Origin of the sequence: Brevibacterium sp. VCM10 (assembly GCF_000583215.1) — a bacterium.
In the GTDB taxonomy this organism is placed as follows: Bacteria; Actinomycetota; Actinomycetes; order Actinomycetales; family Brevibacteriaceae; genus Brevibacterium; species Brevibacterium linens.
Genome location: NZ_JAJB01000001.1, coordinates 1 through 57,671, shown reverse-complemented (window position 1 = coordinate 57,671; position 57,671 = coordinate 1). Strand labels below are relative to the sequence as shown.

The following is a 57,671-nucleotide window of genomic DNA, read 5'->3' as shown; positions in this document are numbered from 1 at the left end:
GCGGTCATCGCCAAACACATTTCCCACGCGGTGCCGACGACCCTGCTCGGCATCCCCGGTGACACGACGGCGGTGCCGATGCTGCGCGAGGCCCAACTGCTGCGTGCCTTGGGAGTGCCGCACCTGGCACTGCAGAAGGCGATCTCTGGCGGTGTCATCGCTGTGATCATCGCGATCCCGCTGTCCATCCTCTTCGCTCTCGTCCTCACCCCGTTCGCCGAAAGCATCGAGTCCGCGGCTCCGTGGATCTTCGTGGCGGCAGCCGTTCTTGTCGCGTACACCTCGAAGGGAAAGCTCGCCGCCGTCGTTGCGCTCATCCCCTTCGTCCTGCTCATCAGCGGCCTGCAGGCGTTCATTCTGGACCAGAAGGACGCGACGTTCACGACGTCGTTCTTCCTCGGCATCGCCACCGGCCCGCTCATCTTCGACCTGTTCGCGGGACTGTCCCCCGCGGGCAGGAAAGCGATGCGCCAGGAGGGCAAACGCGAATTCGCCCTCGCCCCCGACGTTCCGCGCCCCGGTGGGCGGATCCCGAATCCCTTCACGGTCCTCGACCGCACCCAGCTGACGTATACGACCGGATCTGCGGCGATCACCTCGGCGACCTTCGTCTTCTCACCCGTGGCCATGGCCGTGCTCATGGGCGAGATCGCCGGCAGCCGGATCAAGAACGGCTTCCACCGGCTGACGACGGTGGCCACGGTGCGCAACGCGACCACCGAATCGACCTATATCGCCGAGACGCTCATTCCCCTCATCGCCATCGGCCTGCCGCTCTCACCCGTGGCAGCCGGTCCCGCGGCACCGCTGTTCAACGCTCCGCCGGTCTACACCCTCGATGCCGAGGCGGGGACGACGAACAACCTCCACGATCTGCTCACGACCGGGCAGTTCGCCCTCTTCGCCGTGATCGCGGCGGTCATCGCCATCGTCATCGCCTACCCGTTCGTGATGACGAACGCCCATCGGGCGGCGACCTGGGTGATGCGATCGGTCTCACACGAGGCGATCATCGCCGGGTTCGCGGCCCTCATCTGCGTCATCTGCCTCTACGAAGGCGGACTGCTGGCACTCGGCGTGACGATCACCGTCAGCCTCGTCGGCGGACTGTTCAACCGGATTATCGGCATGCACGCCGGCGTCCAGTTCATGGGCTACTACGTCGCCGTGCTCACCGTGCCTGCGATCCTCGCGCTGTGAAAGAGCGGCTCACCGCCACTGCCGGGTGACGGTGCGGATGTCGGCGACCACCTCGGCTACGGCGGAATCATGGGCGGCCACGATCGGATCGTGCCGGGCCCGCGACCCCGCCGAGGCGGCCGACCGAGACCGGGACACGAGCAGAACATCGCGCCGGCAGGCACTCAACGGCATCGGGATGACCTCGATGTCGGGGTCGGTCGACAGGGAGGACTCGGGGATCATCGCGACCGCCAGACCGGCCGAGATCATCCGGTTGATGGCCGCGTAATCGTCCATCCGCATCCCCACCCGCGGTTCGAAGCCCGCGGACAGGCAGAAGGATCTGACCACCTCGTCGATGGCATCCCCGGGATCGATGCTGAACGCCCACGTCTGGGACACGAGCACGGCGAGGTCGGGCATGCCGTGGGAGTCACGCTCGATCGGGCCGATCGAGCGCGGCACGCACAGGTGCAGCTGTTCCGAATAGAGGTGAGCGGCATTGAGGGTCGCGGGGATCCACGTTCGGTCGATGTCGGTCGAGACCAGCAGCGCGAGGTCGAGGTCGCCGGATTCGAGCCGGGACACGAGCTTCGCGTGTTCGTCCATCGTCACGTCCAAGGCCGCGGTGAACACCTCGGTCCGCTCGCCCGCGACCGCTTCGTCGCGGGTCTGCCACCGCGGCCGGACCTGCAGCTGATCGTGCAGCCGGGGGATCACGCGGGCTCCGACGGTGGGCACCGCCCCGATTCGCACCGGAACGGCCTGGGATTCCCGCCACAGCGCCACCTCGGCGCCGAGGCGATCGCACAGCCCCAGGATCTCCGTGGCCCGTGCGACGACGAGGCTGCCCACTGAAGTCGGGTGCGATCCGCGTGGTGAGCGGTCGATGAGCGTGGCCCCGAGCCTGCGCTCGAGGTTGCGCAGATGATGATTGACCGTCGGCTGGCTCCACGACAGCGCCGTCGCCGCGGCGGCCACGGATCCGGCCTCGGCGACGGCGCACAGGGCGACGAGTCCGCGAGTGTCCAGAGGTTCCATTGCTCTCCTCCATCGAGTTCAATACTGACTATAGAACAAGGGAGGAAAGTTGCTATTCTCCCATACCCGCTCACCTCTTTAACCTGGACGCATGACCGTGCACCAGGACTCCCCCATGCCCCCGGCCCCGCACTCCTCCTCGGGGCCGGCGACGCATCCTGCCCTCACGCAGTCCCGCGCACCCTATGCCGAAGCTCTGGCGTATGCGGCCGACCGCAATTCGCTGTTCCTGTCCACCCCCGGACACGGCGGCACGACCGAGGGCATCTCCGCAGGTCAGGCCGAATTCTTCGGCGAGCACACCCTCTCCCTGGACATCCCCCCGCTCTTCGACGGAATCGACCTCGGCGTCGATACCCCGAAGGACGAAGCTCTGCGCCTGGCCGCCGAGGCCTGGGGCGCCCGCCGCACCTGGTTCCTCACCAACGGCTCCTCTCAGGGCAACCGCATGGTCGCCCTGGCCGTCGGCACCCTCGGGTCCGGCGTCATCGCCCAGCGCAGCGCGCATTCGAGCTTCATCGACGGCATCGTGCTGGCTGGGCTCAACCCCGGCTTCGTCTACCCCAACGTCGACGAGGTCAACGGCATCGCCCACGGCGTCACCCCCGACGCACTGCGCCGGGCCATCCGCAATCACCCCGAGCCGGTGACCGCCGTCTACCTCGTGACCCCGAGCTACTTCGGTGCCGTCGCCGACGTCGAATCCCTCGCCGAGGTGGCCCACGAAGCAGGTGCGGCACTGATCATCGACGCCGCGTGGGGTGCCCATTTCGGTTTCCACCCGGACCTGCCGGCGTCCCCTGTCACCCAGGGCGCCGACATCGTCATCATGAGCACGCACAAGCTCGCCGGTTCGCTCACTCAGTCCGCACTGCTCCACCTCGGTGACACCGAGTTCGCCGATCGCCTCGAACCGGCGCTGGCACGCGCGTTCATGATGACCGCCTCGACGAGCGAGAACGCCCACCTCATGGCCTCGATCGACCTGGCCCGCCGCGCACTCATGACCTCGAAAGAGGCGATCACGGATTCGCTGGAGAACATCCGCCACATCCGTGCGCAGATCGAGGCCACCGACCGCTATCACCTGCTGTCCGGGGAGTTCCTCGGTCATGCCGACGTCGTCGATATCGACCCGTTCCGCCTGCCCATCGACATCACCGCCACCGGACTCGATGGCCACACGGTGCGCAAACGTCTGGCCGAGGACTTCGACATCTTCCCCGAGATGTCGACGGCGACCACCCTCGTCGCCCTCATCGGCATCGGAAAGTCCCCGGACATCGGCCGCCTCATCGACGCCCTGGAGACTCTGCGCCTCGAAACCGCAGACTCCGCCACCGCGACAACCCCGGCCTCCGGCCTCCCACCACTTCCCACAGCCGGCCGACTGGCAATGACCCCGCGCGAGGCGTACTTCGCCGATTCCGAACTCGTCACCGCCGCCGAGGCCCTCGGACGGGTGAGCGTGAGCTCGCTGGCCGCATACCCACCCGGAATCCCCAATGTCCTGCCCGGCGAGGAGATCACCGCCGACACCATCGACTTTCTCCAGGCCGTGGCCGCAAGCCCGTCCGGACACGTCCGCGGCGCCGCCGACCCCGGGCTCGAGACCTATCGGGTTGTCAGGAACTGATCGGCGCGCAGTCACCGCCCCTGTCGACCCCGGAGGCCTCGGCCGGCAACATCACTGGACAAGTGACACTGCCAATTAGACAACATCTTCATTGCGTATTTTCTGGACCACTGGACGATTTCCAACGCAGGTAACTACCCTCCGGCGCCTTCGTCATGAACTGTGTCACAATTTTTGTTGACATGCCCATACGGCCCAACAAAGATGTTCTGCATTGTCGAAATCCGACAGCAACTGCCGCGCAGAGTTCGCACCATTCCGGCGACTCGGCCCTGCAACTTGCCCAGCAGCAGCTGAAACGAGGAACCGCTGATGTCAGAAGGCCACGACAGACCCGCGCAGAAAGACAAGAAACCGACCCGCAAGGAACGGCGTGCAATAAAGAAGCAGAAGCGGTTCGAGGCCGATGACTGCATCGTCGTCGAAACCAAATCGATCCGCACCGCCATCGGCGGCACCACCGTCGGCAACTTCATGGAATGGTTCGACTTCGGTGTCTACGGCTACCTGGCCGTGACGATGACCTCCGTCTTCACCGAAGGCATGGACCGACAGATGGGTCTGCTCGTGACCCTCCTCGGCTTCGCAGTGTCCTTCCTCGTCCGCCCGCTCGGCGGCATGGTGCTCGGACCGCTGGGCGACAAGGTCGGCCGGCAGAAGATCCTCTTCTTCACGATGGCCACGATGGCCACCGCCACCGCCCTCATCGGCGTCCTGCCCACCGCCGCCCAGGTCGGCCTGTGGGTGATCGTCCCGCTCTACCTGCTCAAGATGATCCAGGGCTTCTCCACCGGCGGCGAGTACGCCGGTGCCACCACCTACGTCTCGGAGTTCGCTCCCGACAAGTCCCGCGGCTACTGGGCCTCATGGCTCGATGTCGGCTCCTACCTCGGCTTCGCCGCCGGTGCAGGAACCGTCGCCATCACGACCGTGATCACCACATCCATCCACGGCGAGAACGCCATGCTCGACGGCGGTTGGAGGATCCCGTTCCTCATCGCCATCCCGCTCGGCGCCGTCGCCATCTGGTTCCGTCTGAAGATCCCGGAGACCCCGAGCTTCGAATCGAGCGAGGAAGCCGGCCGCGACATCAAGGTCAAGGACGACAAGTACGCCCGCCACGGCCTCATCGGCGTCATCCGGCACTTCTGGAAAGAGATCCTCATCGGCATCGCCGTCGTCGCAGGCTCGCAGACGGTCGGCTACGCGCTGACGAGCTTCATGCCCACCTACCTGGAGGAGACCGTCAAGGTCTCAAACGTCCAGGCGGCCGTGGCCACGATTCCGGTCCTCGTCATCATGTCGCTGTGCCTGCCGCTCATCGGCAAGCTCTCCGACAAGCTGGGCCGCAAGTTCGTCTTCCTGGCAGCAGCCATTATGACGATCGTCCTCATCGTCCCCGCCTTCGCCGTCATGCAGATCGGTGAGATGTGGGCGGTGATGGTCGCCCTGTTCATGGTCGCCCTCCCCGCCGGATTCTACATCGCCTGCTTGGCCTCGACGCTGCCGGCTCTGTTCCCGACCGCGTCGCGCTACGGTGCGATGGGCCTGACGTTCAACCTCGGCGTCTCTCTGTTCGGCGGCACCACGCCGCTGTTCGCCCAGGCGCTCATCGATGTCACCGGCAACTCGTACATGCCCGCGTTCTACATTATGTTCTTCTCGGTCGTCGCACTCGTCGCCGTGCTGCTCATGAAGGAATCGGCGCACCGGCCGCTGCCGGGTTCGTTCCCGACGGTGAACACCCACGAAGAGGCCGAAGAGCTCGCTCGCACCCAGGCGGACAACCCGGACATGGACATCGAGTCCATGCCGATCGTCGACACCGACCCCGACAGGGCACCCGCCTGAACAAGGTCTGCACTTGAGCGGTGAGTGCATGAGCGGGTTCAAGATTCATACGTGGTGATCTTGATCAGTGCGTATGAATCTTGAACCCGCGGGTACTGACGCGCCGCCGAACGCGCCGGGGCTCAGCCGTCGGCGTCAGCCGGGACGCGCTTGAAGAAGTAGAGGTTCGACGTGACGAGGTCGGCCGCCTCGGCGGAGTTCCCTTCCTCGATGAGGTCGACGATCCGCGGCAGTTCGCGAGCGGAATCGACCGCGATGGCCCCGATCTGGTCCTGGTGCCGGTAGAGGCGCGATTGATCGCGCAGGCGCAGGCTGATCGCGGCGGCACGCCCGCCGAGTCCGTGCTCGAGCAGAGCCTCATGGAACCTGCGGTCCTGCGTATAGAACTCGGCCACGTCACCGTCCTCGGCCGCCGCGACGGTCGCCTCGGCGAGGCTGCGCAGTCGGGTGACCGCATCGGCCTTGGTCGTTGATGCGCTCGTCGCGTCCGCATCTGCCCGCCGGCCGCGACCGACGCGGTCGTCGCTGTCCGCCCCGGCCAGGCTGCGGGCGGCGGGAGCCGCGAGGAGGACGCGGATGGCGATGATCTCCTCGAGGTCTGCCTCGGTGACGGTGACCAGACGGAATCCGCGATTGGGCACGGCTTCCACGGTCCCTTCGGTCACGAGCGCCATCATCGCCTCGCGTACGGGACTGAGTGAGATGCCGAGCTGCTTGGCCAGGCCAGCAGCAGAATAGATCTTGTCTTCGGCGAGCTCACCGGCGGTGATGGCGTCGCGGATGATGCCCAGTGCCTGCTCGCGCAGCGATTCGGACTGTGTTCTCACTCGATCCATCTCACGCTCCCCTTCGATTCGTGGTCAGCAGCCCGCAAGCGCACACCTCCTCCAGCGCGATGTGTGCGGCGACGATCTTCCGGTCGCCTATTGACAGCATAACCGTGAGATCGCACCATGGAAGCAGGTAGTCGGTAATCGATTACCTGCCCGGACTCCCCCGCGGAGTCATACCCACAGTGACGTTCCTGCAATGAAGGAGGAACCCATGACCGCCGACCCCGCATCCGGCACACCAGCATCAGACGCGTCCGGCACACCCGCACCGCCGATGTCCGCGACGGACGCGTCCGCCGATCCGCTGCTCCAGCCCTTCTCACTCGGCCGGCTCACGCTGCGCAATCGCATCGTCTCGACCTCGCATGAGCCCGCGTACACCGAGCTCGGCATGCCGAAGGACCGCTACCGCCTCTATCACCGGGAGAAGGCCAGCGGCGGTGTCGGTCTGACGATGATCGGCGGTTCGGCCATCGTGTCCAAGGACTCCCCCGCCGCGTTCGGCAACATCGACCTGTCCACCGATGAGGTGGTTCCGTGGCTGTCCGCGATCGCCGGAGACTGCCACGACGAGGGCGCGGCGATCATGATCCAGGCGACCCACTTGGGCCACAGGTCCTCGAACTTCGCCGGCGACTGGCTGCCGTTGGTCTCGGCCTCTCGGACCCGGGAGGCCGCGCATCGGTCCTTCACGAAAGCGCTCGAGGACTTCGACATGGATCGCATCGTCGCAGACTTCGCATCCGCAGCCGAACGCGTGGCGGCCGCCGGATTCGACGGGCTCGAGGTCATGCACGCCGGTCACCTGCTCGATTCCTTCCTCGCCCCGTGGCTCAATGACCGCGACGACGAGTTCTCCGGCGAACTGGACAATCTCATCAAGTTCCCGATGCGCATCATCGATGCCGTGCGCGCGGTCGTCCCGGATGATTTCGTCCTCGGCATCCGCATGGCCGTCGACGAGCGCCGCGAGGACGGAATGGACGAGGCGAGAGCCACCGAGATCCTGCGAACCTACACCGATCACGGCATCGACTTCCTCAACCTCAATGTCGGGATGATCAACTCGGACCGTCAGCTCGCCGAGGCGATCCCCGGCATGGGCACACCCTCGGCACCCTGGCTCGAGACGTGCCGTCGCATCCGCGAGGCCATCGACATCCCCGTCCTCCACGCCGCGCGCATCTCCGATGCCGCGACCGCCCGGTTCGCGATCACCGACGGGTGCCTCGACCTGGTCGGGATGACCCGCGCGCAGCTGGCCGACCCGCACTTGGCGCGCAAGGTCGCCGAAGGACGTGAGGACGATATCCGCCCCTGTGTGGGCGCAAACATGTGCCTCGACTCGATCTACACCTCCGGTTCGGCCACCTGCATCCACAATCCCGCCACCGGGCGGGAGGCCGATCTGCCGCAGGAGGTTCCCCACGACATCACGACCGGACCCAAGCATGTCGTCATCATCGGCGCCGGTCCCGCCGGACTCGAAGCCGCCCGAGTCGCGGCCGTGCGCGGTCACCGGGTGACCCTGCTCGAAGCCGAGGACGCCCCCGGCGGGCAGGTCCGCATCGCCGCCCGCTCGCGGCGGCGCCGCGACCTCATCGGCATCATCGACTGGCGCGTCCAGCAGTGTAAGAAGCACGGTGTCGACCTGCGCCTGAACACCTTCGCCGAGGCGGCCGACATCCTCGGCCTCGGTCCCGACGTCGTCATCGTCGCCACCGGCGGGGTTCCCGATGCCGGGTATCCCTTCCGTGAGCAGGGTCCGAGCTTCGACGTCTGGGATGTCATGGACGACCGGCTGAAGTCGAAGCAGCGGGTGCTCGTCTTCGACGACCACGGGTTCTACCCGGCCCTCGACGCCGTCGAACGCCTGGCTCGGGCCGGTCAGCAGGTCACCTACGTCAGCCCCGAACGCACGATCGGCATCGACGTGGGGTCGATGAACTCCCCCGCGTATCTGCAGGTGTTCTCCGAATTCGGAGTCGAGGTCCGCCTCGGCGAGCGCTTGGCGGCGAAGCCGCGGAACGAGGGCAAGGAGATCGTGGCGATGCTGCGCAACGACTATTCGGATCGGGAGACGGAGGTCGTCACCGATGCCGTGGTCGTCGACTTCGGGACGACTCCCAACGATGAGGTCTATTTCGAGCTCAGGTCACAGTCGTCGAACCACGGGGCCACGGATCTCGAGGCGTGGGTCCACGGACACCCGCAGCCGGAATCCGGCCCGGATCCCGAGGCCACCGGCACCGAGGCGGGGCACCCGTTCGCGCTGTACCGGATCGGTGATGCCGTCGCCTCCCGCAATGTGCATGCGGCGGTACTGGAAGGGCTGAGAGTGGGAATGGGGCTGTGAGCACAGGGGTGACGACGGTCTGCACGAGTGTCGACTTCCACACCGGCGGCGAACCCTTCCGGATCGTCGCCGAACCCCCGGTCGAGATCCCCGGTCGCAGTGTGGCGCAGCGTCGGGAACTGGCCGTACCCGGTTCGCCGGCCGATGATCTGCGCAGGCTGCTGTGCTTCGAACCGCGCGGGCATGCGGACATGTACGGCGGTTTCATCACCGAACCCGATGACGATGAGGCTGACTTCGGGGTCCTGTTCTGGCACAAGGACGGCTTCTCCACGGCCTGCGGCCACGGGACGATGGCGCTCGGCGCGTGGGCAGTGTCAGCCGGGATCGTCGCCGTCGACCCGTCCGGGACCACGGAGGTCACGATCGACGTGCCCTCGGGTCGAGTTCGCGCGCAGGTGCACACGGACGCCGAGGGACGGGCAGCCTCGGTGGACTTCGTCAACGTGCCCAGCCGGCTCGTCAGCTCTGGGATCACAGTGGACACCAGCCTGGGCCCGGTCACTGTCGATCTCGCGTGGGGCGGGGCGGTCTACGCGCTCGTCGATACCGCTCAGTTGGGTGCCGCCGCCGGTTCCTCTCAGGCCGACGAGGTGGGCCGCCTCGGTGAGGTGAGTTGCGAAGTCGTGCCCGAGAACCTCACCGCGCTCATCGCCGTGGGCCGGGAGATCAAGGCGGGTCTCGCCGGTCATCAGGACACCGCGCACCCCGAGGATGACAGGCTCTCCGGTGTCTACGGCACGATCTTCGTCGACCGGTTCGGCACTCTGCCCGGCGGCGAACTGCATCAGCGCAATGTCACGGTCTTCGCCGACGGTCAGGTCGACCGCTCACCATGCGGATCGGGAACGGCGGCTCGAGTCGCCGCTCTCCATGCCGCCGGTGAGCTCGCGCCCGGACAGGTGCTGGTCCATGACTCGATCGTCGGCACGCGATTCCGGGCGCGAGTGCTTGAAGAGACCGCCGACGGCGTCGTCCCGGTCGTCACTGGCAGCGCCCACCGCGTGGCCACTACGACGTTCGAGCTCGACCCGCTCGATGACCTCGCGCCCGGGTTCGCGCTGCGGTGAGGTTCGGCCCACCGGCAGCCGCTCACCTCTCGACGACGAGGTCGGTCAGCGGGGTCGAGCAGCAGGGCAAGAACTTGCCCGCCGCGATCTCCTTCGGCCGGATGCCTCCGGCGTGCTTCATTTCGACCTCGCCGCTGATGAGCACGGATTTGCAGGTTCCGCACGCGCCTTCCGAGCAGGATGAAGGTACCGACAGGCCGGCATCCAGCGCAGAGTCGAGCACGGTCGTGGACTCATCGCAGTCGACCACGTGCCCGGAGACCGTGAACTCGACGGCATGCCTCGCAGCGGTGACTCCGCCGGACCCAGCCCCGGCGGCACGGGCCCTCGCCCCAGCTCGAGCCACACGGTCGGCGGGTGAGGTGGCGAAGACGAACGACTCTTCATGCATTCGCGTCGATTCCACCCCCGCCTCGGCGAGCAGGGGCCGTACCGCCTCCATATACGGACCAGGCCCGCACACGAAGGTTTCGCGGTCGGCCGCGTCGGGGACCACCTCGGCGAGGGTGGACGCATCGATCCGACCCCGCCGACCGGGCCAGGCCTCGGTCTCGGAATCCCGGGAGCACAGAATGGTGACGTTGACTCCGGCGACCTCGGCGAGCTGTTCGAGCTCGGCGCGGAAGATGATGTCTTCCGGCGTCGAGGCACTGTGGACGAAGGCGATGTCGGTGCCGAACCCTCCCTGTCGGGCCAGCAGGCTGCGGACCATCGACATGATCGGGGTGATTCCGGAGCCGGCGGACAGGAAGAGGTGACGTTCGGCCTGATGAAAGCTCGTGCTGAACAGCCCGTACGGCCCGTCCACGTGCAGCCGATCGCCGACGCGCACGTTGTCGTGCAGATGGGTCGACACCGCTCCCCCGGGCACACGCTTGACCGTGATGGTGAAGATGTTCGTGCCGAAGGGCGCCGAGGAGATCGAGTAGCAGCGCTCGAGACCCAGCTCGGGGATGCGCATCGTCACGTACTGACCCGGCGCGAAGTCGACGGCGGTCATCCATCCCGCCCGCAGCTCGAAGGTCGTCACGTCGTGGGTCACCTGGGTGATGCCGGTGACCTCGACGGGGCCGGTGAGCAGTTCGGGATCGAGTTGAAGCTCGGCGAGCACGGGGCCAGCTGATTCAGCAGGCACCCGGTCGATCGGCGCGGCGAGCGCGGGCTCGACTGCCGTATCGAAGACCGGTGGGGCGGCGGCCGCGAGTGCGGGTCGCCCGCCCCGAGAGGGCACTCGGAACGTCGCCTTGCCCACGGGCACGGACGCGGCCGGGGCGAATTTCGAATGACGGTACCTCATCGCTGCTCAACTCCTTCCGACTGCCCATTGCCCAACTGCACGGTCCGCTGCACTCGATGGGCCTTGAGACGTTCGATGTACCAGGTGACGAAGTCATCGACCTGCGATTCGGTGGGAGCATACGGGCCCGGCACATATGCCGGCGACGAGATTCCCAGGTGCCCGCGTTCGCAGAAGGTCGCGTCCTGTTCGTTCGTCTTGAGCCACACCGTCGTGAGGTTGTCGAGGTCGTAGTCGACTCCTTCTTCCGCATCGGCGTGGACGAGCCAGGTCGTGCGCACCAGCGTCTTGTCTTCGGCCAACGGCAGCAGGCTGAACGTCACCACGTGGTCGCCCATCGCGTGGAACCACATATTCGGCTGCACGTGCAGCGACGCCCGGCCCAGGACGAAGGTGTCAAGATCGCCCAACAATTTCGCCGAGGCGGCCGACCCGTCCATCGTGTACGACTCGCCCTGTCCGTCGAGAGCTGCCCGTTCGATCCGGAACCCGGTTGGCCGTCCGCTCAGCTCCTCGACGAGGGCGTAGGGCAGGCCGTTGCGGTCGCAGTTGGCGTGCAGCTGTTCCTCGGCGTCGAGGTAGCGCTGGTAGGCCGGCTGCAGCCGCTTGGGAATCTCATCGGGCTCGTAGCCGTAGGTGGGGAAGAACGTGCAAGTCAGCTCCGGGTGACCGGCTTCGCAGTGGTAGCACTCGCGGTTGTTCTCCATGACGAGCTTCCAGTTCGAGTCCTCGATGAGGTCACTCTGCGCAGCCACCTTCGTCCCGGCGATGTCATGCCCGGTCAGATAGGGCTCGAAGACGGCGGCCACCTCGTCGATGTCATCGGGCGGAGTGGCGCTGAGGCAGATGAAGATGAGCCCGCCGATGATGCGGAGGTTCACGGAACGCAGAGAGAAGCAGCTCCGGTCGAAGCCAGGAGCTTGAACGCCTGCAGAGATGAGCTCTCCGGCAGGGGTGTAGGTCCATTGGTGGTAGCCGCACACGATGTTGCCCACCGAGCCGGACAGGTCATTGAGCAGCCGAGTCCCCCGGTGACGGCACACATTGTGGTGCGCCCGGATCTCACCGTCGTCATCGCGGATGACGATGACGGAATAGGCGCCGATGTCGATCGTGAGGTAGTCGCCGGCCTCGGGCACTTCGGCAGCAGAGGCGACGAAGATCCAGGTGGAGGCGAAGATCGCCTCGATATCGCGTGCGAAGAACTCCGGGCTGATGTAGAACGGTGCCGCCAGCGAATAGCCGGGCACGCGTTCGTCGATGAGCCGATCGATATCGGTCCTGCCGTGCCCGCCCGATCCGGCGGCCGGTCCGGGGCTCGTCGTGCCGGAATCGGTTCGCTTCTGCTCTGGTGCCAGAGTCAATTCGTCCACCACCTCGTCGTCATGGTTCGGCCGCTCCTCCTACCGGCTCCTTCGCCGGCTGCGACCGTGGAGTTCGTGCTCCTGCCCCCAGTGTCCGCCAGCGGTTTGCTGAAGAAAAGCGAATCTTCTTCATCCGAAACGTGCAATACTATTGCATGATCGATCCGCGTCTCCACGTCCTTCGGGTCCTTGCCGAAGTCGGCACCCTCACCGAGGCGGCACACCGCCTCGGATACACCCCTTCGGCCGTATCGCACCAGCTCAGAGGCTTATCAAAGGATCTCGGTGTGCGTGTCGTCGAACCGCGCGGCCGCGGCCTCGTCCTCACTCGTGCCGGTCAGCTCCTCCTCGAACGCTCCCAGGAGCTCTTCACCCGGTGGGAGGAGATCCGCGGTGAGCTCGACGGTCTCGACTCCGGCGTTGATACGGGCAGCAGGCGGCTTCGTCTGTGCGGCTTCTCCACTGCCGCGGCCGCTCTGCTTCCACCGACGGCCCTGACGGTGATGGAGCGGTTCCCGGGCGCCGAGGTCACGATCATCGAAGCCGATCCCGAGGAGTGCTTCGACCTCCTGGTCTCCGACCATGCCGATGTCGCCGTGGTCGTGGCCACCGACCCGCTGCCGCCGCGCAGCGATCCTCGCTTCGAACAGTCGGCCCTGTTCAGCGATCGCCTCGATCTGCTGGTTCCCGTCGGACACCGTCTGGCCGAGAAGTCCGCGGTGGCGTTGAGCGAGGCGGCCGAGGAGTCCTGGATCCTCGACCGGTCGGGGTCGCCGTATCACCGCCTGGTGCGCACGGCGTGTGCGGCGGCCGGCTTCCAACCGGAACAGGCCCATCAGTCGCGCGAGTGGGAGACGGGAGCGTCGTTGGTATCGGCGGGACTCGGTGTCGCGCTCATTCCTCGTCTGGCCCGCCTGCCGGACGGCTTCGATGTGGTGCGCGTGCCGCTGCGCGGTGATCCGGTGCCGTCGCGGAAGATCCTCTCCGGTATCCGCCGCGGTTCGGGCGCTCAGCCGATCATCGCCTCGGCGCTGGAGGTCCTCCGGGAGTCTGCTGAAACGGCGGCCCGCCAGGGGGCCTGACCATCCAAACCTGCGGTCGCATTCGGCGCCGTTTCCTCGCGACGACGGTTGTGAGGACGATCCCGGCGATCAAAACCAGAACGGAGATGACGGCCACAGCGAATCCGGTGGTGTAGAAACCGGAGGCGAAATCATCCAAGGCGTCGACGTTGCCACCGCCGCCGAGGAGGAACAGGAACATCGGGATGACGAGGATGCACAGCCCCACACCGAGTCCGAGGACTCCGGCGATGATGAGGAGGATTCCCGGCACCACGGACGGCTTCTTCGCACGCACGCCTTGCGGCGGAACCCCACCGGGCTGGATCATCTGCGGGTGATACGTCATCCGGGCCTCCTTCGTCTCCCCCGATCCTATCGGGGACTCGAAACCACGCCATGACCTGCGCGTAGAGTTGAAGCACAGACTTCGAAAGACGGGCACCACGATGGACGATATGACCGCCGACGATCGGTCCAACCGGTCGGACAACGAAACTCAGGCTTCCTCGCCCGCGGGCACGACCGCCTCGGCGCGAGGAGGGACGCTCAAACGGACGATCGGGCTGAGCGAACTCGTCTTCTTCGGTCTCGTCTTCATCGGCCCGGCGGCCGCAGTCGGCGTATTCGGCACCCTCGATGCCCGCTCGGGCGGGGCCGTGGCACTCGTCTACATCGTCGCGACGATCGTCATGGCCTTCACCGCGGTCAGCTATATGCGCATGTCACGGGAGGTTCCCCGCGCGGGCACGGTGTTCGCCTACGCCTCGGCGGGAATCGGAAAACCGGCCGGTTTCGTCGCCGGCTGGATGATCCTCCTCGACTATCTCTTCATCCCCTCGGTCGCCTATCTGTTCACCGGGATCGCGCTGAACTCGATCTTCCCGGCCCTGCCCGTCTGGGCGTTCGTGGCCGTGGCCGTCGTGCTGACCACCGGGCTCAACCTCGCCGGGGTCAAGGTCGCCTCCCGGGTGATCACCGGGGTCGTCCTCGCCGAGGTGGCCGTCCTCGCCCTGGTCCTGGTCCTCGGCATCGCCTACCTCGTCCAGCATGGGCCGACGCGGGGATGGCTGACCCCGCTGACCGGGGTGGATGCGTTCTCCGTGACCGCGGTGCTCGCGGCCGTGTCCGTGGCTGTCCTGTCGTATCTCGGCTTCGATTCGCTTGCGACGTTCTCCGAGGAGGCCACGGGCGGGCCGCGGATCGTCGGCCGGGCGACCCTGATCTGCCTCGTATTGGCCGGCGTCTTCTTCGTCGCGCAGACCTGGGTGGGCAGTCTGCTCTCACCGCTGACCCCGGCGGAGCTGCAGGCCGATCCCGCACTCGAGGGAGCCGCTTACTACGAAGCCGTCGATTCGACGCTGGGATCGTGGCTGCATTGGCTGCTCGCCCTGGCGAAGGCCGTAGGCGCAGCGTTCTCCGCGATGATCGGTCAGGCTGCCGGCTCCCGCATCCTCATGGACATGGGGCGGTCGCGTCAGGTGCCGAAATTCCTCGCCGAGGTGGCCCCGAAGACCGGTGTGCCGTGGAAGGGGATCCTCGTGGCCGCCGGCGGCAATGTCATCGTGGCCGGGTGGGCGGCGACCCGTGCCGATGGTCTCGACCAGCTGACCTCGATCGTCAACGTCGGGGCGCTGACGGCGTTCATCTTCCTTCAAGCCTCGGTGGTCGGATACTTCCTCGTGAAGAAGCAGGGCAGCGAGACTCCCAACTGGTTCAACCACGGCGTCATTCCGGTCATCGGCGCCGCTCTGCTCATCGCCGTGCTCGTCAGCGCGAATCCTCTGGCCTTGGTCATCGGCGCGATCTGGCTCGTCATCGGCATTGCGGTGTTCGCGGTGAACAACCGGCGGCGCGTCACACAGTGAACGCAGGCGAGCCTGGACTTCAGTCGACGAAGATCGCCGAGGCGGGGCTGCCGATCCGGTCCACGAGACCTCGGCCTTCATCGACGTAGGCGGCGCGTTCATCGTCGGGGACCATCGCCCCACCGGTGAGCCACACGAGGTGGACGCCGGTCGGGGACTGAGCCGCCGTGTCGCCCATCCGCCACGGAATGGTCAGCCCGGCGGTGGCCGAGGGTTCGACATCGATGCCTTCGGTCTCATGGAGCACGCCGACCCCGGCCCGGATGACCTCGTCGGGGACCGCGGCGAACCCGGAGATCAGCGGCCCGATCGTCGGTCCGATGAAGCGTGATGGGCGGGCGACCGCCAGTCCGTCGGCGGCAGTCGCTCCGGACAGCCCGATGTCCTGGACGCAGATGTCGCTGTGCCGACCGGTGCGCACGCCGAGGAACATCGCCGGCGCCTGGGTCGGTTCGACGAAGACGCAGCGCACAGCAGTGCCGAAGACCCGTCTGAGCCCGAACGTCACTCCCCCGGGACCGCCGCCGATTCCGCACGGCAGGTAGACGGTGAGCGGATTCTGCTCGTCGATGGTCACTCCTGCGGCCGCGAACTGGCGCTCGAGCCGCAGGGCAGCCACCGAATATCCGGCGAAGAGGCTCACCGAGTCCTCGTCGTCGACGAAGTGCGTGTTCTCGGCGGCCTCGGCCGAGGCGCGGCCGGCCTCGACCGCTTCGACGAAGTCACCGGCATGTTCGATGACGTCGACCCCGTGGTCGCGCAGCATCGTCTTCTTCCATTCCCGGGCGTCGGCGGACATGTGCACCGAGGCGGCGAAGCCGAGGCGAGCGCTCAGGATCCCGATCGACAGCCCGAGGTTGCCCGTCGAACCGACGACGATGCGGTGGTTCGCGGCGATCTCACGAAACTCACGAGTCGAATAGGTGACGGGATCATGAGCGTCGAGTCCATGGTCGGCGGCGACAGCCTCGGCGAATTCGAGCACCTCGTGGAAGCCGCCGCGTGCCTTGATCGACCCGCTCACCGGCAGGCAGTCGTCGCGTTTGAGCCACAGCCGTCCGCCCAACTCGGATCCGAACAGACCGCCGAGGCGACGCTGCGCCGCGGGGGCCGGAACCAGAGCCGATTCGATCAGTCCGCCGCCGGCCTCCGGGAACGCCGATGCGAACTCGGCGGGAAGAGTCGCGGTCTCCGGGAAGGTCTCGGCGAACCAGGGGGCGAAGCGGTCGAACCGGGCCGCCGCGGAATCCATCACGTCCCCGAGGTCGGGCAGGGCCGCCTCGGTGCCGGTGGAGCGGAGCCACGTGGTCGGGGCACCCGATGCCAGGGTTCGGATGATCTCGTCGGTGCTGAGTTCGTCGGGCAGGTCGGTCATGCACCGATCGTAGCCCGGCGGGGTGCGGGCCTCAGCTCTTGACGATCTTCTTCGCGGGTTCGAGGACGTCGGCGAGTTCGTTCAGCCATTTCGCGTAGCCGTCATAAGTGTAGGCGCGTTTGTCGTCCCAGGTGCCGAGCTGGTCCTCCTTGACCGCGGGCAGGCTCTTGTAGACGGGATTGTCCTCATAGTCGGTCGAGGCGTCGTGGACGAGGACGACGTCGGCCGGGTAGTCCGACATCTTCTCCCAGGAGACTTCTGCCCAACTGCTCTCTCCCTTAGCGTCGGGGCCGACGAGGGTGAGCCCGTCCTCGTTGAGCATCTCGGCGACGCCCAGGGAGTTCGAGGTGTAGTTGATCTCCGCGGTGAAGTTCGCCAGCAGCACTGTCAGCTGGTCCTGCTTCTTCGCCACACTGCGGATGCGTGCCCGAGCGTCGTCGAAGGCCTTCCGCTTGTCCGCGATGGCGCCGGTGTCTGTGTCCTTGCCCAGCGCCTCGGCGATGGCCGCGTACTGAGCGAACATCGCGTCGGGGCCCTGCCCGCCGAGTTTGACCGGGACGAACGGCACGAGCTCGCTGACCTGGCTTTTCACCTTCTCGTCCCACCAGGTCCACCCGTCGCCGGCTTCATTGCCGTAGGCGACGAGGATGTCCGGCTCGGCAACCGCGAGAGCCTCGATATCGAGTTCCATATCGGTGCCGACGACCTCGACCCCTTCTTGGTCGAAGGACTTCCCCGGGGACTCATTCTGTCCGAACCCGAAGACCGCGACCGGCGTGATTCCGTACTGCGCGAGACCGGCTGCCGAATAGAAGTCCGCGGCGATGCGCTTCGCCGGACGGTCGAGTTCGATCGTCAGCCCGTCATAGCCTTCGGGCGAGTACGTGAAGTTCGGGTCGCTGCCGGCAGTGCCAGACGCGCCGTCACCCGCATCGCCATCGGCTTCGCCGCGGCAGCCGACGAGGGCGAGCGGGGCGAGAACGGACAGGGCAAGGAGCTGACGACGACGCATCGAGAGCCTTTCGGTGGGCGTCCCCGCAGGGACGGAACTGGTGCGCCTGTAGTGACGCCGGGACCACCGTAGCACTATTTGGAAAGGCTAGCCTTACTAAATTAGAGTAGAGTAGCGTTGCGGATGTTCCGACTTCCACGACAGCTGCACACACGAACAGAACGCGTCCCCGCGGGGACGACCTCACGACCACGTGGTCGCCGAGGATGCGAAGGAGTATCAGTGTCACGAGCCCCCATCGGCGCCTTCGAAGCAGAGGTCCTCGCCGTCGACGACCTCAGCCCGTCCTTCCGCCGGGTGACATTCGGTGGTGCGGGACTCGAAGACTTCGGCCCGAACACCCACCCTCGTGATCTGCGGATCAAACTCGTCATCCCGCCTCAACGCTCCGCCGCACCGACGTTCGATCTGCCGGCATTCCTCACCGAACAGGAAGCCGCCGGGGTGTCCTGGTACCAGGCCTGGCTGCAGGTCAGCCCCGAGGAGCGCGGTGCGATGCGCACCTACACCGTGCGCGAATGGAACGATGCCGAGCGCAGACTCGTCATCGACATGGTCCTCCACACCGATGAGCACGGCCATTCGGGCCCGGCGGCCGAGTGGGCCGAAGCCGCCGAGGTGGGCCACCGCCTCCATATCATCGGCCCCTCCCGTGCCTCGGAGACTCCGTGCGCCGGGATCGAGTTCGCCCCGGGAGATGCCCACCAGATCCTGCTCGCCGGCGACGAGACCGCTGTGCCCGCCATCGCCTCGATCCTCGATTCGCTCAAGGACAGCCGGGCGCGGGGCAAGGCCGTTCTCGAGGTCCCAAGCGCCGAGGACATCATCGACATGACCGCACCCACCGGCTTCGAGATCGAATGGCTTCCGCGCGGGGAGGCCGATTTCGGTCAGCTGCTCGAACCTGCCGTCCGCGAGGCGGTGCGTTCGGAGACCCGGATCCCCGTCGGGGCCGGAGCGTCGGGGTCGGCCGGCCGGCCGGATGGTCAGGTCCGGGAACTCGACGATGTCAACATCGACGAAGAGATCCTCTGGGATGTTCCCGCGGCACTCACCGAGGCGGCTCAGGGCAGTTCGAGTGCCACGGACAAGGACGACCGCCCCTTCTATGCTTGGATCGCCGGAGAAGCCGGACCGGTCAAGCGTCTGCGCCGCTACCTCGTCCAGGAAGTCGGGGTCGACCGCAAGCAGATCGCGTTCATGGGCTACTGGCGTCAGGGCAAGGCCGAAGGCTGAGTCCTCAGACCCGGTCGGGTCGGGTTCTGCCATTTGCCGACCGCCCGACTGCGTTCAGATCTCGGCGAGCATCTTGCCCGGGTTGAGGATGCCCAGCGGGTCAAGCGCGTTCTTCACGGCCAGCTGGATCCGTCGTGATCCTTCGTCGAGTTCGTTCGGCAGCCAAGCGCGCTTGAGGAACCCGACCCCGTGTTCGCCGGTGATCGTGCCGCCGAGTTCGAGGCCGATGCGCATGATCTCAGCGAACACCCCTTCGGCCTTCGCCGTCTCGGCGGCATCGCCGGAGTCGAAGAACACCGATGGGTGCATATTTCCGTCGCCGGCGTGCGCGACGAGGGCGATCTCGAGTCCGGATGATGACCGCAGTTCGGCCAGACGGTCACAGAATTCGGGCACGGCGGTGCGCGGCAGGCACACATCATCAAGCAGCTGACCGCCGCCGTGGGCGTTGGCGAATTTCTCGTAGGCCGGCTGGATCATCCGCCGTGCCGTGATGAGGGCCGCCGAGTCGCTCGGATCGTCCGAGTACGCGACGTCGAGGGCTCCGCAGCGTTCGGCCACCTCGGTGAAGGTCGACATCGCGGCTTGCGCATCGGTCGGGTTGTCGTCGACCTGCATGATGAGCATCGACCCGGCCTCGCCGTCGAGGCCGAAGTCGCCGTAGTCGTTGAGCATGCGCAGGCTGGCCCCGTCGAGGAATTCGAACAGGCTCGGTACCCCGCCGCCGGCCATGAAATCGGCGACGGTCTGCAGTCCGCTGCGCTCATCCGGGAAGGTCGCGATCGCAGTGAACGGCTCGGGCAGGGCGGGCACGAGACGCAGCGTCGCCTCGACGACGATGCCCAGGGTGCCTTCGGAGCCGATGAAGAGATGGCGCATATCGAGTCCGGCCACGCCCTTGGCCGTCTGCGGGCCGAGGGTGGTGATGGTCCCGTCGGCCAGAACGACCTTGAGTGAGCGGACATAATCCCTGGTCACACCGTATTTGACGCAGCAGAGTCCGCCGGCATTCGTGGCGATGTTCCCGCCGATCGATGACAGTGCCACCGATCCGGGATCCGGCGGGTAGGACAGTCCGAACGGGGCGAGGTGGTCCTTGAGGTCCTGGTTGATGATGCCCGGTTGGACGGTGACGAGGCGTTCGGCCTCGTTGACGGCCACGACGTCGTTCATCTTCGACACGTTGAGCAGGATCGCTCCCGGTGAGGCGTTCGCGCCGCCCGAGATCCCGGACCTCGCCCCCTGCGGGACGACCGGCACCCGATGTGCGCTGGCGAAGGCCATGACCTCTTGGACGTCTTCCGCCGAGGCGGCCCTGACCAGGGCGATCGCACCCTCGCGAGGGCAGAACAGGGCTTCGTCGCTGGAGTGGGCCTCGATGACATCCGGGTCGGTTGTGAGGGCACCCGGGCTCAGTCGTGCGGCAAAATCATCGAGTGCCGCCGGGTCGAGGGTGGGGAAGTCGGGTGCGGTGGACGTCGGGGTCGTCAAATCTGCTCCTCGGATCTGTGGGGCGAAGGCGGACGTTGGACCGCCTCGGCGAGGTGTAGTGACCGCGAGGGCCGTCACTTCAGCTTTACGTCCAGGTTATCGGGGGCGGGTGCGGCCCGGAGTATGAGGGTGACGATGCCGGCGGCGACCATGGCCGCGCCGACGACCCACATGCCGGCATTCTGGGTTCCGGTGAGGTCGGCCAGCCAGCCGGTGATGTAGGGGGCGAAGAAGCCCGCGGAGTTGCCGAGCGAGTTGATGAGCGCGAGTCCCGCGGCGGCACCGGCACCGGCGAGGAAGGTCTGCGGCAGCGGCCAGAACGTCGGCAGGGCCGCGCAGATCGCCATGCAGGTGATCGTCACGGCGATCATCGTGGTGAACGGCGAGGACAGGTAGAGGGCGATGGGGATCGCCACACCGCCGACGAACAGCGGGATGGCCACGTGCCACACACGCTCACCCGTGCGGTCGCCGTGCCGGGACCAGAAGTACATGGCCAGGGCGCCGAAGACATAGGGGATCGCCGTGATGAGGCCGATCTCGACGATCGAGTACTCGACGCCGAAGGACTCCTGGAAGCCGGCGATGATCGTGGGCAAGAAGAAGCTCATGGCGTAAAGGCCGTAGACCATGCCGAAGTAGACGAAGGACAGGGCCCACACGCGGGGCTGCAGCAGCGACCGGCGGACCGGGTAGTGGAAGGTCTCTTCCTTGCTCTTCTCCTCGGCGTCCATCGTCGACTGCAGCCAGTTGCGCTCTTCGGCGCTCAGCCACTTCGCGTCCCGCGGACGGTCGGTGAGGTAGAAGATGCACATGATGCCCAGGAGGACGGCGGGCACGCCTTCGATGACGAACATGAAGCGCCAGCCCGCGAAGTTCTCGAAGATCGAGTTGCCGCTGGAGATCAGCCACGACGACAGGGGCGAACCCACGACGCTGGAGAGTGGGATGGCGAGCATGAACAGAGCCGTGGCCCGCGCGCGCATCGAGGTCGGGAACCAGTACGTGAGGTAGAGGATGATTCCGGGGAAGAATCCCGCCTCGGCGACGCCGAGGAGGAACCGCAGCACGTAGAGCCAGCCGTGGTTGGGCACAAATGCCATGGCCGCGGCGACGATGCCCCAGCTGATGAGGATCCGGGCGAGCCAGATGCGGGCGCCGAATCTGTGCAGAGCAAGGTTCGAGGGCACTTCGAGGATGAGGTAGCCGAAGAAGAAGACGCCTGCGGCGAACCCGAACTGAGTCGCGTTCATCGCGAGGTCTTCGTTCATTCCGCCCGGTCCGGCGATGCCGATGTTCGTCCGATCGAGGTAGTTGATGAAGTACATCGCGATGACGAACGGGATAAGACGGATGAGGACCTTGCGCAGGGTCCTCTTCTCCAGTGCCGAATCGGCAGGGGTCTGTCCGCTGGTCGGCGGGCGCACCTCGGATGACATGGGATCTCCTTCGATCAGGTCGGGCCACGGTTGTGGCTCAGCGGTGCCGCGGACGTGCGGCAGCGGACGTGCGGCAGCGGTTCGCTGCGGGTGCATCGGCGCGGCAGCCAGTGCATTACGGCAACACATTACGACAGCGCTCCTGCTTCGCCTAGCAATCGGACATGAAGTGCCGAATAGCGGGACGCCGCGCCGAATCCGCGCCCACGTGCACACCAACTGCTTCAACGTGCAGACGCGTAACGCAAATGCTGGCCGCACACACTTTGAAGCAGTTGCTGCGCTGTCCGGTTGCGAGTGCAGCTGCGGCGACGCGGTTACGATGAGTGCAGACCACCCGATTGCGAAGGGGAGCCGCAGTGCAGTCGATGACCGAGCTCGAGGCCGAGACACTGCGCGACTACTACGGCACGTTCGCCCGCCTCGAAGCGGCCGACACCTCCCCGATCTACGCCATGTGGGCCGAGGGAGTGGCCGCGGACGACGCGGTCATCTCGCTCCTGCTCGAACTGCCCCGACCGAAGCGCCAAGCCAATCTCCTCTTCGCAGCGGCGCGCCACCTCGGTGCGGGCGAGGGTTCCTGTGCTCAGCTGCGATCGTGGCTGCTCGATCACTGGGACGACGTTCGGGAGCTCATGCTCGCTCGGTCCACGCAGACGAACGAGGCGGGCCGCTGCGCGACGCTGCTGCCGGTGCTCGCGCAGATCCCCGGTCCGCTTGCGCTCATCGAGGTCGGAGCCTCGGCGGGTCTGTGCCTCTATCCCGACCGCTACAGCTACAGATTCACCGTCACCGAGGCGGCCGGACGCACCGCAGCCGACGATCGGACCGCTCGCGGAGGAGCAGTTGCAACCGATCATTCTGCTCCCGGGACGTCCGGTGCGAAGTTCGAGCAGTCGGTGACGCTCGACCCTGCGGACGGTCCGAGCCCGGTCGTGCTCGAATGCGAACTGACGAACACTGCCGTGCCGAACCGTCTCCCCGAGGTGGCGTGGCGGGCCGGAATCGATCTCAATCCTCTCGATATCACCGATGCTGACCAGCGGGAATGGCTGACGTCGCTGATCTGGCCGGAGCATGAGGCGAGACGGGAGCGCCTCCTCGCCGCTGCCTCGGTCGCGGCCGCCGATCCCCCGAACCTCGTCCGCGGCGACCTGCTTGAGACCGTCGAATCCCTGCTTGCCGAAGTGCCCTCCGGAGCCCAGCCGGTCGTCTTCCACAGTGCGGTGCTGGCCTATGTCGATGCCGAGGCACGTGCCCGCTTCGCCGCCCTCATGCAATCACGCGACGACGTCGTATGGATCAGCAATGAGGGAGCCGGAGTCCTCCCTGACACTCGCGCGCAGCTCGAGACACTCGGGATCGAGCCCGACGGGCGATTCGTGCTCAGCGTCGACGGCCGAGCTCTCGCCCTGACCGGTCCTCACGGGCAGAGCTTCACCGGACTGTCACAGGCCCGATGATTGGTCCACCCGCATCGATAAAGCCACAACATGGTGCCGAAACCGCGCCCACGTGCACACCAGCTGGCTCAACATGCAGGCGCATAACGCAAATGCTGCGCGCACACTTTGAAGCAGTTGTTGCGCTGCAAGCCCCGCCCCGCTCACGCCCAACCGACGACGAGGCGGGCCGCCTCGGCGGGGATCATCGGGTCGACGCCGGTGAGGTCAGCGAAACGGCGCAGACGATTGGCCACAGTGTTGCGGTGGCAGAACAGCCGCTCAGCCGACGCACCGATGCTCCCCGTCGACAGATACACCTGCACCGCCTCGATGAGACGCTCTCGCTCGACCGACCCGCACTCACCCAACGACGATTCGACATCGGCGAGGATCGGGTTGCCCGCGGCATTGAGCGACCGAGCGGCCAACCGTGCCCATCCGCGCCTCCATGTCATCGCAGACGTCTCATCAGCGGCGATGACGTCGGCGAGGTCTCGGGCCGTCAGCGCCGAACGCCGCAGGGCCCCGATCCCTTCGGCACGCACATAACCCACCCTGGCCTCGGCGATCCTGCCGGCGAGCGCCCCCAGCGAACGACCGACTCCGCCACCGACGGGATCGGAAACATGGCCCACGCCTTCTGGAACCTGCGTGAACGCGATGAGCACCTCGCCGAGGTGGTGCGCGAACATGGTTCCGCCCGCGCGGACATGATCGGAGATGATCACCCGCAGGGCCCGGACATCGTCCCCGGTGGCGGCGATGACGAGCAGCGGGCAGTCGACGTCGAGACCAAGCCCGGTCGCGATCGTCGACAGTCGTTCGCCGGTCGGGTCCGGATCCTCGAACAGACTGGCGATGAGGCCGGCGTGCACCGAGTACTCCTCGGCCCGCATCCGCGCGAGCTCGGCCGTGTAGGCCCGTTGGACCTGGGAGACGTATTCGTCGACCGTGGACAGCACGATGCCCGTGTGGCGGATGACCAACTCCGCGTCGTCCTGGGTCGCCACCCGAGTGAGCACCTCCCAGAGCACGCTGAAGTCGAGGCGGATCGCCGTCATCAGCGCCTCGAGCGGGATGCCGGCCCGGGCCCGGGAGACCCCGACCTCCGTCGAGACAGTCACAGGCCCGTCGAATCCTCCTGCGCGCAGTCCTTCGATGAGGGTACGGAACGAATCACGCCCGGTCCGACGAAGTTCCGAGACCGGGATCGGCGCGGGATCATAGCCGGGAACGCGGACGACACGGGCCATGAAGCGATCGGTCAGCTCGTCGAGGTCGAGGGCATCGAGGAGCTCGAGCCATCGGGCCGCGTCTCCCGGAAGCGGACGATCGCGGAGTCGGCGGTCACGATAGGCAGTCATCACCCCACAATATGTGCAGATGCACAATCCTGCTGTCCTATTCGGCGACAAATGTGTCTGGAAAGAGACGTACGACACTCGGTAAGGTCGATATCTGCCGGTCACGCACCACCGAATGCGACCGGTCCGAACGACTCGACCGACACCGGACCCGCATGGGCCCACCGGCCCAGCCGCCGACCGGCGGAGCCGCGAACCGCGTCCCGATCCTCAACGGAGCACACTATGAGCGAGCAGAAAACCACGGCGTCCGCCGAGGCCAGCGCCACAACAGAACTGAGCATCAAGGACGCGAACAAGGTGGCCGCCGGTGCGCTGATCGGCACCGCCCTCGAGTGGTACGACTTCTTCCTCTTCTCGGCCGCGGCCGCCCTGATCTTCAATGTCCAGTACTTCACCAGCGAGAACGCCACCGCAGCCGCGCTGGCCTCCTTCGCGACCTTCGGTGTGGGTCTGGCCGCTCGCCCGATCGGCGGTCTCATCTTCGGCCGCATGGGCGACAAGGTCGGCCGTCGTCGGGTCCTCATGATCACGATCGTCGGCATCGGCATCGTCACCGGCCTCATCGGCCTGCTGCCGACCTATGCGGCCATCGGGTTCGCCGCCCCCGCCCTGCTCGTCCTCCTCCGCATCTTCCAGGGTCTCTTCGTCGGCGGCGAATGGTCGGGGGCGATGACCCTCGTCGTCGAGAACGCGCCCCTGCACCTGCGCGCTCGCTATGCGGCGATCCCGCAGATCGGCTCGCCGATCGGCACGATCCTGTCCTCGGGCGGATTCTTCGTCTTCACCCTCATACTCTCCCAGGACAGCTTCCACTCGTGGGGCTGGCGCATTCCGTTCCTCGTCGCCATCCCGCTCCTCCTCGTCGCCGTCTACATCCGCAGCCGCCTCGAGGAGTCGCCGGTCTTCCGCCAGTTGGAGGAGTCGGGCGAGGTCGAGAAGAGCCCGATCACCACGACCTTCCGCGACTCGTGGAAGCAGATCATCATCGGCATGGCCGCAGCCCTCCTCGGCGTCGGCGGTTTCTACCTCGTCACCGCATTCTGCGTCTGGTACGGCGTCAACGTCCTCGGCTATGACGATTCGCTCCTGCTGCTCGGCAGCATGGTCGCCGCCGCCGTCGAGATCTTCGTCCTGATCTGGGGCGGCATGCTCGGCACGAAGTACGGTGCCAGCCGGGTCATCCTCTGGGGCGGTGTCGCCTCGGCAGTGGTCGCCGTTCCGGCCTTCTTCATGTTCGAGTCCGGGGTCCCCGCACTCGTCGTCATCGCCATGACCCTCGCGGTCGGCACACTGTCCCTTCCCTACGCGGCCTCGGGTACCGTGATGACCGGCCTGTTCCCGGCGACCACCCGGTACACGGGCGTGAGCATGTCCCAGAATGCCGCGGGCATGATCTCCGGATTCATCCCCCTGCTCGCGACCGGCTTCGTCGCCTCGGCGGGCGACCACTGGTGGCCGGCAGCCGCGATGCTCGCCTTCCTGTCCCTGTTCACCGCTTTCGCCGGCGCCATCGCCCCGAAGCTGAGCGTCGATCTGCCCGGCTTCAAGCACTGAGAACCGCACAGCGCTGAGAACCCAGCGCAGCACCGGGCCGGGAGCCCCGGACCTCACACCGTTCGACCCTCGAAAGGACACCCAATGTCGCGTTCCGCCGGCCACCTCATCGTCGACACCCTGGAGAGCGCGGGCATCGAACGCGTCTACGCGGTCCCCGGCGAGTCCTACCTCGACGTCCTCGACGGACTGTATGACGCGAACATCGAGACCGTCGTGTGCCGGCAGGAGGGCGGTGCGGGGTTCATGGCGCTGGCCGAATCCCGGCTGACCGGCCGTCCCGGAATCGCCATGGTCACCCGCGGACCCGGGGCGGCGAATGCGATGATCTCCGTCCACACCGCCTGGCAGGACGCGACCGCGCTCGTCCTCTTCGTCGGCCTCGTCCCCCTCAACGATCGATCCCGCGATTCCTTCCAGGAGTTCAGCCTGCCCGAATGGTTCTCCTCGACGGCGAAGCGCGTGCTCACCATCGATGACGAGGCCCGTGCCGGTGAGATCACCGCCGACGCCCTGCGCATCGCCGCCTCCGGTCGCCCCGGCCCCGTCGTCGTCGGCCTGCCCGAAGACGTCCTCGTCCGTCTCACCGAGTCCCCCACCCCGACACTCGCCGAGGTGGCCCCACCGACCCCGGCCCCCGCCGTCATCGACGGGTTGGCTTCTCGGATCGCGGCGGCCGAGCGTCCCGCGTTCGTCCTCGGCGGGGATGGGTGGCACAACGGGTGCGGCGCTGAGCTGGCCGGTCTGGCCGCCTCGGCGGGGGTGCCGATCTTCTGCGATTGGCGCGCCTACGATGCGATTCCGCATTCCTCGCCGGCGTGGGCCGGCTGGCTCGGCTACGGTCGCGCCGATGCCGTGGCGGCCGGTTTCGCCGAGGCGGACCTCGTCGTCTTCGTCGGCTGCACCCGGTCCGACGTCTTGAGCGACGGGTACACGATCGGCTTCGACGCCGAAACCGTGCTCGTCTCCCTCGACATGGAGGCCACCCAGCACGCAGGGCGCATCGATGAGCACATCATCGCCTCCCCGGAATCCTTCACTCGTGCCCTGACCCGGACCGATGCCGGTGCCGCTCGTGCTTCCGGGCAGCTGCGCGGGACTCGGACGGATGAGTGGATGCAGTCACGTGCCGACGTGCAGTCCCGGTTCGCCGCGCACCGCCCCGACGCCGAGGCGGCACCGGAGAACGCGAACCGTGCCGGGGTCGATCTCGGGGTGGCGTTCGGGATTCTCGATGACCGCCTCGGCGGGGATGCGATCCTCACCTATGGAGCCGGCAATGCGACGATCTGGGGGCACCGGTTCATCCGGCATGAGCGCCCGGCCGGCCTCGTCGGAGCCCGCAACGGGGCGATGGGCCTCGCCGTTCCCGCCGCGGTGGCGGCCTCTCTGGCGTACCCGGAACGGCGTGCGGTCGCGATCTGCGGCGATGGGGACTTCCTCATGAACGGCCAGGAGATCGCCACGGCCTTCGCCCACGGCGGGACACCGCTCATCATCGTCGTCGACAACGGTGTGTACGGCACGATCGTGTCCCACCAGGAGAACCACTATCCCGGGCGGCCCTCGGGCACGCGGATGGTCAACCCGAACTTCGCGGCGTGGATGTCGGCATTCGATCTCGGCAGCTCCGGGGTCGCCTCGGCGAGGGTCTCCGGCTCTGTTCCACCGGGAGCAGACGGCACTGCGACGGGAGCGGGAATGGTCGGCCACGGCGAGCGCGTCGAGGCCACCGAGGACTTCGCAGCCGCGCTCGACCGGGCCTTGGCCCACGACGGGCCCGCCCTCATCCATGTGCTCATCGACCCGGCGACGATGCCTCCGGCCGCCGACGAAACCGCCTGATCGATCCTGGTGCCCACCGCGGTGGGCGCCTGCCACCTGACACCGGCACCGCCGGCGCCGCACCCCTCCATCCCACCGTCGCAGGTCACCCCGCCCGCGACACCGTCTCGAAAGGACCCCTCATGACCGTTTCACCCTCCCTGATCAGCGCCGATCGCGAAGCCGAGTTCCTCGCCGATTGGGCCGTGCATTCGCGTTTCGGTGCCGTCGAGGGCACGAACGGGGTCGACCGTCAGGCGGCGAGCGCCGCCGATGGCCAGCAGCGGAAATGGTTCGAAGAGCTGCTCGTCAAGCACGGTTTCAGCGTCCACCGGGATGCGATCGGCAATCAGTTCGGGCTCCTCGAGCTCGTGCCCGGGGCCCCGTATGTGCTCACGGGTTCGCATATGGACTCGCAGCCGACGGCCGGTCGTTTCGACGGTGCCTACGGGGTGATGGCTTCGGCGCATGCGTGTTTCGCGATCGCCGATGAGCTGCGGGCGGACCCGTCGAAGGCGAGGTCCAACCTCGCCGTGGTCAACTGGTTCAACGAAGAGGGCTCACGGTTCAAGCCGTCGATGATGGGATCCAATGTCTTCACCGGCAAGGCCGAGTTGGAGGCGGCCCTGACCACGCGTGATACCGCGGGAATCACCGTCGCCGAAGCTCTCGATGAGTTGGGGGAGCGCGGAGATTTCACGGCTCCGGAGATCGCCTCCTATGCGGAGATCCACGTCCAGCAGGGCCGCAGCATGGAAGAGGACGGAGTGAGCATCGGGCTCGTCAATGCCACGTGGGCGGCTCACAAGTACGAGTTCAAGGTCACCGGCGCACAGGCCCACAGCGGGTCGACGCTCATGGCCGATCGGCAGGATGCCCTGCTCGGTGCCGCTCGCCTGGTCGTGGCCGCACGGGAACTCGTCGACGACTTCGAGCCGGGTGCCCTGCACACCGCATGCGGCCAGCTCACCGTCTACCCGAACTCACCGGTCGTCGTTGCCAGCGAAGTCAGCCTGCTGCTCGATCTGCGGTCCCCCAGCGCCGAGGTGATCGCCGCCGCCCATGAGAAGCTCATGGCCACGATCGCCCAGGTCAGCGCCGAAGATCGCGTGGAGATCGAGATCGTCGCCGAACACAGCTGGGATCAGAACCCGTACTCCGAGGACGGGGTCGAGCTGGCGCGCACCGCGGCCGATGATTTGGGACTCACCTCGGCGACGGTGATGACCGTGGCCGGGCACGATTCGACGAACATGAAGGATGAAGTGCCCACCGTCATGCTCTTCATTCCCAGCGTCGACGGGGTCTCGCACAGTCTGGCCGAGTTCACGAAGGACGAGGACCTCGTCTCGGGTCTCCATCACCTCACCGAGGTGGTTCGCCGGCTCGCCTCGGGTGCGCTGGCAGAGTGACCGCGAAGGAGATCAGTCCTCCCAGGGATTGAGCAGTCTGACTCCGATATTCGCGAAGTCAGCGACGTTCCTCGTGACCAGGGTCAGAGAGTGTGCGAGTGCGGTCCCTGCGATCAGGCTGTCCATGTCGGGCATCGGGTCAGGGACGTGCAATTGCGATGCCTGCACAGCCACTTCGGCATCGACGGCAAGAATTCTTCCGTCGAAGACCTCAGAGACCTGTTCGTCGAACCACTGCCGAAGGACGGACCCAGCGCGGGCGTCCCGTCGCTCTTTCCGTCGGACTCCGACATCGAGTTCGAGGACCGTGATGGCGCTGATGGCCAGATCATCGATCTTCTGTGCAGCGATCCAGGATCCGACGGGCGTCCGGTTGCCGCGGCGAGCGTCACTGATGATGTTGGTGTCCAGCAGATACCTCACAGTTCGGGCACCCGCAGCGTTCGCTGAGAACGATGAGGCAGATCGAAGTCCGGATCATCGTCGTGGATGACGAGGGCATCTCCGACGAGGTCCGATCTGCCGCTGAGTTGATCGTACTCATCGGCAGTCAGCAGAACGTGCGCGCGACGACCATGTTCGGTGATGGTGACCGGTCCGTGCTTAGCCGCACGTTTGGCAGCCGATACGTCCCGGTTGAATTCCCGACTCGACATCGTGGTCATCGTCCACCTCCCGAAATGTCACTACTGTAGGTACATTCTATCTCGGGGTTGTGGACGAATCCATCGCCAGATGCCGATTTGACAGGACTCTCGGACCCGCGGTCATCAGTCGATGGAGTCGACGTCCTGGTTCTCGTCGACGAGCTTCTTCGCCAGCGGTTCCCACTTGTCGTAGGCGTCGGGGTAGGCCGAGCGCTGCACTTCCTGTGCGGCGTCACCGGGGTCGATGCTCTCCCAGTCGGCGATCTGGGTCAGTCCCGGGTTGGCGGTTCCGGAGTCGACTCCGTAGAAGGCTTTCGATGCGTACACGGTGTCGGTGACTTCGTCGGCCGATCCCCAGTCCATCGAGGGGCGCTGCTGGAAGGCACCGGCGGAATCGCGGTCGCCTCCGTCGAGGTCATTGAGGCTCGATTCCTGCAGTGCGGTCATCACGGCGATCGTCTGTGCCTGCTTGGACAGGTCTGCGCCCTTGCCGACGCCGATGATGGTGCGCGCATTGTCGATCTGTTCGGCGCTCAGCTCATCGGGGTCGTCGATCCCTCCGGTCGAGCCGGCGTCGGACTGGGCGGCTTCACCGTCCTGGCTGACGCCTCCGGTGATCGGGTCGGCCGAGGCCGAGGTCGCCGTTGCCAGGGATACTCCTCCGGCGAGGACGGCTGCGGACAGTGCAGTCACCGCAAGTGTGCGCGCACGTTTCATCTGTTCTCACTTTCTCTTGATCGGGTCCTCGACCCGGTCGGCGACTCCTGGTGCGCGGCACACGTGGTGGGTTCTGCGGCATCTGCCCTGTGGTCGGCACAGGAACACCCATGCAGAAGGTGCCGTGGAATCGCCCCACACAACACTGACGGACCAGACTGCCCCGTTCAATGCAGAGAGACTTCGAGGTGACTCATTCTCGCCGCAACGAATCATCACGGATCCGTGTGTAAGCGATCAGAGTTCACTGAACGCCGCGCGGTGACCAGCGGTGCTCTCACCCGCCCGTGACCGGGGTCTCGATCCACTCGTCGGGCTGTTCGCAGGCGTGGGCCAGGGAAAGTTCAGGCGCTCGAACGCGACCGTACTGCTGCCGGCGAGCGCTGCGGACGCACCGGTGGGGCGTGATCCTGGATAACCTGGCCGCATGCGCTCACAGCTGCCGCCGGACGCCGCAACCGCCATCAGGTCCTATCTGCGTATTGCCGATCGGGTCCTGCCCGGCGGCATCATCGCCTGCGCTGTGACCGGGTCCATCGCGCTCGGTGCCTACCGCCCGGGCCGCAGCGACATCGACCTCGTCGCGGTCATCGCCGATGAGTACCGGACACGGCCAGATCTCCTCCGCCGCCTGCGGCTGCTCCATCTCTCGCAGGTGCCCCGCCTGGTGGTCGGGGCGGCGCGCGGGCGAGGTGTGAGCGCCTGTTGCAATACCGTCTTCATCGCCGAATCCGAGGTCGGTCGACCCGTCACGCAGATCCGTCCGATCGCTTCTCACACCGGTGAGGTCTTCGACTCGAACGGCGCGTTCGACGTCAATCCGGTGACCTGGAAGGAGCTCGTCGACGGCGGGATCACGGTGCGAGGTCGGCCGATCGCCGAGTGGGATGTCGATGCGCAGCCGGAGGCGCTTCGCCCGTGGATCCGCACGAATCTGCGCGAGTACTGGACTCCGTTGGCCGCACAGCTGCGCGACCGACCGTCGCGCAGCCCGGGATCGCTGCTTCGTCGATTAGTGACGTCCCCGCGGGGACTTTCAGCCGGCAGCGTCGAGTGGTGTGTGCTCGGTCCCGCGCGGATGCATCATACGCTTGCGACCGGTGAGATCATCGGCAAGGAGGAAGCGGGATTCCACGCGCTGACCGCATTTCCGCAGCATGCCCCCATCACCGAGGTGGCCCTGGCCAAGGTGCGCGGCGCGCGGATTCCGTCCGCACCGTCACGACGGCCGTGGCGGGGGCTGACCGCCTCGGCGATGGATGACATCATCGCTGCCGCCCTCGACTGAGTCCGGCAGCGCGAACTCTACTTCGCGATGAAGTGGAGGCGCTTGTTCACGAACTCGCCCATCCCGATCGGCCCCATCTCACGACCGAAACCAGACCGCTTCACCCCACCGAACGGCAACTCAGCAGCCTCCGCCGCAATCGTGTTCACATGCGTCATCCCCACCTCAAGACGAGCGGCCACCCGATCGGCACGCCCCTCATCAGTGGAGAACACGGACCCACCCAAACCAAGGGCACAATCATTCGCAAGCTCGAGGGCCTCCTCATCGCTGGAGACCCTGTACACGGTGGCCACCGGCCCGAAGATCTCTTCGCCATACGACTGCGAGTCCCTGGGCACATCGACGAGCACGGTCGGGGCATAGTAGGCCGCCGGACCGTCGCCCAGCTCACCACCGATGAGCACACGGGCACCCTCAGCCACGGCCTTGGTCACCTGTGTGTCAACGGTCTCGGCGGCAGCACGGCTCGACAGAGGCACGTATTCGCTGTCGCCGAGGTTCAGCGGATCCCCGGGCTTCAACCCGGTGCCCAACTTCACGAGCTCAGCAACGAACTCGTCATAGATGTCGTCCATGACGATCAGCCGCTTATTCGAGTTGCACACCTGTCCGGCGTTATACGTCCTGAACTCCCACGCTTCACGAGCCACAGCAGCAACATCAGAGGCGTCGAGGACGACCATCGGGTCGATCCCACCGAGCTCCAACACGGCTTTCTTCAGGTTCTGCCCCGCCTGAGCGCCGATGATCGCTCCGGCCCGCTCCGACCCGGTCAGGGAGACTCCCTGAATCCTGGGGTCGGCAATCATCGACGCGATCTGATCATGGTTGGCGAAAAGGTGTGAGTACCCACCGGCGGGAACGCCGGCGGCGCGGAAGATCTCCTCGATCAGCAGCGCCGACCGCCCACAGATGTCAGCGTGTTTGAGCATGATCGTGTTGCCCAGCACAAGATTCGGGGCAGCGAACCGAGCGACCTGATAGTAGGGGAAGTTCCACGGCATCACACCCAACAGGGCACCGATCGGCAGCGCTTCGATCCGGGCAGTGCCGGGGATGGTCGACGGGATCTGATAATCCGTGGCCAGACTGGGTCCGTGGACGCCGTAGTAGTCGATGATGTCGGCGGCGAACTCGACCTCATCGACGGACTCGGCATACGACTTGCCCATCTCCACCGAGATCGTCCTGGCGAGTTCGTCCTTGCGTTCATGGAAGATCCCCGCCGCCCTGCGCACAATCGACGCCCGTTCCTGAATGTCGGTGTCCTTCCACGTCAGGTAGGTGGTGTGGGCGCCAGCGACGGTGGATTCGATCTCGGCGTCGGTCGCCTCGGGGAAGGTCTCGACGATTTCGCCGGTGGCGGGATTCTCAACACGATAGTTCGACATGTTTGCTCCTGTGATGGTTCCGAAATTGCAGAGGGGTGAGGGAAAAATGGTGTGCTGCGGCTCCATCACCGCAGTCAGTTATCACCCATACCATCGACGGAAGCGCCGGAATCGGCGCGAACGATCATTCCGACTTGATCGTAATACAGGTCACGGAATTTCGCCGAGGCGGCCGCCCACCGACCCGAGGATCGATCGGCTATCGCGGATGCCCGACCGATGGTGCCGTGATCGTCCTCAGCGCACGACTTCGCGGTGTGTGGTGTCGAGTCGGCGCGTCCAGCCCCGGCCGTCGAGGTGTTCGAGCAGGGGGATGACGACGCGTCGGGTCGTCCCCAGCGCCTGCCTCGCCTGACTTGTCGTAAAGGGCTGGTCGAGACCGGCGAGGATCCGCATCGCCTGCGCGGGGGTGCGCGGGCACACGATGATTCCGTCGCCGAGGCGCAGGATCCGTGCCGCCTTCTCGGCGACCGCGAGCTCCCGCGCTCCGAGACCGAGTTCGCGCAGGTCATCGGCTTCCGGTGCGGCGAACGGGTCGGCTGCGAGTCGGCGTTCGATCTCGGCGATCCCGGCTTCGGCGGCACCGAGTCCCGCGGTATGCCCGGGCGGACGGACCATTCCGTCGACGGCTTCGAGCTCGGCACGGGAGATGATCGCATCCAGCAGTGCCCGACTTGCGGTCCCCGTCCCTTCGGGCAGGGTCGGCTGATCGTTCGCTTTCGACAGGGCATCGCGCCTGGTTTCGCCACCGTGTCTGCGGCTCGTGTCCGGGCTCCTGCGCAGCGCCTCGGCGACGGCTTTGACGGGGACTCCCGCGGCCATCGGTGTGGCCGCGAGTTCGCGACTGACCAAGGATTTCGTCGCCTCGACCCAGGCGGTCAGCGTCGGCGAGTGGACGAGCCAGCCGCCCACACTCTCGACGTCGGCGGGCAGGCCCTCGTCATCGGGCACCTGCAGTCCGAACCGAGTAAGGACGGAGCGTTCGACGGCTCCGCGGCGGGCCACCTCGACGAGGATATCGCCATTCACAGGACGCTCGGCGAGCTCCCGAGCCCGCCTGGCGCCGTCACCTCTCCGAGACAGTTCGGGCGGGTCGACGTCGAGCACGAGGAGGCCGGCGAAGACGTTGCGGCTGCCCGGGGCGCGCAGCACGATCCGGTCGCCGACCTGCAGGGGAAGCGGCCGGTCGAGGGTGAGCCGAGCGTGATCGGCGTCGAAGTCCCGCAGCCTGGCGGGCACGGCGGCGGTGCCGATATGGGCCATGAGTTCGTGGATGCCGCAGTCGAGGGCCTCGCCCATGGTGCGGCGCACGTCGATCGTGTCGACGATCGGCCAGACCCCACTCGTGAGCAGAGCGTCGCCGCGGTGGAGGTCATCGGCGGGGACGTCGCGGAGGTTGACGGCCACGCGGGCCTGCGGGACCACCTCGATGGTGGTGGAGTTCCGGGACTGCAGACCCCGCACACCCACGGTCCGAGCGATGGTCTCTCCGCGCAGCTCGACACTGTCGCCCGTGGTCAGTGTGCCTGCCGTGAGGGTCCCGGTGACGACGGTGCCGGCTCCCTTGATGGTGAAGGCCCGGTCGACCCACAGTCGCACCCTCCCCGAGGTGGTCGGAGGCTCGGCTGAGGCCGTGACCTCGTCGAGGACGCTGATGAGTTCGGGCAGGCCCTCCCCGGTCGTCGCCGAGACCGTGACGATCGGCGCAGCTTCGAGTGGTGTTCCACGCAGCTGCGCGCTGACCTGGGCTTTTGTAGGGTCGACGGAGTCGGGGGCGAGGTCGGCCCGGGTGATGACGACGAGGCCGTGGGTGATGCCCAGCGCATTGATCGCGTCGCGGTGGTCACTCGATTGGGCTTGCCAGCCTTTGTCGGCGGCGATGACGAAGCAGGCGATAGGGGCGGGGCCGAGCCCGGCGAGCATGTTCGCAAGGAACTTCTCGTGTCCGGGGACGTCGACGAAGGCGAGTTCTCGTCCCGAGGGCAGGGTGGTCCAGGCGAAACCGAGGTCGATGGTCAGTCCGCGTTTCTTCTCCTCGGCCCAGCGGTCGGGTTCCATCCCGGTCAGGGCGCTCACCAGCGTCGACTTACCGTGGTCGACGTGCCCGGCGGTGGCGATGACGAAGGTGCCCGGGGTCGCGTGCGCGGATCCGTGCGGTGTTTCAGGCATGGCTGCCACGGACTCGGGCGATGGCCTCGGCGACGCGTCGATCATCGCTTTCGGACACGCAGCGCAGGTCGATAAGGCATCGTCCCTGGTGGACGCGGGCGACGATCGCGGGATCGCCGAGGCGCAGCGGTTCGGCACAGTCTTCGGGCAGCTCGATGGCCCATCCGGGCAAGGGCACGCCGGGGGCTCCCCCGCCGCCGACCCGTCCGTCGTGGTCGACGACCGTGGCACCGACCGCCTCGGCAAGTCGTTCGGTGCGTTTCCGCAGGTGATCTGCGTCGATGTGGAGGGCGTCGTGGATCGGGTTCGCGGTGTGGGTGATCGTCGCGTCCAGCGCGGCGAGGGTGAGTTTGTCGGTGCGCAGTGCTCTGGCCAGGGGGTGTTTTGCCAGTGTCTGGACTGCTTCGGCACGACCGAGGATGAGGCCGGCTTGCGGGCCACCGAGGAGTTTGTCGCCCGAGACGATGACGAGGTCGGCACCGGCGCGCAGGGCGGTGTCGATGTCGGGTTCGTCGGGCAGGGCCGGGTCGGGGGTGAAGAGTCCGGAGCCGAGGTCGACGATGAGCGGCAGGTCGTGCTCATCGGCGAGTCTGCGCAGGTCAGCGACCTCGACGGAGGAGGTGAATCCTTCGACGCGGAAGTTGCTCGTGTGGACCTTGAGGAGGCACGCCGTGTCGTCGCTGATGGCGTCGGCGTAGTCGGCCAGGTGGGTGCGGTTCGTCGTGCCGACTTCACGCAGCCTGGCGCCGGTGGTGGTCATGAGGTCGGTGAGGCGGAAGCCGGCGCCGATTTCGATGAGTTCGCCGCGGCTGATGATGATCTCGCCGGGATCGCCGGGGCAGGACCTCGCACGAGGCCTGCGGCCGCGCAGCGCAGTGACGGCCAGCAGCAGGGCGGCCGCTCCGTTGTTGACGACGAGGGCGTCCTCGGCCGCCGGGCAGGCCCGCAAGAGTGCGGCTTTCGCTCCGGTTCCGCGCTTGCTGCGTTTGCCGGTGCCGAGGTCCATTTCGACGTCGACGTAGCCGGCCGCCTCGGTGATGGCCTGTGTTGCCGCAGGTGAGAGCGGTGCTCGGCCGAGGTTCGTGTGGACGAGGATGCCGGTGGCGTTGAGCACCGGGGTCAGGGAGGAGGCCGAACGGGAACCGAGCTCGGCGGTGATGGTGGGGGCCACCTCGGCGACGGGGATCTCACCGGTTCGGGCAGCGGTCTGCACTTCGGAGATGATCGCTTTGATGGTCGCCTGGTTGAGGTGCTCACCTGCGGCGATGACCTCGGGAAGGGCGAGGAGGTGATCCGTGCGCGGAATGGATCGACGCGGGTCGGGATCGACCATGGGGCGGCCTCCTCGGTGCAGGGTCACGGCGGCGCCGCTGGGTCGGCGGGACCGCAGAACGGTTGGCGGAGGCGGACGGGAATCGAACCCGCCAGACCGAGATACTCGGTCTCACTGGTTTTGAAGACCAGGGCGCCCACCAGGACACGGACGCCTCCATAAGGAATCCTATCGCGGGTGTGGGCGAGTGCTCACAGCTGAGCGCGGAGCAGGTCGCTCTTCTCGAGGTGCACGCCCATCGGACCTGGTGACGGTCTCGTCATGTGAGTGTTAGTCTCCGAGTATGACTGCGATTCAGGACCGTCTGACCTCGTTCGCCCACGGTGGAGGATGCGCCTGCAAGATCCCGCCGGGCGAGCTCGAGGATGCGGTGCGCGGGCTGGTCGGTCAGTCCGGTCCAGACGTCCTCGTCGGCCTCGATGACGGCGATGATGCCTCGGCGGTGCGGGTCCGAGACGATCTCGCGGTGCTCTCGACGGCGGACTTCTTCACTCCCGTCGTCGACGATGCCTACGACTGGGGTCGGATCGCCGCGGCCAACGCGCTCTCCGACATCTATGCGATGGGCGGGACTCCGGTCACGGCGATCAACCTCGTCGGGTGGCCGCGGGAGAAGCTGCCGATGGAGCTGCTCACCGAGGTTCTGCGCGGCGGACTCGACGTTGCGGGCCAGGCGAACTGCCCTGTCGCCGGCGGACATTCGATCGACGATCCCGAACCGAAGTACGGCATGGCCGTGACCGGTGTGGCCCACCCGGATGAGCTCATGCGCAATGATGCCGCCGAGGCGGGGCTTCCCCTGACATTGACGAAGCCGATCGGGGTGGGGATCCTCAACAACCGGCACAAGGTCACGGGGGATCGATTCGACGAAGCCATCGCCACGATGACCGCGCTCAATGCCGAAGCCTCACGCGCGGCCGTGGCGGCAGGTGTGCGGGCGGCTACGGATGTCACCGGTTTCGGTCTGCTCGGGCACCTGTTCAGAATGGCCCGAGCCTCCGGAGTCGGAGCGGTCATCGATACGTCTGCCGTTCCGCGCCTCGACGGTGTCGATGAGTCGATCGCTGACGGTTATGTATCCGGTGGGACCAGGAGAAACCTCGACTGGGTGCGGCCGCATCTGACTGCGGACGACGGCGTGAGCGAGGACGACCTGCTGCTTCTGGCCGATGCGCAGACCTCGGGCGGCCTGCTCGTCGTCGGCGAGCTGCCCGGACACCCGGTCATCGGCAAGATCGTCGCCGGTTCGGGCGTGCACGTGCGGTGAGGGCTAAGGCTGGAGCCGGGCCTAAACACCACGTGATTGCATTCCTAAACACCGTTCAGCCGAACAAGCTGGACTTGGAAACGCTGTCAAGCAACGGCATTGACTTCCATAGCCTCGCCGTATTGCACGTTTATAAAAGCACTAGGATCCTCTGCATCGTCCAGTATTTACTCGGGTCCGGTGTTTTCAGGCCAGTTCTACACTCTCTGAGCCCGCAAAAGCCGTACTGGATGACGGTTTCAACTTCTAATCTCACCATTGCGAAACGTGGGCAAGTTCAGAGCTGAAGATTTGCCATCGCTTTGTGCGCCTCTTCGACGGCCCGGCGGGAGGCCTCGAGACTTTTCATCGACGTAGCCAATCGCTCCAACCCTTTCTTCTCCACGCGCGATCCGCCGATCAACTGCTGAAGCCTTAGACCTCGAAGGCGAAGTCGGTCGCGTTGTTGGTCGAGCCCAGCTTCGAGATTCTCCAATTGCTGATTGAGACCCCGCAGATCCTCACGCAATTGCTGCACCATGCTGCCACCGGCTGTCCCGCCGGCCAAGGCGCTGACACTACCCCCACTGAAATCACCAGTTTCGAGGGAAGCGTCAGGTCCTTGGCCTGGAGCGGGCCGTCTCGGTAGCTGGCCCGGGCCGGGTGTCGGCCGCGCCCGGAGTAGGCCGGGAACTCGAAGGTGGCCTCGGCCGGGCCGTGCCGTCCATCTTGGGGCTGCCCCCGCCCTGGTCGAACTCCAGCACTACATCACCCAGCCCTACGGTGACGACGTGACCGGTTCTCGGGACTACTACGAGCATGGTCCACCCTAATCGCCGGCCCCCACGACCTGCCAGAAGGGCGGCAGATTCCCCGAACTCAGGCCGCCGAAGTAGCAGAGGTGCGTGCTTCTTTACCGGTTCATGCCTCGTTCTTGGTGCCGGGCCTAAGTGCAGCCTTCGTGACTGATCCGGAAGCCACGTCAGCGAGAGCGTCGTTGATCTCCTCCAGGGGGTAGACGGAGAGGATGGAGGCCAAGTCGTGGTTCTTGACGAGCTGGGGCAGCGACTTGACGTACTTAACGTAGTGGGCCGGAGCAAACCCCCACGATCCGAACACCTTCAGTTGCTTTTTGGTGATCAGATGCGGGTTGATGGGCGTGGGCCCATGGTCCGTGTATTGGCCCAGCACCAATAGCTGCCCATTTGGACGTACCAGGTCGATGGACTCGGCTACAGCTGAGGGAACACCGGCACACTCGATGACCACGTCTGCCCCTCCGCCATGCGGGGTGAGCTGTCGGAACGCGTCCAGACGTTCCGGAGCGGTCGGGTAAGAGTCCATATCAACACCCGCGTCTGCAGCCCCTATTTGTAGCGCCATTTCAATGCGAGAGGTGGGCCCGCCAAGTATCACGACAAGTGCAGCACCCATGGCTTTGGCATACATGGCGGAGGCCAGGCCCACGGGTCCAGCGCCTTGAACGGCGACGACGGACCCCGGTTCAATCTTGAGGTTCTCGACCACCCCATGGATTGCCGTTGGGCCGGCACACCCCAAGGTGATGACCTCCTCGAAACTCACCGAGTCAGGGATCTTGATGATCGTTGTTCCGGCCTCCAGGACTATCATCTCGGCCCAACCCCCCTGCAGGTGGGGGAAATCTGATGCACGACGATTAATGCCATAGATTTTCCGATTCGAGCACAGAGTCGGTTCCTTGAGCACTAGGCACTCGTGGCAGGAACCACAAGGGATATTGTTCGCCCAGACCACCCGGTCGCCCACCGCAAGGGGTTGTCCTTCGACGTCTGTGGTGAGGCCATCGCCTAGCTTCCGAATCCAGCCGACGGCCTCGTGCCCCATCGCCAGGGGCAGCGGGATATTCAGGTGTCCAGTTCGCAGATGGACGTCCGTTCCGCAGATTCCTCCTAATGCCACCTCGACGAGGGCGCCTCCAGGAGAAGGTTGGGGATCCGGAAAGTCCTGCAAGGTGATGGGTCCATTGATTTCTTCGAGAACAGCAACTTTAGGCACAGGCTTCTCCATTTGATCGGGTACGGGTCTGATCTGTCCTAGTGGACAGGTAGGGCTCTTGTGAGGGACTTGGGATGATGCCGCGGGCCGGAGGTGCAGACGCTGCTAGCGTCCGACGCTACCGCCAACCGCCGGCTCGGTAGACATCTGAGGGGTTGGCTCCTGGTGCTTTCGGCTCAATGCGATCGCCACGAACCCCACGAGTGCCGCGATGGAGACATAAAGAGCGATGGACATCGACGAGCCTGTGTTCTGAATCAAGGACGCGGCGATCACAGGAGCCGGCGCCGAGGTCACGATGCCTCCGATCTGATAGGCCAGCGAGGAACCGGTGAAACGCACCTCCGGTTGGAAGAGTTCAGGGATGAAGCTGGCGACAACGGCATAGGCGGTGGCATGAGCAATCGGCAACGCCAGAATCATCGCCACGAGGGCGCCCAGAGGCTGACCGGTGTCCACCAACCAGAAGACGGGGAAAATGAAGAGCGCCACCATGACGGCGCCGGTCAGCATGATCTTCTTCTTACCTACCCGATCCGCAATGACGGCCACCAACGGAATCGTGAAGACCGCGAGGGACGACGCGACGATCAAGGCCACAAACACGGCATCCCGCGAGAGTCCAGCATGATCAGGCCCGTAGCTCAGCAGGTAGACCGAGGAAATATAGAAGATGATGTTCGGCGAGGCCAGCGTGAAGATGCCGAGGAGCAGAGGCCACCAAGCTGTCCGCAGAAGTTCGAACAGGGGGATACGAACTTCTCGCTTGTCGGCCTTCATCTCCAAGAACTCAGGCGATTCTGTAATGCGCAGACGGATGAACAGGCCCACCACAATCAGCGCAGCCGAGATCCAGAACGGAACGCGCCAGCCCCAAGAGTGGAACGCAGGCTCATCCATCATTTGCATGAACAGGAAAATCGTCGAGGACAGGACGAGGGCCGCAGGCACACCTGACTGTGTCCAGGAAGCGTAGAAGGCTTTCTTGTTCTGGGGGGCATGTTCGAGGGCCATGAGGACAGCCCCGCCCCATTCGCCGCCCACTGCGAGGCCCTGAAGGAAGCGCAGGGCCACGAGAAGAATAGGTGCCCAAATACCGATGGCGGCATAGTTGGGCAGGAAGCCCACCAGGAACGTCGACACCCCCATCAGCATTAGTGACCAGACCAGAATCGTCTTACGACTGACCTTGTCGCCGAAGTGGCCGAAAATGATGCCACCGAAGGGACGGGCGATGAAGGCCACGGAGAATGTGGCCAGCGAGGCGAGAGTCCCCGCTGCAGGGGACAGGTCCGGGAAGAATTGGTCGTTGATGACCAGTACCGCCGCCGTGCCGAAGATGTAATAGTCGTACCACTCAATAGTGGTGCCGATCATGGAGGAGCCGGCTACGCGCCTCACCCGAGCCCGCTCGGATTGCTTAGTCGTTGTCATTGTTCTCTCCCTATCGCTAGCGCGAGGTCACTGCTTTGTAACTTGGATTACAATTATGATGACTTGCATGTAACGTGTAAGTCAATTCTCGTGCACTAAGTTCCTAGTACCGGTTCACGTCACCGACATCCTGGAAGGATCCGTTCCTCATGAAGCCATCAAACTGGACAACCTTGTCCGCGCCCCACGGTCAGATCGATGTGCCGACCGGGCTTTTCATCGGCGGAGAATGGCGTTCTGCGTCGAACAGCAACACCTTCGATGTTCAGAACCCGGCCGATGAGACGGTCATCGTCGCAGTGGCAGACGCGTCACTGGAGGATGCGTTGGAGGCCCTTGAGGTCGCTACCAGGGACCAGAACGAGTGGGGAACGACGACAACCCGTCATCGCTCGAACATCTTGCGTCGCGCCTATGATCTGCTGCTCGAGCGTAAGGAGGATATTGCCTGGGTCATGTCCTTGGAGATGGGTAAGCCCCTTGCTGAGGCCCGCGGTGAAGTACAGGTTTCTGCCGACTACATCCAGTGGTATTCCGAACAGGTCCCCCAGCAGCGGGGTGGATACAGTGACGCCCCCAACGGTGGCTACAAGATCATCACCACTCACCAGCCGGTGGGCCCGTCTTATCTCGTCACGCCGTGGAACTTCCCGTTGTCGATGGGTGCGCGCAAAGCCGGTGCTGCCCTCGCCGCCGGTTGCACTGTGCTCATCAAGCCCGCAGCACTCACGCCGCTTTCGACCCACATGTTTGTGCAGCTTCTCCATGACGCAGGAGTTCCCCAGGGAGCACTCAACCTCATTACGACCAGTTCTGCCTCGGGCCAGTCGAAGGCCCTTATGTCAAGGCCAACGTTGCGTAAAGTCAGCTTTACTGGATCGACCGCAGTCGGAACGACACTGCTCAAGCAGGCCGCAGATCACGTGATGACCTCCTCCATGGAGCTCGGAGGAAACGGGCCGTTCGTCGTACTCTCGGATGCTGATCCAGTCGAGGCTGCAGCCGGCGCAGCGGTAGCGAAGTTCCGAAACGCAGGTCAGGTGTGCGTCGCCGCGAACCGGATCATCGTGGAGAAGTCGGTGGCACCCGCATTCCGAGAGGCTTTCTTGGCCAAGGTCGCCCAACTCAAAGTCGGCCCAGGCACCGAAGAGGGCGTTGACGTGGGACCCCTTGTCGATGGCAACCAGCGCAACAATGTCCAGAAGTTGCTCGAGGATGCCATCGATCAGGGTGCAGTAGTCATAGCAGGCGGCGAGGCCGTACCCCGGGCCGGATTCTTTTTCGCGCCGACCGTGGTCGCTAACGCCTCTTTGGATTCTGCCCTCGCCACCAAAGAAATCTTCGGGCCGATCGCGTCCATCTACGAAGCGGAAAGCGATGATCAGGCGATTGAGGTCGCGAACAACACGCCGTTCGGGCTGGTTTCCTACGTCTACACGCGCGATATCACCAAGGCAATTCAGGCAGCGGAACGCCTCGAAAGCGGAATGGTTGGCATTAATCGTCCGGTAGTCGCGGACCCAGCCGCGCCGTTCGGTGGCATTAAAGCCTCGGGGCTTGGGAAAGAAGGCGGTCACAGCGGCATCGAGGAGTACCAGATCGAAAAATATATCGCGGTGACCGTATGACCTGCGAGGCAACAAATGTGTCTACGGCGGGCGCCCATGGCGGGCGGAGTTGTACTCAGCATTGCTCCGTCAGCCAATTGATGGCTTCGTCGGCGTCGACCTCGCCGAATTCGGGACGATTCCGCGTTTCCTGGCGAATCAAGATTCGGACGGTATTGGCAATGTGTCGCGATAAGGCACGGCCGACGGCCACGGCGTCCCCTCGGCGGTATGCGGCGATGATGTCGGCGTGGTCATCAAAGCACTCCATCGCGGTGCGCGAGGTGGGGACCGTACCTACTCCGGTGCTGAGCACGAAGTCGCGCTCCTCCTGGAGCAGCTCCCGCGCCTTGTCGTTCCCGGCGCCGGCCAGCAAAGCACGATGGAAGTCACGATCCGCGCGCAGGACGGCTCCGGGGTCGCCCGACTCCGCCGCGACACGAAACAGCTCCACGGCGGCCTCGAACTCCGCCACGGAACTGTCTGTCTTCATCTGTGTTGCACGCCGAGACATCGGAACCTCGAGCATCAACCGCACTTGGAACACCTCGATCAATGATTTGACTGAGGTATTGAGCACGCGCACCCCGCGATTCTTCTCGATGATGACCATGCCGCGCCGCGAGAGGACCTGCAACGCCTCACGGATGGGCGTACGAGACACGCCCAGCTGGCGAGCCAGCTCTGAACCGGTGTACAGCCGGTCAGGGACCAAGTCGCCCTTGATGATGGCGCCCCTGATCGATTCGACAGCCTGATCGGTCAAGCTCACACCACGACTGACAGTATCCATTCCTCCAGTATCCCAAATCCAGCACCAGAGTCTATTTCAAAGGAGCAATCCAACAATGTCCACATATTCGTTCGGGGTGATCGGCGCAGGAATCATCGGCGCCGCCGTGGCCCGCGAGATCACCCATCGATTTCCGGGCGCAGAGGTCACCGTCCTTGACAAGGCAGATGCCGTGGCTGACCACCAGACTGGACACAACTCAGGTGTCGTCCATGCCGGACTGTACTATCAACCCGGTAGCCTCAAAGCGCGCCTGTGCCGCCGAGGCGTTGACCTATTGCACGACTACGCCGGCGAAAAGAACTTGCCGTTCGACAAATGCGGCAAGATCGTGGTGGCACTAACACCGGAGGAAGAAGCCCGACTGCGGGATATCAAGGAGAAGGCGCTAGCCAACGGTGTGCCCGACGTCGAACTACTCGGTCCCGAAGGCATCCGAAGCGTTGAACCTAACGCAGTCGGCCGAATGGCACTGCACTCACCCCATACCGCGATTATCGATTACGCCGCGGTCACGCGCGCGCTCATTGATGACGTCCAGCGCGCTGGGGGGCGCGTGATTCTGGGGGCCGAGGTCGTCTCCATTGCCAATAGGGAACAGGGTTGTGCAGTAACCGTGGCGCGTGACGGCGAGCAAAGCATCCACACCTTTGATCACCTCATCGCTTGCGCCGGACTGCAGTCCGACCGAGTCGCGCGTCTGGCAGGAGGGGCTGCCTATCCTAAGATCGTGCCGTTCTTTGGCCAGTACTCGCAGTTGGCCCCCGAACATCGAAACATCCTGAATGGCCTGGTGTATCCGGTGCCGGATCCGGCATACCCATTCTTAGGGGTTCACCTCACTAAGCGGGTAGACGGGGAGATGCTCGTCGGCCCCAACGCGTTCTTGTCTTTTGGTCGGGAGAACTACAACGGCTGGCGGATTGGGCTCAAGGACAGCATCGACGTGGCGGCCAGCCCGGGCTTCTGGAAGTTCGCCGGGCAAAATATGCACGCCGCGGTGCAGGAGTTCGGTGCGGTTCTTTCCCGTCAGAAGTTCCTGGCCGGTGCTGCAGCATATGTGCCCAGCCTGGAAGGAGCCGTATCCACACCCATTACCCGCGGCATCCGCGCACAAGCCATGGATCGACATGGCCGCCTCCTCGATGACTTCGTCATCGAGGACATCGGTAGCGCGACCCTAGTGCGCAATGCGCCCTCGCCCGGTGCAACTTCGTCACTTGCAATCGCAGAACACCTCGTCGAAACAATCGGCGACCATCCCCGCTTTACCAAGTATGGTTCCCGTGGAGAAGGGGGTCGCGGCTAGTAGTACTTGGTTAGGTCTTTTAATCTGTGTCGGGTCCTGTTAATCTCGCCGCACGCGTCAGGACGAGATTGAGTGGGTGCGGGGTGAGTTGGAGTCGTTCGTGGCCTAGCTCTTCGCCTCGCTGTCCCGGAAGGACCAGCGGTCCAAGGGCGGGTTGTACCTGCGGGGTTTGATGCTGGAGGGCCGGCGCAAGTCGATGCAGCCGATGGGAGAGCGGCTTGGGATCGAGTACCAGCAGCTGCAGCAGTTCGTGTCGTCCTCGCCCTGGGCCGTGGAGCCGGTCCGCCGGCGCCTGGCGGCCAAGGCGATCGGGTTGGTCCAGCCGCAGGCGTGGGCGATCGATGACACCGGTTTCCCCAAGGACGGGCCGGCCTCCCCGGGGGTGGCCCGTCAGTACTCCGGGTCGCTGGGCAAGGTCGCCAACTGCCAGATCGGGGTGAGCGTGCACGCGGCGACCGATGCCGCGTCGTGCCCGCTGGGCTCGCGGCTGTTTTGCCCGAGTCCTGGGACGATGTGTGCGCCGAGACCAACGAGGACGCCGAACACGCCGCGGCACGACGGGCGAAGGCCGCCATCCCGGACACGGTGCGGCACCGGCCCAACTGGGAACTGGCGTTGGAGATGCTCGACGAACTCGCCTGTTGGGCTGGCCCCGACGCCGGTAATCTGTGCCGACGCCGGATACGGGGACCCCGGCAATGCTCGAGGCTCTGACCAGAGCGAATGATGTACCCGATAAGGATCAGATCGAGCTCTATCGGCTCGCAGTTCCTGAAGGCGCCGAACCCGTGAGGGTGTCGGTGGGCCTCCTCACCAGGGAGGTTCGCGATCAAGTGGCTGTGCTCTTCCCCGACGGACTGAGCATCCTCGGTCGTGAGGCCCGGAAACAGAAGAACGTGGAGAAGTTTCCCGTCAAGGGCGCTCAAGTCCCGTTCTGGGGTATCCAGGCGGTCGATGTGCGCACCCTACGGGACCCTGAGACCGCGCTCATCGTCTCCGGCAACGACGGGTCGAGACCTTATCGGCTCGCCTACATCATCGCCGATTATGTCGAGGTCCAGTCCTTCGCCAAGGATCTCGAAGCGACACGAGCGGCCGATGCGCAGCGGCGGTCCGGGTAGCCGAGCGCGAAGGTGACTTCATCGCTGCCACAGGAAGAACAGCTCGCGGCATTGCGCTAGATGCGCGAGATGACCGGAATGCCCGATGACGCCTACGAAGCGATGGTTCGACAGGTCAGAGGGGGCCGGACTGCTTCGGAGTGACGTCCTCGTCGCGGAACTGCCGGAAACTGGCCATGAAGAACCAGAAGACGGCGCCTTGGACGAGTCCGAACAGCAGTGTCTGCCACCAATTGAATGAATCGTTGCCCCATCCGAGGAAACTCATCCCGAAGTAGACCAGTGGGAAGGCTACTGCCACAAACACACCGAGCTTGATGCTATGGCGATCGCTGAGTAGCTTCTTCATAGATCTCTCGCGCTACCCAACAATCCTCATTTCGCAAGTATGTTTGCTGAATATGCTGTCTCGTGAGGCACTTTTCGGCACCAATCGTCGTTCGCAGGGGAGGTTCGCGCAGCGAGTTCGAGCGTCCCTCACCGGTCCTCGCACACCATCGCGTTGCGGAGGGTTGTTTCGACACGAACGGTGACTGATGCCTAGCGGACTGTAGGACGTGCCACCAGCGGGAGGGGATAGCACGAACGGTGAGAGCTGCTCACGGTGAGCGGCGCCCTGCAACTCGAGCTCCGAAGGATAACCTCCGCGCGTCTACCGGCCGGTGGTGATGGAGTCGTCGGTGACGCCGCGAGCACGACGTTCTTCGAGGCGAGCGCGCTGCGGCTCAACGACGTGCCTGGGGTCCTTCGTTGATTCGATGCCGGCTTCCAACACGCCGAAACGCGTGTACGCCGAGGCGGCCGCCAAGGCTGCACCGGATACGACGGATAGTCCGCGCAGAACAGCACGCGTCTTCCAGCCGCCACCCAGTTTCTTCGCGAACACGCGCGCCCCCACCTCGACGGCGGCGGTGCCGACGGCTCCGGCGATGAGCAGCTTCTCGGCCCGATGCAGCTTGTGACCCGGTTCGCCGTCGTCCATCGGATCGACCTCGGCCGGATGCATGCGCTTCCTCATCGCCGACATCGCATAAGCCTCACCAGCGGTGCCGGCGAGCGCGAGCAGTCGGGCCGGGCCGGTCTCGGCCACCGGCGCCAATGCCATCGCGGCACCTCCGGCGGCCATCGAAGCCGAGGACACGAACACGTACGGCAGACCATTGCGGCCGGCGGCGTTCCAGGTCGGAACGGCCGTCGCCCCCAGAAGCACGGCCGTGTATGCGGCCAGCGGTGTGGCGAAGAAGGCGGACTCGACGGCCGCAGGCGTCTCCATGGCATGGAGCACCTTGCGCAGCGAGCCCAGAGGCAGCAGCTTCTCACCGGTGATCCGGTCGAGTTCGATCGCGAAGGTCACACCCGATCCGACACCGAAGCCCGAGAGGATCCACGTGCCCAGGCTCATCGGCGACGACACTTTGACGACGCGCATCATATTGAGGAATCGTTCGGGCCTGCCGAGGTCGGCCACGAGAGCGGCACCGCCGATGCCGGTGGCCGCTATTGCAGTCATCCGGGAGGCGATGCGCAGACCCGGCCGGTCGGTCAGCTGCGCGCCGAAGCCGAGCAGAGACGAACCGCCGGCCAGTCCGCCGAGGAACAGGTACGTCCCGATCTCATCGCCCCACGGCGGAGCCTTGACGATCGGTCGACCGTAGTAGGACGTGAACTCGACGTCCTCGACCATCGGCATCTCACGGTTGCCGTCGGCACCGCGGTTCTTCCACCCGCCGCCACGACCGTTGCCGCCGCGACCGCCCCGACGGCCACCGGAACCGTCAGGTCCGCTGGGACCTCCACGGCCGCCTCGGCGACGTTTTCTGCGTCCGCCTTCCGGCTCGGGTGGGCGGTAGGAATCGTATTCTGAGGTGCTCATGAACGGCGGCTCCCGAGGAACGCGAGCCCGGCTGCGGCGACCATGCCCAGCGCCGCGATCCCGGCGTTGGCGTACATCTTCGGCAGGTCCTTCGTCGCGACTCGCGGGTCCGGCGGCAGGCCGTAGACCTCGGGTTCGTCGAGGAGGAGGAACACGGACCCGGTGCCGCCGACCCCGTCGTTCGGGTTCGCTCCGTACAGGCGAGCTTCGGTCAGCCCCTTCGCATGGAGTTCGGCCACACGGTCATGTGCCTGGGCGACCATGTCGTCCCGGTCGCCGAACTTGATCGACTGGGTCGGGCAGGTCTGGGCACATGCCGGTTCCTGGCCCTCGACGAGGCGGTCATAGCAGAGGGTGCACTTGTTCGCCGTGCCCGCATCCGGCACGTCCATGTCCGCGGCTTTGCGATCGTCCCGGTCGGTGGGGGTGTTGATCGTGCCGTCGTCGCGGCGTTCGATGACACCGAAGGGGCAGCCGGCCACACAGGTGCCGCAACCGTTGCAGACGTCGTTCTGGACGACGACGGTGTCGAATTCGGTACGGAAGAGCGCCCCGGTCGGGCACACGTCGAGGCAGCCGGCGTGGGTGCAGTGTTTGCACACGTCCGAGGACATCAGCCACCGGAAGTCTGCGGTGTCCGGGGGTGTCGTATCGACGCCGGTGAAGTCATCGGGGTCGGTCGGCTCCAGGGCACCCGGTGCCAACAGGTCGACTCCGAGTTCAGGAGTCGTCGGCAGTCCGGCAGAGGTCCGGCCTTCCGCCGCCGCACCCAGGGCCCCATCCAGCGGCTGAGCGGCGGCGGTCTCATCGGTGCGCGGACGGATCGTGGGCATGCCGAGATTGACGAGCTTGCGCCCGGACTCGCGAGCCTTCTCGATGCGGTCGGAATCCTGTTCGATGAAAGCGACGTGACGCCACGTGTTCGCACCGAGGCTGCCCGTGTTGTCATACGAGGAACCGAGCAGTTCGAAGGTGCCGTCCTGCGGGTTGTTGTTCCACTCCTTGCACGCGACTTCGCAGGCCTTGCAGCCGATGCAGATCGAGGTGTCGGTGAAGAATCCCTTGCGGCTGTGCGCGGAATCGTGCCAGTGCCCGTCCGCCAACGTGCCGTCGTCGATCGTCGGTGTCGACATCAGTCGTCCTCCTCCTCGTTCTCCTGCCGATCCCGAGCCGCGCGGGCGCGAGCCTCCGCTTCGGCCACCTCGGTTTCGGCGATCGCACTGCCGTCGGCGTGCCGGCCGTGGTCGGGATCGCCGTCGCTGGGGTCCCCGTCGTCGGCGCGGTTCGACACCGCCGTCTCGGCGGGTTCGGTGGGTTCGGCCGCCTCGGTGGGTTCGATGGTGATCCTACCGCTGCGATCATCAGCACTGTCGACCGTCGCCGAGGCGGTCGTGCCGTCCCGATCGGAGGCTCCATCCCGTCCCCCGTCCAAGGTCCTGCCCGGGGTGACGCCGACGGCCGAGTCGCCGCCTCTGTGAGCGTGCCCACCGGCGCTGCGACCCTGTCCGGTGCCATGGGCGGCCGCGACATCCTCGGCGGACACCGTGACCTGCTGGTTTCCGGATTCGGGACTGAGCCCGGCCTCGCGTTGGTACTTCTCGACGAAGTCGACGAGTTCGGGTCCGCGGGGTCGGCGGCCGGGCATGATCGTTCCGGCCACGTACTTGCTGTTCTGGATGTAGACGTTGGGGTCCATCGTCACACCCAGCAGGTCGTTGGCGGAATCGCCTTCGACGACGGCGCCCTGACCGCCCACGCCCCAGTGGTAGGGCAGGCCGATCTGGTGGACCGTCTTCCCGCCGATGGTCAGCGGGGTCATCCGCTTCGTCACGAGGACGCGGGCCTCGATCGCCGCCCGCGGGGAAACCAGGGTCGCCCAACCGTAGGGTTCGAGCCCCGCCTCGGCGGCGAGTTCAGGTGAGATCTCGCAGAACATCTCCGGCTGCAGCTCCGACAGGTACGGCAGCCACCGGGACATGCCTCCGGCGGTGTGGTGCTCGGTGAGCCGGTAGGTCGTGAACACATACGGGAAGACCTCGGATCCGGGCACCCCGGCACCGGGGGCGGACAGGTTGTCCTCACGGCGCATAACCATCCGGGTCGGACTGTTCTGCTGCGCATACAGCGGGTTCGACACCGTCGATTCCTGCGGCTCGTAGTGCGTGGGCATCGGACCGTCGACCATGCCGCTGGGCGCGAACAGCCACCCCTTTCCATCGGCCTGCATGATGAACGGATCGTCGCCGTCGAGGTGGGCGGGCCCGCCGTAGGCCTGGTCCGACCGCGCCGCCGGCGCCCGGTCGATCGGGAAGTCGGGCACGTCCTTGCCCGTCCACTTCCCGGCCTCGTCGTCCCACCACACGAACTTCTTCCGCTCCGACCAGGGAGTTCCGTCGGGCGCGGCCGAGGCACGGTTGTACAGGATGCGACGGTTCGCCGGCCAGGCCCACGCCCATTCGGCGGCGGTCTCGTCCTGCTCGCTGCGTGGTTTACGGCGGGCGGCCATGTTCTGGCCACCGGCATAGACGCCGGCGTAGATCCAGCAGCCTCCGGCGGTGGAGCCGTCGGCGGTCATCTGGTTGAAGTTGTCCAGGGGCTCGCCGTCGCGGTCGCCGCCGATGAAGTAGCCGTTGATCTCCTTGACGACCGCCTCCGCGTCGACTTCACCCTCCTCGTCGACCGGGTAGTCCCAGGTCATGTCGAGCAGCGGCCGATCTCGGGGGTCGTCGGAGTCCTTCAGCTTCTCGCGCACGGCTTGGCCGAGTTCAAAGAAGAAGTCGAGTTCGCTCTGTGCGTCCCCGGGCGGGTTGACGGCCTTGTGGCGCCACTGCACGAGACGTTGGGTCTGTGTGAAGGTGCCGGCCTTCTCCGTGTGGTTGGCCGCCGGCAGGAAGAACATCTCGGTGTCGATGTCCTCGGTCTTCAACTCCCCGGTCTCGATCTCGGGGCCGTCCTTCCACCAGGTGGCGGATTCGATGAGGCTGAAGTCGCGGACGACCATCCACTTCAAGTGGCTCATCGCCATACGCTGCATGCGCCCGTTGGCCGAGCCCACGGCCGGGTTCTGCCCGAGCAGGAAGTAGCCGTCGACGCCGTCGTTGAGCATCCGCACCGCGGTCTGGTAGGTGCCGTGGGCGCCGTTGATGCGCGGCAGATAGTCGAAGGCGAAGTCGTTGTCCTGCGTGGCCGCATCACCCCACCAGGCCTTGAGCAGGCTGGTGGCGTAGGCACGACCGTTGGCCCAGTAGCCCTTGTGGGTCTCCGGGGTGCCGACGGCGGCGACATAGTCGTCGAAGGTGTCGTGGACTCCGGCGCTGGGCATCGGCAGGTAGCCGGGCAGCAGATTGAACAGGGTCGGGATATCGGTCGATCCCTGGATCGTCGCGTGCCCGCGCAGCGCCATGATTCCGCCGCCCGGGCGACCCATGTTGCCCAGCAGCAGCTGGAGGATCGAGGCGGTGCGGATGAATTGCGCACCGAGGCTGTGCTGGGTCCAGCCGACCGCGTAGGCGAAGCACGTGGTCCGTTCCCGGCCCGAGTTCTCGGTCACCGATTCGTAGAGGTAGTCGAAGTCTGCGGGTTTGATTCCGCAGTTCTCTTCGACCATCTCGGGCGTGTAGCGCGAGTAGTGGTACCGCAGGATCTGGAAGACCGACTTCGGGTCTTTCAGGCTCGGGTCCTTGAGCGGCGCACCGTGCTCATCCGTCTGGTACGACCACGTCGAGTTGTCGTACGAGTTCGTGTCCGGGTCGAACCCGGAGAACAGTCCGTCGAGATCCTCGGTGTCGACGTAGTCGTCGCTGATGAGGTTCGCGGCGTTGGTGTAGGCGCGCACGTACTCGGCGAAGTAGCGGCCCTCGGTGAGCACACGGTTGATGAGCGCACCGAGCAGCACGATGTCGGAGCCGGCCCGGATGGGCACATGCTTGTCGGCGATCGCGGTGGTGCGCGTGAAACGAGGATCGACGTGGATGATGCGGGCACCCCGGGCCTTGGCCTCGCTCACCCATTGGAAGCCCACCGGGTGGCACTCGGCCATATTGGAACCCTGGATGATGATGCAGTCCGCATTCGCCATATCCTGGACGGGTTGTGTGGCGCCGCCGCGCCCGAACGAGGTTCCCAAACTGGGAACGGTGGCGGAGTGTCAAATACGCGCCTGGTTCTCGATCTGTATCGCCCCGGCCGCGGTGTAGAGCTTCTTGGCGAGGTAGTTCTCCTCGTTGTCGATCGTCGCTCCGCCGAGGCTGGCGATGCCCATCGTCCGCCGCAGGGGGTGGCATTTGTCGTCGACGTCTTCCCAGTGGTTGCGGCGGGCGTCGATGAATCGGTCGGCGATCATGTCGATCGCGGTCGACAGGTCGATCTTCGTCCAGTCCTTGGCCTTCGGGGCCCGGTAGAGGACGTCGGTGACACGACCGGGGGCGTTGACGAGCTGTTCGCTGGCTGCGCCCTTCGGGCACAGGCGGCCGCGCGAGATCGGTGAGTCCGGGTCGCCTTCGATCTGCACGACCTTGTCGTCCTTGACGAAGATCTTCTGCCCGCAGCCGACAGCGCAGTAGGGGCACACGGATTGGACAACCTTGTCGGCCGTGACCGTGCGTGGGGCGGTGTCCCGGGTCTGCTGGGACACGACGGATTCGCCGCGTCCCGTCTTATCCGACGTGCGCAGCTGCCGGAGTACCGGCCACTCGAGGAAGCTGAACCGAGCCATGGCACCACCTTAGCCCCTTACGAGGCGGAAATGCACCAGGTGAGACCGGGTTTTCGATTGGGTCTCGGGGGCCGGGAATTCCCCGGTTCGCCGAGGCGGCTGCGCGGTCATGATCGGCCGCGCAGCCGCCTCGGTGTTGGGTGCCGGGTTCGGGTCCCCTGGTTGAGGTCGCCTGGTTCAGACCCGGCGGGCCAGGAGGATTGCGTCCTCGAGTTCGGCGGGCTCGCCCGACGGGGAGGTCACTTCTCGGGTGCGGGTGTCGGCGAGTTCGATCTCCCACCGGTCAGGGCTGGCGCCGATGAGGAGGGCGAAGTCTCCGTTCGGGCTGACCAACTCATGGTGGTGGTCCATGCCGTGCTCGAACTTCTCGCTGTGTTCGGCCGCCCACGGCGGCATCGTCGCGTGGGAGACGAGGAGGAGTGCCCCGCCCGGTGCCACGTGCGCGGCGACGCGGGTGAGGAGCTCTTCGCGGGTGTCCGGCAACCGGGTGTGGAGGAAGGATCCCGTGACGAGGTCGAAGCCGCCTCGGCGATCGGGGTCCTCCGGTTCCCAGGTGGAGACGTCGGCGACAACGAATTCGGCGGTGGCTCCGCGGGATTCGGCGGCCCGGCGGGCACGGTCGATGGCCGTGGTCGACAGGTCGATGCCGGTGGCGTCCCAGCCGTTCTCGGCCATCCAGACGATGTCAGCGCCTTCACCGCAGCCGACGTCGAGGACGCGGCCGGGGGTCATCTCGGAGACGACGGCAACGAGGGCCTCGTTCGAGTTTCCGGACCAGATGGCGTCGTCGGCCTCGGCGTAGCGCTCTTCCCAGGCGGCCACGGAATCGGGCGCACCGGTATTGCCTGCGTCGGTTCCGTCTGAGTGGGTGTGATCGTTGCTGCTGGTCACGGTCACTTGTCGACGCCCGGATCGGCAGGGATCGAATCGGGTGCGGCACCGTCCGCACCGTCGGTCTCTGCGGCAGCGGCGGCTTCCTGCTTGGCCAGTTCGGCACGGACCTCGTCCATGTCGAGTCCCTTGACGGCGGTGATGACCTGTTCGAGCTGCGGGGCGGCGAGCGCGCCGGGCTGGGCGAAGACGACGATGCCCTGGCGGAAGGCGACGAGGGTCGGGATGGAGGTGATCGAGAAGAGTCCGGCCAGCTGCTGCTGGGCTTCGGTGTCGATCTTGCCGAAGACGATGTCGGGGTTGGCCTCGGCGGCCTGCTCGTAGACCGGGGCGAACTGCTTGCAGGGGCCGCACCAATCGGCCCAGAAGTCGAGGAGGATGATCTCGTTGTCGTTGATGGTCGACTCGAAGTTGTCTTGCGTGATTTCGATAGTAGACATGCGACCCAGTCTAGGAGCCGCGGATGAATATCGACTGGACGGTGGTCATCGACGACTCCCTGCCTGCTTCAGCCGGGGCAACCAGCGCTGCCGTAGCCGGAGACGGCCCGAGCCGATTCAGCCGACGGGATCCGCGATCGGTTCGTCGTCGATGATGGCGGTGAACACGGCATCCGCCTCGGCGGATTTGACCACTCGGTTGGGGTCCTCCGGCGCCGCGGTCCAGGGCATGATCTCGAAGGTGATGTCGTCCTCGGGCACGGAAGCCACCGTCGTGGCCAGGGAGGCCAGCGAACGCATCGAGTCGAGTTCGTCGTCGACGCCGATCGTCGAGGTCACGGCGTCGAGGAATCCGTACAGGCGGTCGGGCCGGGTGAGGACTTGGCCGCTCTTGGCGCGGTCGATGATGGCCTCCATGACCATCTGCTGGTTGCCCATCCGGGAGATGTCGCTGCCATCACCCACGGCGTGCCGCGTCCGGGCCAGGGCGAGGGCGTCGTCACCGCCGATCGTCTGGTGGCCGGCGGGCAGGTCGAGGTTCGCCTTCGGGTCGGTGAGAGGTTCGTCGAGGTCGACGGTGATCCCGTCGAGCGCGTCGACGATCGCTGAGAATCCGTCGAAGTCGACGTTGATGAAGTGGTCGACGCGCACCCCGGTGAGTTCCTCCGCCGCTGACACGGAGCAGGCCGGCCCCGCATTGAGGGCCGAATTGATCATCCCGTGCGTGGCCGCCGACGCGCCGTGGCCGGTGTCGTCGCAGGCGGGAATGTCCATAATCGTGTCACGTGGGATCTGCACGGCGTCGATCCGGCCGCCGTCGGCGGCGACGTGAGCGAGGATCATCGCATCGCTGCGCGCACCCTCGGCACTGCCGAAACCTTGCGCCGAGGAGGTCCCGGAGTTGGCGCCTTCACCTGTGCCCGAATCATCTGAGGCGTCCTTCGCCGAGTCGAGATCGCGAGTATCGGATCCGATGATGAGGACGTTCGTCTCATCCGTGAGCTTCTCCGGAACGTCGCCGCCGTGGGCGCGCAGCGGGGACGAGGTGATATTCGCGCCGAGGTTGTGCACCGCCATCGCGATCGTCACGGGAGCGCCGATGATGAGGACCGCAGCCACGGCGACGAAAGTGCGCCGGCGCCGGTACTTCGCGGCAAGTCGTCGCTGTCGGCGGGGTCCTGGCGGCGGTGTTTCTCGGTTGTCCACGATTCGGGTGCTCCTGCATCCGGGGTCACGGCGGATTGCATACAAAACGGAATGTATCCAATCCTAAACACCTGCCCGAGCGAGTGCACATCGCTGTGTTCCATCTCTCGACTGAAATCATTCGGCCGGAATCACCCGCAGAGCGATCACTCTGTTAAGCTGGAATCGTTCTCGCGCAGAAATGTGCGGAGCAGATGGTGTCTCAAGAGCAGGTAGATTCGCTCGTCACCATGTGTTTGCCCGTCGGCGCGTGTCTGCCTTCCGCGCCCCTCATGATTTCCCAATTCAGTCGTTTGACGACTTCCGTCCGCACTTTCGAGTGCATGATCGAAACCGAGTATCCCCGCGATTTCGTCCGAGACAGAGACCTCACATCAGAGAACTCATCCTCACCAGCGATTCCGAGTCCTCGGTTCACCCACAGATTTTCGTTGGATCTGCGTCTGAAGATCCAGTCCAGCCAGCGGGAAAGCCGGATCCAGCATTGGGTTCGACCATCACGATCGCAGCAGCGGTCATCAGTTAAAAAATAAGGATACAAAGATTATGGCAACAGGTACCGTGAAATGGTTCAACGCGGAAAAGGGTTTCGGATTCATCCAGCCTGACGACGGTTCGGCTGACGTGTTCACCCACTTCTCCGCGATCGAAGCCACCGGCTACCGCGAGCTCACCGAGGGTCAGAACGTCGAGTTCGACTCGGAGATGGGCTCCAAGGGCCTGCAGGCGACCCGCGTCCGCGGCCTCTGAGACTCTTTGAGAGTCTCACCTAGAGACTTCTGAGATTCACCAGCGACCCTGCGTTCACCCATTTGGTGTGAACGCAGGGTCGCTTTCATCCCTCCCCAATTACTACCCGACGGCGGCTCAGCAACTTGGCGCGAGGTTGCTGAGCCGCCGTCACCGGCGTTGACAGGCACCCTTGCTCTATTTAGAGTCGGTGCCAACGACCGTGAACCCTGACTATGGAGGAGCGATGAAGCACTCGGTACTCACCCGTTGGATCGTCGCATTCATCCTGCTCGCCGCCGCCTGCATACTGAGCTCCCAGACGGCCCCGTTCCATGACTTTGCCGCGTTTCTGTGGTTCTTCGCCCTCGTACTCATGATCACAGCCACGACACTCGCGGTCATCCGTGAACGCCGGTGACGCCGATCTGGCTGAACACTCCGGCAGCTCCAGGCACATCGCCCCGCCCGGTTATCCTGAACTCATGCCGCCCCGCAACACTCCTCGTCTGCACCTGCGGGAGATGACCGACGACGATCTCGATGAGATGGCCGCCCTCCTCGGCGATCCGCGAGTGATGGAGTATTACCCTCACCCCAAAGACCGCACCGAGGCGGCTGAGTGGATCCGCTGGAGCCGGCGCAGCTATGCCGAGCACGGGTTCGGACTGTGGCTCGTCGAAACCCGGACCGGAGAATTCATCGGCGACTGCGGCCTCACCTGGCAGACCGTCAATGGCATCCCTCACCTCGAGGTCGGCTACCACGTCAAGGCTGCGGCCCAAGGCAAGGGATTCGCCACCGAGGCGGCGCGGGCCTGCGTCGATCACGCCCGTGATCTCGCCGTCAGTCCCGTCCTCGTCGCCGTCATCCACCACGACAACCGGCCGTCGCAGCGAGTGGCCGAGAAGCTCGGAATGCACCGCAACCCCGACCTCCGACACAAGTCCCCGGTCCATGACGTGTTCTCACTGGACCTGTGATCTCCCTAATTGCTACCTGACGG

General features: G+C 65.6%; 46 protein-coding genes, 1 tRNA gene and 2 pseudogenes (1 of these 49 running past the window's edge). 21 read left to right on the top strand and 28 right to left on the bottom strand.

Going from position 1 to position 57,671, the window contains the following annotated elements:
• On the top strand, positions 1 to 1,200 hold the 3' portion of the coding sequence (locus tag AD89_RS0100250) for a tripartite tricarboxylate transporter permease (RefSeq protein WP_025776608.1). Its footprint begins 183 nt before the window's first position; the window shows 1,200 of its 1,383 coding nt (coding positions 184-1,383); its start codon lies off the left edge, out of view; it ends in the stop codon at positions 1,198 to 1,200.
• Positions 1,201 to 1,209: 9 nt separating this feature from the next.
• Here the strand turns inward: AD89_RS0100250 and AD89_RS0100245 are convergent, their stop codons facing one another.
• Entirely contained in the window at positions 1,210 to 2,223 is a 1,014-nt protein-coding gene (locus AD89_RS0100245) for a LysR substrate-binding domain-containing protein (RefSeq protein WP_025776607.1), read from the bottom strand.
• 91 nt (positions 2,224 to 2,314) lie between these two features.
• On the opposite strand from AD89_RS0100245, the gene AD89_RS0100240 reads away from it, so the two are divergent.
• Positions 2,315 to 3,859 carry an aminotransferase class I/II-fold pyridoxal phosphate-dependent enzyme gene (locus tag AD89_RS0100240; RefSeq protein WP_025776606.1) on the top strand — a complete coding sequence of 515 codons (1,545 nt, stop codon included), beginning with the start codon at positions 2,315 to 2,317 and terminating at the stop codon, positions 3,857 to 3,859.
• Positions 3,860 to 4,171: 312 nt separating this feature from the next.
• Positions 4,172 to 5,710, top strand: coding sequence for an MFS transporter (locus AD89_RS0100235; RefSeq protein WP_025776605.1), 1,539 nt, complete (start codon positions 4,172 to 4,174; stop codon positions 5,708 to 5,710).
• A gap of 122 nt (positions 5,711 to 5,832) precedes the next feature.
• Here the strand turns inward: AD89_RS0100235 and AD89_RS0100230 are convergent, their stop codons facing one another.
• Positions 5,833 to 6,537, bottom strand: coding sequence for a GntR family transcriptional regulator (locus AD89_RS0100230; RefSeq protein WP_231488314.1), 705 nt, complete (start codon positions 6,535 to 6,537; stop codon positions 5,833 to 5,835).
• Between the two features lie 217 nt (positions 6,538 to 6,754).
• Here AD89_RS0100230 and AD89_RS0100225 point away from each other — a divergent pair, with 217 nt between their 5' ends.
• Together AD89_RS0100225 and AD89_RS0100220 are read left to right on the top strand one after the other, a co-directional pair.
• Positions 6,755 to 8,899: an oxidoreductase gene (locus AD89_RS0100225; RefSeq protein WP_331279713.1), complete on the top strand. Its 2,145-nt coding sequence runs from the start codon at positions 6,755 to 6,757 to the stop codon at positions 8,897 to 8,899.
• Complete coding sequence (locus tag AD89_RS0100220; RefSeq protein ID WP_035319510.1) at positions 8,896 to 9,969, top strand: proline racemase family protein; 1,074 nt, start codon at positions 8,896 to 8,898, stop codon at positions 9,967 to 9,969. The genes AD89_RS0100225 and AD89_RS0100220 overlap by 4 nt, the downstream gene beginning before the upstream one ends.
• A 22-nt stretch (positions 9,970 to 9,991) precedes the next feature.
• Here AD89_RS0100220 and AD89_RS0100215 read toward each other — a convergent pair whose 3' ends face one another.
• A complete protein-coding gene (locus AD89_RS0100215) occupies positions 9,992 to 11,266 on the bottom strand; it encodes a hybrid-cluster NAD(P)-dependent oxidoreductase (protein WP_025776601.1) in 1,275 nt (424 codons plus the stop codon).
• The gene (locus AD89_RS0100210) at positions 11,263 to 12,630 is read right to left on the bottom strand and encodes an aromatic ring-hydroxylating oxygenase subunit alpha (RefSeq protein ID WP_081770283.1); all 1,368 of its coding nucleotides are present in this window, start codon (positions 12,628 to 12,630) and stop codon (positions 11,263 to 11,265) included. The genes AD89_RS0100215 and AD89_RS0100210 overlap by 4 nt, the downstream gene beginning before the upstream one ends.
• 155 nt (positions 12,631 to 12,785) lie before the next feature.
• On the opposite strand from AD89_RS0100210, the gene AD89_RS0100205 reads away from it, so the two are divergent.
• Positions 12,786 to 13,712 (top strand): LysR family transcriptional regulator, encoded by a 927-nt coding sequence (locus tag AD89_RS0100205; RefSeq protein WP_025776599.1) that lies wholly within the window; start codon positions 12,786 to 12,788, stop codon positions 13,710 to 13,712.
• Here AD89_RS0100205 and AD89_RS0100200 read toward each other — a convergent pair.
• The gene (locus tag AD89_RS0100200) at positions 13,648 to 14,040 is read right to left on the bottom strand and encodes a hypothetical protein (protein ID WP_025776598.1); all 393 of its coding nucleotides are present in this window, start codon (positions 14,038 to 14,040) and stop codon (positions 13,648 to 13,650) included. The genes AD89_RS0100205 and AD89_RS0100200 overlap by 65 nt on opposite strands.
• A 109-nt stretch (positions 14,041 to 14,149) precedes the next feature.
• Here AD89_RS0100200 and AD89_RS0100195 point away from each other — a divergent pair, with 109 nt between their 5' ends.
• Positions 14,150 to 15,559 (top strand): APC family permease, encoded by a 1,410-nt coding sequence (locus AD89_RS0100195; protein ID WP_035319527.1) that lies wholly within the window; start codon positions 14,150 to 14,152, stop codon positions 15,557 to 15,559.
• A gap of 19 nt (positions 15,560 to 15,578) precedes the next feature.
• Here AD89_RS0100195 and AD89_RS0100190 read toward each other — a convergent pair whose 3' ends face one another.
• On the bottom strand, positions 15,579 to 16,934 hold the full coding sequence (locus AD89_RS0100190; protein ID WP_025776596.1) for a D-serine ammonia-lyase: 1,356 nt from the start codon (positions 16,932 to 16,934) through the stop codon (positions 15,579 to 15,581).
• A gap of 31 nt (positions 16,935 to 16,965) precedes the next feature.
• On the bottom strand, positions 16,966 to 17,946 hold the full coding sequence (locus tag AD89_RS0100185) for an ABC transporter substrate-binding protein (RefSeq protein ID WP_025776595.1): 981 nt from the start codon (positions 17,944 to 17,946) through the stop codon (positions 16,966 to 16,968).
• 222 nt (positions 17,947 to 18,168) lie between these two features.
• Between AD89_RS0100185 and AD89_RS0100180 the strand changes: the two genes are divergently transcribed.
• Positions 18,169 to 19,182, top strand: a complete 1,014-nt coding sequence (locus tag AD89_RS0100180; RefSeq protein ID WP_025776594.1) for a siderophore-interacting protein — start codon at positions 18,169 to 18,171, stop codon at positions 19,180 to 19,182.
• Between the two features lie 54 nt (positions 19,183 to 19,236).
• Here AD89_RS0100180 and AD89_RS0100175 read toward each other — a convergent pair whose 3' ends face one another.
• Both AD89_RS0100175 and AD89_RS0100170 read right to left on the bottom strand, forming a co-directional pair.
• Complete coding sequence (locus AD89_RS0100175) at positions 19,237 to 20,673, bottom strand: FAD-binding oxidoreductase (protein ID WP_025776593.1); 1,437 nt, start codon at positions 20,671 to 20,673, stop codon at positions 19,237 to 19,239.
• Between the two features lie 74 nt (positions 20,674 to 20,747).
• Positions 20,748 to 22,112, bottom strand: a complete 1,365-nt coding sequence (locus AD89_RS0100170) for an MFS transporter (protein WP_025776592.1) — start codon at positions 22,110 to 22,112, stop codon at positions 20,748 to 20,750.
• A gap of 368 nt (positions 22,113 to 22,480) precedes the next feature.
• Here AD89_RS0100170 and AD89_RS0100165 point away from each other — a divergent pair, with 368 nt between their 5' ends.
• Positions 22,481 to 23,575, top strand: coding sequence for a DUF2332 domain-containing protein (locus tag AD89_RS0100165; RefSeq protein ID WP_025776591.1), 1,095 nt, complete (start codon positions 22,481 to 22,483; stop codon positions 23,573 to 23,575).
• A 143-nt stretch (positions 23,576 to 23,718) separates the two neighbouring features.
• Here the strand turns inward: AD89_RS0100165 and AD89_RS0100160 are convergent, their stop codons facing one another.
• Entirely contained in the window at positions 23,719 to 24,921 is a 1,203-nt protein-coding gene (locus AD89_RS0100160; protein ID WP_025776590.1) for a helix-turn-helix domain-containing protein, read from the bottom strand.
• A gap of 225 nt (positions 24,922 to 25,146) precedes the next feature.
• On the opposite strand from AD89_RS0100160, the gene AD89_RS0100155 reads away from it, so the two are divergent.
• The 3 genes from AD89_RS0100155 to AD89_RS0100145 all read left to right on the top strand — a co-directional run bounded on the left by AD89_RS0100155 (position 25,147) and on the right by AD89_RS0100145 (position 29,714).
• Positions 25,147 to 26,478, top strand: a complete 1,332-nt coding sequence (locus AD89_RS0100155; RefSeq protein ID WP_025776589.1) for an MFS transporter — start codon at positions 25,147 to 25,149, stop codon at positions 26,476 to 26,478.
• 84 nt (positions 26,479 to 26,562) lie between these two features.
• Positions 26,563 to 28,323: a thiamine pyrophosphate-dependent enzyme gene (locus AD89_RS0100150; RefSeq protein WP_025776588.1), complete on the top strand. Its 1,761-nt coding sequence runs from the start codon at positions 26,563 to 26,565 to the stop codon at positions 28,321 to 28,323.
• A gap of 122 nt (positions 28,324 to 28,445) precedes the next feature.
• On the top strand, positions 28,446 to 29,714 hold the full coding sequence (locus tag AD89_RS0100145; RefSeq protein ID WP_025776587.1) for a M20 family metallo-hydrolase: 1,269 nt from the start codon (positions 28,446 to 28,448) through the stop codon (positions 29,712 to 29,714).
• A 12-nt stretch (positions 29,715 to 29,726) separates the two neighbouring features.
• On the opposite strand, the gene AD89_RS0100140 is transcribed toward AD89_RS0100145, so the two are convergent.
• The 3 genes from AD89_RS0100140 to AD89_RS17800 all read right to left on the bottom strand — a co-directional run bounded on the left by AD89_RS0100140 (position 29,727) and on the right by AD89_RS17800 (position 31,078).
• A complete protein-coding gene (locus AD89_RS0100140) occupies positions 29,727 to 30,137 on the bottom strand; it encodes a type II toxin-antitoxin system VapC family toxin (RefSeq protein ID WP_025776586.1) in 411 nt (136 codons plus the stop codon).
• Positions 30,134 to 30,379, bottom strand: coding sequence for a type II toxin-antitoxin system prevent-host-death family antitoxin (locus AD89_RS0100135; protein WP_025776585.1), 246 nt, complete (start codon positions 30,377 to 30,379; stop codon positions 30,134 to 30,136). The genes AD89_RS0100140 and AD89_RS0100135 overlap by 4 nt, the downstream gene beginning before the upstream one ends.
• Positions 30,380 to 30,484: 105 nt before the next feature.
• Positions 30,485 to 31,078, bottom strand: coding sequence for a hypothetical protein (locus AD89_RS17800; protein ID WP_025776584.1), 594 nt, complete (start codon positions 31,076 to 31,078; stop codon positions 30,485 to 30,487).
• Positions 31,079 to 31,505: 427 nt separating this feature from the next.
• On the opposite strand from AD89_RS17800, the gene AD89_RS17795 reads away from it, so the two are divergent.
• Positions 31,506 to 32,366, top strand: a complete 861-nt coding sequence (locus AD89_RS17795) for a nucleotidyltransferase domain-containing protein (RefSeq protein ID WP_035319507.1) — start codon at positions 31,506 to 31,508, stop codon at positions 32,364 to 32,366.
• Between the two features lie 17 nt (positions 32,367 to 32,383).
• On the opposite strand, the gene AD89_RS0100120 is transcribed toward AD89_RS17795, so the two are convergent.
• The 4 genes from AD89_RS0100120 to AD89_RS0100105 all read right to left on the bottom strand — a co-directional run bounded on the left by AD89_RS0100120 (position 32,384) and on the right by AD89_RS0100105 (position 37,420).
• Positions 32,384 to 33,760 (bottom strand): NAD-dependent succinate-semialdehyde dehydrogenase, encoded by a 1,377-nt coding sequence (locus AD89_RS0100120; protein WP_025776583.1) that lies wholly within the window; start codon positions 33,758 to 33,760, stop codon positions 32,384 to 32,386.
• A 237-nt stretch (positions 33,761 to 33,997) separates the two neighbouring features.
• Positions 33,998 to 35,929 (bottom strand): selenocysteine-specific translation elongation factor, encoded by a 1,932-nt coding sequence (selB, locus tag AD89_RS0100115; RefSeq protein WP_051504938.1) that lies wholly within the window; start codon positions 35,927 to 35,929, stop codon positions 33,998 to 34,000.
• Positions 35,922 to 37,262 carry an L-seryl-tRNA(Sec) selenium transferase gene (selA, locus tag AD89_RS0100110; RefSeq protein ID WP_025776581.1) on the bottom strand — a complete coding sequence of 447 codons (1,341 nt, stop codon included), beginning with the start codon at positions 37,260 to 37,262 and terminating at the stop codon, positions 35,922 to 35,924. Before selA ends, selB begins: the two co-directional genes overlap by 8 nt.
• A 63-nt stretch (positions 37,263 to 37,325) precedes the next feature.
• Positions 37,326 to 37,420 (bottom strand) — tRNA-Sec (locus tag AD89_RS0100105).
• Between the two features lie 125 nt (positions 37,421 to 37,545).
• Here AD89_RS0100105 and selD point away from each other — a divergent pair.
• Complete coding sequence (gene selD / locus AD89_RS0100100) at positions 37,546 to 38,532, top strand: selenide, water dikinase SelD (RefSeq protein WP_025776580.1); 987 nt, start codon at positions 37,546 to 37,548, stop codon at positions 38,530 to 38,532.
• A gap of 277 nt (positions 38,533 to 38,809) precedes the next feature.
• Here selD and AD89_RS0100095 read toward each other — a convergent pair whose 3' ends face one another.
• The 3 genes from AD89_RS0100095 to AD89_RS0100085 all read right to left on the bottom strand — a co-directional run bounded on the left by AD89_RS0100095 (position 38,810) and on the right by AD89_RS0100085 (position 41,925).
• Positions 38,810 to 39,052: a hypothetical protein gene (locus AD89_RS0100095; RefSeq protein WP_155807321.1), complete on the bottom strand. Its 243-nt coding sequence runs from the start codon at positions 39,050 to 39,052 to the stop codon at positions 38,810 to 38,812.
• Positions 39,053 to 39,432: 380 nt separating this feature from the next.
• A complete protein-coding gene (locus AD89_RS0100090; protein WP_025776578.1) occupies positions 39,433 to 40,548 on the bottom strand; it encodes a zinc-binding dehydrogenase in 1,116 nt (371 codons plus the stop codon).
• A gap of 105 nt (positions 40,549 to 40,653) precedes the next feature.
• Positions 40,654 to 41,925 carry an MFS transporter gene (locus tag AD89_RS0100085; RefSeq protein ID WP_197021686.1) on the bottom strand — a complete coding sequence of 424 codons (1,272 nt, stop codon included), beginning with the start codon at positions 41,923 to 41,925 and terminating at the stop codon, positions 40,654 to 40,656.
• Positions 41,926 to 42,131: 206 nt separating this feature from the next.
• Between AD89_RS0100085 and AD89_RS0100080 the strand changes: the two genes are divergently transcribed.
• Positions 42,132 to 43,610 carry an NAD-dependent succinate-semialdehyde dehydrogenase gene (locus AD89_RS0100080; protein WP_025776576.1) on the top strand — a complete coding sequence of 493 codons (1,479 nt, stop codon included), beginning with the start codon at positions 42,132 to 42,134 and terminating at the stop codon, positions 43,608 to 43,610.
• A 55-nt stretch (positions 43,611 to 43,665) separates the two neighbouring features.
• Here AD89_RS0100080 and AD89_RS0100075 read toward each other — a convergent pair whose 3' ends face one another.
• Entirely contained in the window at positions 43,666 to 44,382 is a 717-nt protein-coding gene (locus tag AD89_RS0100075) for a GntR family transcriptional regulator (protein WP_025776575.1), read from the bottom strand.
• A gap of 55 nt (positions 44,383 to 44,437) precedes the next feature.
• Here AD89_RS0100075 and lhgO point away from each other — a divergent pair, with 55 nt between their 5' ends.
• The 3 genes and pseudogenes from lhgO to AD89_RS0100060 all read left to right on the top strand — a co-directional run bounded on the left by lhgO (position 44,438) and on the right by AD89_RS0100060 (position 46,812).
• Positions 44,438 to 45,691 (top strand): L-2-hydroxyglutarate oxidase, encoded by a 1,254-nt coding sequence (lhgO, locus tag AD89_RS0100070; protein WP_025776574.1) that lies wholly within the window; start codon positions 44,438 to 44,440, stop codon positions 45,689 to 45,691.
• Between the two features lie 121 nt (positions 45,692 to 45,812).
• Positions 45,813 to 46,397 (top strand): annotated as a pseudogene (locus AD89_RS17790) (IS701 family transposase); the annotation flags it as partial.
• 127 nt (positions 46,398 to 46,524) lie between these two features.
• Positions 46,525 to 46,812 carry a hypothetical protein gene (locus AD89_RS0100060; RefSeq protein ID WP_155807320.1) on the top strand — a complete coding sequence of 96 codons (288 nt, stop codon included), beginning with the start codon at positions 46,525 to 46,527 and terminating at the stop codon, positions 46,810 to 46,812.
• Between the two features lie 115 nt (positions 46,813 to 46,927).
• Here AD89_RS0100060 and AD89_RS0100055 read toward each other — a convergent pair whose 3' ends face one another.
• From AD89_RS0100055 to AD89_RS0100020, 7 genes and pseudogenes are all read right to left on the bottom strand, one after another.
• Complete coding sequence (locus AD89_RS0100055; protein WP_155807319.1) at positions 46,928 to 47,113, bottom strand: hypothetical protein; 186 nt, start codon at positions 47,111 to 47,113, stop codon at positions 46,928 to 46,930.
• Positions 47,114 to 47,464: 351 nt separating this feature from the next.
• Positions 47,465 to 48,685, bottom strand: a complete 1,221-nt coding sequence (nrfD, locus tag AD89_RS0100050) for an NrfD/PsrC family molybdoenzyme membrane anchor subunit (RefSeq protein ID WP_025776571.1) — start codon at positions 48,683 to 48,685, stop codon at positions 47,465 to 47,467.
• Positions 48,682 to 49,818 carry a 4Fe-4S dicluster domain-containing protein gene (locus AD89_RS0100045; protein ID WP_025776570.1) on the bottom strand — a complete coding sequence of 379 codons (1,137 nt, stop codon included), beginning with the start codon at positions 49,816 to 49,818 and terminating at the stop codon, positions 48,682 to 48,684. Before AD89_RS0100045 ends, nrfD begins: the two co-directional genes overlap by 4 nt.
• 395 nt (positions 49,819 to 50,213) lie before the next feature.
• Positions 50,214 to 53,399 (bottom strand): annotated as a pseudogene (gene fdnG / locus AD89_RS0100040) (formate dehydrogenase-N subunit alpha); the annotation flags it as partial.
• A 177-nt stretch (positions 53,400 to 53,576) separates the two neighbouring features.
• Complete coding sequence (locus AD89_RS0100030) at positions 53,577 to 54,290, bottom strand: class I SAM-dependent methyltransferase (RefSeq protein ID WP_035319511.1); 714 nt, start codon at positions 54,288 to 54,290, stop codon at positions 53,577 to 53,579.
• A 2-nt stretch (positions 54,291 to 54,292) separates the two neighbouring features.
• The gene (locus AD89_RS0100025) at positions 54,293 to 54,730 is read right to left on the bottom strand and encodes a thioredoxin family protein (RefSeq protein ID WP_025776566.1); all 438 of its coding nucleotides are present in this window, start codon (positions 54,728 to 54,730) and stop codon (positions 54,293 to 54,295) included.
• Positions 54,731 to 54,847: 117 nt separating this feature from the next.
• Positions 54,848 to 55,936, bottom strand: a complete 1,089-nt coding sequence (locus AD89_RS0100020; protein WP_025776565.1) for an LCP family protein — start codon at positions 55,934 to 55,936, stop codon at positions 54,848 to 54,850.
• A gap of 546 nt (positions 55,937 to 56,482) precedes the next feature.
• Between AD89_RS0100020 and AD89_RS0100015 the strand changes: the two genes are divergently transcribed.
• The 3 genes from AD89_RS0100015 to AD89_RS0100005 all read left to right on the top strand — a co-directional run bounded on the left by AD89_RS0100015 (position 56,483) and on the right by AD89_RS0100005 (position 57,648).
• Positions 56,483 to 56,686, top strand: coding sequence for a cold-shock protein (locus AD89_RS0100015; RefSeq protein WP_025776564.1), 204 nt, complete (start codon positions 56,483 to 56,485; stop codon positions 56,684 to 56,686).
• A gap of 226 nt (positions 56,687 to 56,912) precedes the next feature.
• Positions 56,913 to 57,086 (top strand): hypothetical protein, encoded by a 174-nt coding sequence (locus tag AD89_RS19790; protein WP_155807318.1) that lies wholly within the window; start codon positions 56,913 to 56,915, stop codon positions 57,084 to 57,086.
• 64 nt (positions 57,087 to 57,150) lie between these two features.
• Complete coding sequence (locus AD89_RS0100005; protein WP_025776563.1) at positions 57,151 to 57,648, top strand: GNAT family N-acetyltransferase; 498 nt, start codon at positions 57,151 to 57,153, stop codon at positions 57,646 to 57,648.
• Positions 57,649 to 57,671: the final 23 nt, after the last annotated feature.

Coding starts and splice junctions, on each gene's coding strand:
- AD89_RS0100245 (WP_025776607.1), bottom strand. CDS start 2,223: ATGGAACCTCTGGACACTCGCGGACTCGTCGCCCTGTGCGCCGTCGCC.
- AD89_RS0100240 (WP_025776606.1), top strand. CDS start 2,315: ATGACCGTGCACCAGGACTCCCCCATGCCCCCGGCCCCGCACTCCTCC.
- AD89_RS0100235 (WP_025776605.1), top strand. CDS start 4,172: ATGTCAGAAGGCCACGACAGACCCGCGCAGAAAGACAAGAAACCGACC.
- AD89_RS0100225 (WP_331279713.1), top strand. CDS start 6,755: ATGACCGCCGACCCCGCATCCGGCACACCAGCATCAGACGCGTCCGGC.
- AD89_RS0100215 (WP_025776601.1), bottom strand. CDS start 11,266: ATGAGGTACCGTCATTCGAAATTCGCCCCGGCCGCGTCCGTGCCCGTG.
- AD89_RS0100205 (WP_025776599.1), top strand. CDS start 12,786: ATGATCGATCCGCGTCTCCACGTCCTTCGGGTCCTTGCCGAAGTCGGC.
- AD89_RS0100200 (WP_025776598.1), bottom strand. CDS start 14,040: ATGACGTATCACCCGCAGATGATCCAGCCCGGTGGGGTTCCGCCGCAA.
- AD89_RS0100195 (WP_035319527.1), top strand. CDS start 14,150: ATGACCGCCGACGATCGGTCCAACCGGTCGGACAACGAAACTCAGGCT.
- AD89_RS0100190 (WP_025776596.1), bottom strand. CDS start 16,934: ATGACCGACCTGCCCGACGAACTCAGCACCGACGAGATCATCCGAACC.
- AD89_RS0100185 (WP_025776595.1), bottom strand. CDS start 17,946: ATGCGTCGTCGTCAGCTCCTTGCCCTGTCCGTTCTCGCCCCGCTCGCC.
- AD89_RS0100170 (WP_025776592.1), bottom strand. CDS start 22,112: ATGTCATCCGAGGTGCGCCCGCCGACCAGCGGACAGACCCCTGCCGAT.
- AD89_RS0100165 (WP_025776591.1), top strand. CDS start 22,481: ATGACCGAGCTCGAGGCCGAGACACTGCGCGACTACTACGGCACGTTC.
- AD89_RS0100160 (WP_025776590.1), bottom strand. CDS start 24,921: ATGACTGCCTATCGTGACCGCCGACTCCGCGATCGTCCGCTTCCGGGA.
- AD89_RS0100155 (WP_025776589.1), top strand. CDS start 25,147: ATGAGCGAGCAGAAAACCACGGCGTCCGCCGAGGCCAGCGCCACAACA.
- AD89_RS0100150 (WP_025776588.1), top strand. CDS start 26,563: ATGTCGCGTTCCGCCGGCCACCTCATCGTCGACACCCTGGAGAGCGCG.
- AD89_RS0100145 (WP_025776587.1), top strand. CDS start 28,446: ATGACCGTTTCACCCTCCCTGATCAGCGCCGATCGCGAAGCCGAGTTC.
- AD89_RS0100135 (WP_025776585.1), bottom strand. CDS start 30,379: ATGACCACGATGTCGAGTCGGGAATTCAACCGGGACGTATCGGCTGCC.
- AD89_RS17800 (WP_025776584.1), bottom strand. CDS start 31,078: ATGAAACGTGCGCGCACACTTGCGGTGACTGCACTGTCCGCAGCCGTC.
- AD89_RS17795 (WP_035319507.1), top strand. CDS start 31,506: ATGCGCTCACAGCTGCCGCCGGACGCCGCAACCGCCATCAGGTCCTAT.
- AD89_RS0100120 (WP_025776583.1), bottom strand. CDS start 33,760: ATGTCGAACTATCGTGTTGAGAATCCCGCCACCGGCGAAATCGTCGAG.
- selB (WP_051504938.1), bottom strand. CDS start 35,929: ATGCCTGAAACACCGCACGGATCCGCGCACGCGACCCCGGGCACCTTC.
- selA (WP_025776581.1), bottom strand. CDS start 37,262: ATGGTCGATCCCGACCCGCGTCGATCCATTCCGCGCACGGATCACCTC.
- selD (WP_025776580.1), top strand. CDS start 37,546: ATGACTGCGATTCAGGACCGTCTGACCTCGTTCGCCCACGGTGGAGGA.
- AD89_RS0100095 (WP_155807321.1), bottom strand. CDS start 39,052: ATGGTGCAGCAATTGCGTGAGGATCTGCGGGGTCTCAATCAGCAATTG.
- AD89_RS0100085 (WP_197021686.1), bottom strand. CDS start 41,925: ATGATCGGCACCACTATTGAGTGGTACGACTATTACATCTTCGGCACG.
- AD89_RS0100080 (WP_025776576.1), top strand. CDS start 42,132: ATGAAGCCATCAAACTGGACAACCTTGTCCGCGCCCCACGGTCAGATC.
- AD89_RS0100075 (WP_025776575.1), bottom strand. CDS start 44,382: ATGGATACTGTCAGTCGTGGTGTGAGCTTGACCGATCAGGCTGTCGAA.
- lhgO (WP_025776574.1), top strand. CDS start 44,438: ATGTCCACATATTCGTTCGGGGTGATCGGCGCAGGAATCATCGGCGCC.
- nrfD (WP_025776571.1), bottom strand. CDS start 48,685: ATGAGCACCTCAGAATACGATTCCTACCGCCCACCCGAGCCGGAAGGC.
- AD89_RS0100045 (WP_025776570.1), bottom strand. CDS start 49,818: ATGTCGACACCGACGATCGACGACGGCACGTTGGCGGACGGGCACTGG.
- AD89_RS0100025 (WP_025776566.1), bottom strand. CDS start 54,730: ATGTCTACTATCGAAATCACGCAAGACAACTTCGAGTCGACCATCAAC.
- AD89_RS0100015 (WP_025776564.1), top strand. CDS start 56,483: ATGGCAACAGGTACCGTGAAATGGTTCAACGCGGAAAAGGGTTTCGGA.
- AD89_RS19790 (WP_155807318.1), top strand. CDS start 56,913: ATGAAGCACTCGGTACTCACCCGTTGGATCGTCGCATTCATCCTGCTC.
- AD89_RS0100005 (WP_025776563.1), top strand. CDS start 57,151: ATGCCGCCCCGCAACACTCCTCGTCTGCACCTGCGGGAGATGACCGAC.